Raw genomic sequence first — 57671 nt, forward strand, 5'->3', positions numbered from 1 at the left:
TGCGGTGGACGAGGTGGTGATCCGGATCGTCGATCCCGCGGGGAGCGCGTCGGCGAGCTGGGCAAGCGCCTCCCCGCTCAGGTCGGCGTGGCGCCAGTTGTCCAGAGTCAGGGTCACCGGACGCGGTTCCCCGGAGGTGGTTCCGGTCGTTCCGGCGAGCGCCCGCGCGTGCACCAGCGCGGCGTCGGTGGGATCGGCGCCCGCCGCCTCGAGCCGGCGCACGGCCTCGCGGTACACCCGGCCGATGCCGCGCGGCTCGCCCTTCTCGGCGGTGATGGCGACGTTGACGTCGCCGTCCGCGGTGATGGCGGTGGCGCCGGACGCCACCAGCGCGTGCACCAGGTCGGGCAGGTGCGGCGCGGTGCGGATGCTGCTGGTGATGGCGAGGGTGCCGCCGTCGCGCAGGGCCGCCATGCCGTTGGCGACCGCGGCGATCGCCGGGCCGGCGAGCGCGGCGGGCGGCAGGTCGTCGAACCGGACGTGGTCGAACTCGCCGTCGGGCCGGGCCGCGGCGATGCCGGCACCGGCGAGGTGCACGCGCCCCGTGGGAGGCGGGACCGGGAGCGGACGGCCGCGCGGCATCCAGGCGACGATCCGGGGCCGCTCCCCCGGCACGGTGACGTATTCCGTGCGGGCGAACCACTTCCCGAGACCCGCGCGGACCTCGGCCACGTGGTCCGGGGACACCGCCACCGGCAGCGACACGGTCAGCCTGCCGTCGGCGGCGAGCAGGTTCCAGGCTTCCCCGGCGGTCCGCGCGAAGCCACCGGTCGTCTCGTGCCGGGGCAGCTCGTCGATCGTGATCTCGTCGTACACGATGTCGTGGCGTTGCAGGGGCAGATCCGCTCCCGACGCCAGGGTGAGCACGGCCGGCGGCTGGGGACGCCAGGACGGCTCGCGCTCCGGAGCGGAGAGGTCCGCGCGGAGGCGGACCGACCGCGGCGCGCTCAGCGCGGCCCGGCCGGGCGCCCCGATCTCGGCGATTTCCCGCGGTGACGGGAAATCGGGCCGTCCGAACGCGTCGTCCCCGCCACGCGCCAGGATGTCTTCGACGGCCGCGATCTGCCGGTTCAGCGTGTCCAGGAGCGTGTCCGGGTCGGCGGCGCCGTACCGGCGGGCGGTCTGCTGGGCACCGCCCCGCGCCCCGAGTTCGAGCTGCTTCGCCAGGCGGCTCCGGCCGTCGCGCAGGTGCTGGAGCTCTTCGGTCAGGTGCGCCAGCACCTCCCGCGCCGACCGGGGACCCTCCTGTCCGGGAGCCCAGCCCTGACCGGCCAGCGCCCTGGTCACCGCCGTCTCGCCGGACACGGACTCGTCCACAGAGGACACGCCCCACTCGCGGTAGCGCTCGCGCAGGAACTCGTCCAGGGCCGTGGCGACCGGGGACTGGGCGACGTGGTCGTGCCCTGCCCGCAGCGTGCCGCCGTCCCAGAAGAAGGTGCGCAGGGCGACGAACTCTTCGCCGGCGGAGGCGAAGCGCAGGTGGACCGAGTTCTCGTCGGTGCGGGCGTCTTCGAGCCACACCTCGGTGCCCGCGAACGTGACGCCCCGGACCAGGCGGGCGAAGCCGCGGCCGGCGTCCTGTGCGGACAGTGGCGTGCCGGGGCGGGGAACGAGATCGGCTATGCCCACCGGCGCGGACGCCACCGGCTGGACGATGTTGGGCAGCAGCCGCAGGGCCTGGGTCATCGTCTTGCCCAGGAGCACGGTGCGGTGGCTCGGCTCGGCCGGCATCCCGGGCAGCCTGATCTCGGCGAGACCGTCGGCCCCCGGCGGGTACAGCCGCGGCCGCGGCGCGGCCGGATCGACCGTCACGCGGGCGCGGAAGGTGTTGCCCTGCGGGTCGGCGAACTGCCACACCCCGTCCGCCTCTGGCACACCGTGGTGGTTGCGCATCCACGCAGCGAGCGCCTCGTCGAAGCCTTCGTCCGGTTCGGCCGCCTGCCCGACGTTCCACGGCCGGCCCAGCACGTGGTGCTCGCGCTCCCGGAACGGGGTGACGTCGGGTTCCCCGAACACACTCCCGTCGCCCGGGGTCTCGCCCGGCTGCGAGTGGTAGGCGAACGCACCACCGGCGAGGCCGCCGCGGTCGCGGCCGGTGCGCGGCGCGGGAAGCGGGGCGGTGTCGCGGTCGGCGCGGCCGGTGCCGAACGGATCGTCCCCGCGGTGCACCGTCCGGGCCGGGCGGCTGGGGCCCGGCGCCGGATCACGACGGGGCCCCGGACCGGTGGCCGGGCCGCGCGAGGACCGCCGGGTGTGCTCGGCCAGCTTCTCCGCATCACCTTCGCGCAGGTTCCGGGTGACCTGCGTGGCGAGCGCGGACTGCTGGGCCGCGGTGGCCGGGTGGGGCTGGTGCGCGAGCCGGCCGACCGCGTCGAGGCCCCGACGGACCCGGCCCCACTCCAGCTGACTGCCGTCTCCGGACGCCGACGCGGTTATCTCCGGTCGCGGCGCCCGCGCGGGTGCACCGCCCTCGTAGCGGGTGTGCACCGACGGCTTGAACCGATCGATCGCGCGGAACCTCGCCCACGCGCCGCGGGCGAGGTAGATCGCCGGGCCGGCGAGCGCGAACGCTCCGGTCGCCGCCAGCACCACCGGGTTGCTGGTGATCATCGACGCGCCGATCGCGGTCAGGGCGCTCTGCGCGAAGAACATCGCGCCGGGACCGAGCTTGGCGCCGACCCGGCCCCGCTTCGCTTCGATCCGGAAGCCGAACCTCGACAGCGCCGCGGTGGCGGCGGTCAAGGTGGTCCCGACGACGATGTTGAGGGCGCTTCCGCCGCCGGCGAGGAAATCGCCGATGTACTGCGCGGTGAGACCGGCGTTGGCGATCGTGAGCAACGGGAAGGCGACGATGTTCTGGATCTTGCGCATTCCCGGTTTCGAAACCGGGTCGTAGTAGGACCAGATAGCCGGGATCGCGGTGATCCCGAACAGGATCGACGAGGGCAGGTAGGCCGCCGACACCCACGCGGTCATACCGGAGGCGTGCACCGCCTGGTACAGCTGGTAGATCGCGTTGACCAGCCACGTCCCGGCGGTGAGCACATGCGAGAGCCGGCCGAACACCCCCGCCGTCGGGTTCATCCGGTTGATGGAGTCCGAAGTGGCGCCGAGGATGCGGTTGACGTAGTCCTTCAGCCGCGAGAACGCCATGTTCGCCAGCACGCGACGGCTCTGCGCGTCCACGTTCTCGGGAAGTCCCAGCTCGACGGCGGCGATGTAGGCCTTCAGCATCTCCTTGACGCGCTGTTCGAACAGCGTGACCACCCGCGCGACGATGTGGGCGAAGTCGCCGCGGAACTTCCGCCCGCCCGGGGAGATCTCGTTGACCATCAGCTTGCGGGTCATCTTCATGAGGCGATGCACCGACTCCACGTCGACGCGCTCGCGCTCCATGATCGATTCGACGGCGACCCGGATGCTCTGGGTGTGCGCGGTCTTCAAGTTCGTCAGCAGGGACCGCACGACGAACGCGGTACCGGCCGCGGCCCCCAGCACGGCCGCGGGAACGGCACCGGCCACGGCGGCAGTGGCTCCCGCTGTCGCGGCGGCGGCGACGGTCGTCCAGCCGACCAATCCGCGCCTGCGGAAATGGGCGTGGAGCTTCTCCTGCATCTCTTCCGTCGCGAGCCGCTGATTCTCCGTCTTCGACACATCAGCGAGCACCTTGCCGACGAGCTGTTCCTGTTCCTCCCGGCTCAGGCCCTCCGCCGCCTGCATCGCGTAGTGCGCGGCGATGAGCGCCTCGACCGGGGCTTGCAGACCGAGCTCGTCCGTCTCCACGGGCTGGAGACCCTTGCGGTCGCGGATCTGGGCGAAACGGTCGGCCACGGCCTTGCGGATCTGCGACTTCATGTCGCGCACCACCTGCTTGGCACCCTCCGCCTGGCGGAACGGGCCGTAGGCGATCTGGTAGGCGTGGTGCAACGACTGGATCTGCGGGTTCTCGCGCCAGTTCCCGTCGCGGGTGCCGGACGGGCCCACCGCCTGGCCGTCGCGGGGCCGGAAACCCTGGTCCCACAACTGCTGAGCGCGGGCGTGGAACGCCTCACGCACCGACTCCGGCGCGTCGGCCATCGTGGCGAGCCAGGCGTCGCGCTGATCGGAGAAGTACTCGTCGACGAACCGCTGGCTGCGATCGGCCGGGGTTTCGGCGGACCGGACGTCCGAGCCGTCGCCCATGCCCACACCGGGTCCGACGGCCTGGTCGGGATGTGGCACGAGCCCCTTGTCGATCAGCTCCTTCGCCTTGCGGTGGAAACCCTCGACCACGTGTGGGGGCTTGCCGGACAGAACCTCGAGCCAGGCGTTGTGGTGCCGGGAGAAGTACTCGTCGACGAACCGCTGACCCCCGTCGCCCTCCGCGTCGCCGGTCACGCGGACGTAGTTGCCGCCCCGCAGCTTCGCGACGATCGCCTCGCCATCGGGATGACGTTCGATGATCGCGCGGTAGACCGGCTCCATTTCGGTGGCGTGCCGGTCCAGCTGCGTGCTCGGCATCATGCTGATGCCGTCCGAACCGAAGATGAGCCGGTCCTGGTACTTGACCGCGAACTGGATGAACCGCTCGAACACCGCCGGGTTGTCGCGCAGGTACTGGCCGAGCGGGGTCCACGAGAAGTCCAGGTGCAGGCCGGGCACCAGCTGCATCATCCGGTCGAGCATGTCGATGTGGTCGACCGTGAGGGTCGTCCAGTTGCCGACGCCCATGTGCGCCCAGATGATCCGGTTGTTCCGGAACTCCGGGTGGTGCTTCATCAGCGCCATCATGGGGATCAGACCGCGCTCGTCCGGATCGCCGGCCCGGAACAGCCCGTTCAGGTCGACGGTGGCGAACCCGTTGTCCTTGTGCAGCAGGAAGGTCTGCCCGGTCATCCGGTTGGCGCGCAGCTTCGCCAGCAGGTGCGGGTTGAACATGTCCGGCACCTCGGCAGGCAGGCTCGCTGCCATCTCCGGACGGCCGGCCGAGCGCAGCAGGTACCGCAGCGTCTCACCGTTGTGGACGAGCTGGTCGAGGTAGTCGGCCTTGTCCATGGGCGAGGTCAGGGAATCCGGGTCCCCGAGCAGCGCGCGCGCCTCCTCGGCCGCGGTGCCGGTGAGCCTCCCCTCGGCGAGATCGGCCTTGACCTGCACCGCCGCGGCGACGGTGAGCTTGAGCTGGTTGGTCCACTTCGGGTTGTAGGTGGTGTTGGCCTCGTCGCCGAGCAGCTGTTTGATGGCCTCCTTGTCGTCGGTCTGCTCCGCGCCGAGGTAGGCGAACTCGGCCATCAGCATCGTGAGGTCGTAGCCCTCGGCGCCGGGGATGTCCCAGCGAGTGCCGACCAAGCCGACGTCGGCCCGCCACTTCACGTCCTCGGACAGCTCGCGGTACATCTTGAACATCAGGACGTCGGCGAGTTTGCCCTGCAGTTCCAGGATGTTCTTCTTGTCGATGAGCCCGGCCCGGAGCATGGGGACCAAGCCGTAGTAGACGGCACCACTGGCCGCGGCGGCGCCGAAGGCGCGCTCGCGGATCGCCGAGTACAGGATCCGGCCCAGGTCGCCCCGAGCCGCCCGGTAACGCAGCTGCCGCTCGGCGAGGCTCATCTTCGGCTCGAGCTTCAGCCACGCGAGCACCTGCTTCCTGCGGGTCTTGGCCTCTTCCGAGTTCTCCCGGCCCGCGCCGAGGAACTGGTTGTCGAGCGCATAGCTGAGGAGGTGGTGGTGGACGTCGCTGATGTCGCGAGTGGACAGCCGGTTGGTGAACAGCATCAGCGCGAAGTCCTGCGGCACCCCGAGGTCCAGCACCTGCTGCAGCGCGTCGGGCGAATTCACGTCGATCGCCTGGATCTTGGCGGTGAACTCGTCGATCTCCATCAACGCATCGGCACTGAGGAAGCGGCGTGCGAACCTGTCCAGTCGTCCGTGCGCTTCGAGGTAACGGTCGACGTAGGGCAGCCGGTAGCGGGATTCGGTTTCCGCGCGACCGGGCGCGACCACGCGGCCCGTGATCCGGCTGATCTCGCTGTCGTTCAGGCCGGTGCGCTGCGCGATCTCGACGAGCCTGACCCCGTCGTTCGCGGCGGCCTTGATCACGTCGCGCAGAGCATCCACATAGGCCCGGTGCGCTTCGTCGCGGGCCTGTTCCGCCACGAGGTAGGCCTCGATCGCCCGGTCCAGCTCGGCCTGCCGCGTGCGGACCTCCGCGGCGGCCAAGCGCAGGATCTCCGTCCGGTTGCCCTCGAACGGCAGCCTGCCTTCGGCGGCACGGCTCGCGGTGACGTAGTCCACCGGGAGGCTCAGCGCGTTGGCCACCGTCTGCGCATCGGTGGCGGTGTCACCCTCACCGCGCAGCAGGCCGGGCGCCCACCCACGGCGTTCGTTCATTCTCCTGCGCGCCTGACGCAGATCGGCAGCGGCAGCGCGGTACCGTTTCTCGGCCGCGCGGCGGGCCGGTTCGTGCTCACGCACGCCGCGGGCCAGATCGCGGCGCACTCCCACCAGGTCGCCGGGTGCGTAGGCGCGCGCGCCGAACTTGATCTTGCCGGCGTTGTCCGGGAAGGCGCGGGGCTTGAACTCCGGCCGCCTGCCCTCGTCGAGGACACGCGCCAGGGCAGCCGACGTCGCGTTGCTCGCGTACCGCTCGGGGAGCCCGTCTTCGATGGCGTCCTGGCGGATCCGCTCGATCTCACGGGCACCGTGGTCTCGCGCCTGCTGCCACCGCTGTTCGGCCTCGACCATCCGGTTCCCGGCGTTCACGGCCGTGACCAGCAGGCGAGTGCGGTGGTCGACGACGAGGCGGATCATGTCCACCGCGGTCCGTCCGATGATCTCGCGCGCGATCTTCGGGGGCGGTTCGATGACCTGTGCCCCGTCGAGCACCTTTGCCGGCTCGACGATGCGCGCTTCGATCTCGGCACGGCTCAGGTCGTAGGCCGCTTCCAGCGCTTCCAGCACCTGAGTGTCGTTGGGGGCTACCTTGAGCCGCTCCGCCAACTCCTGCGCGACCCACGGCAAGTAGGCCTCGTCATCCTCGATCGCGTTCAGGGCTGCCAGGTAAGCCTGCTGGGCGCGGTCAAGTTCCGCGTGTCGCTCACCGACGTCTTCGGCGATCTGCTCCGCGGCGGTGCGCAACGGTTGCACCTGCGGGAACAGGGCGGTCAGGTCCATCGTCTGGACGCCGAAATGCGCGCCCGGTCCGGGAACGGCCGGGAGCAGATCCGCCTGGCTGTCCGGCGGGATCTCCCCACGCGGCGGCGGCGGGCGCCGGCGCCCGAGCGCGGCGTGCCGGTATCCGAGGACGTTGCGCAGCCCGTCGGCGACCATCCGGACCTGGGTGGCCTGCGTGGTGCCCGGCGGCACCTCGACCACGTACGGCAGGTGGTCGCCGGCCGCGACCCGCAGCCGCGGCGCGTCGATGCCCTCGACGGTCCGGAACTCGACGCGGAAGGGCCTGCCGCCGGAGTCGGTGGCGCGGACGGTGGCCGCGCCGGCGTCCGGGCCCGCCGTGACGCGCAGGTCGCGCGCCGAGCCGCCCAGGGCCGCGCGGGCCACGCCGCGCTCGGCCACCGCGGCCGGGATGGCTTCGCCCGGTTCGTGGGAGAACCGGACCGGGTCCGGGGTGTTCAGCTGGGCGCGGAAGCGGGACAGCGTGATCTGCAGGACCGCGTCGGCCACCACGGCGGGCAGCGTGTCACCGAGGGCCGTCAGGGGCAGCTGGATGTCGTAGGTGTTGCCGGTCCGCAGGCCGAACGTGTCGTCGCGCACCGGCACGCCGTCGCGCAGGTCCTGGAAGTACGGCCACACCTCGGTGCCCTCGCGCACCACGACGGTGAACGGCCGCTGGTCGCCGTAGGTGACCTGGAGGTGGACCTCGCCGGTGTCGGCGCGGGTCGCGGTGACCTGGACCGGGTGCCCGGCCATCCGGGCGACGACGGTTTCGGCGAGTGTCCGCATCGGACCGTCGCTGCCGTCGCCCTGGCGGATCCACGCGGGCGCGACGGGTTCCACGACGGGCGCACGGCGCGGGGTGACCGGCAGCGGTTCCGGCGACTGCACCGGCTGCGGGCCGGGCGCGAAGGGTTCCGCGTCGGCCAGGCCCCACTGCTCGGCGAGGACCCGCAGCTCGCCTTCGATCATCCGGGTCCGGGTCGGGCCGTCGGCAGGCGCCGGGACCGCGAACCGGTCCGCGCCCGCGAGCGGCGCGAGCGGCTCCACGAAGAGACCGTCGCCGAGGCGGATCTCGGCGCGGTGCCGGCGGCCGGACCGGTCGAGCACCACGATCTCGACGTGGTCCTCGTGGGTCAGTGCGGCGACCTGGCCACCGTGGTCGCGCAGGCCGGCGCCGGCGGCACCGGCGCGGGCGCGGAGGGGCCCTGGTCCGGGCCGGTCGCGTCCGGGCCCGCGGGGATGGCGTCCCGCACCGCCGCCACCAGTTCGGCGAGGCGGGCGCGCGGATCGGCCTGGGTCGGGATCACGACGCGGACCACGTCGTCACCCGGCACGGCCGGATGCACCTCCAGGTCCCGGTCGCCGGCCCGGAACTCGATCCGGTGCGTCCGGCCCGCACCGTCCAGCGCGGTCATCGTGACGCCGTCGGGATGCGCGGACAGGATGACGTCCGCGCGGTCCTGGATGCCCAGCTCGCGAAGCACCGCCTCCACTTCACCGGCGGTGACGAAGGCGTCGACCGGAAGCTCGGCGCCGAAGCGCTGCTCGATCAGCCGGACCTGGTCCGCGATCGCCTCGGCGCGGGCGGTCGGCTGCAGGAAGATCGTGGCCGTACGCCCGCCGCGGTAGGTGAACTGCAACGCCACCCGGCCCGGACCGGTCACCTGGGCGGACACGTGCAGCGGGTGCCCGCCCGGCCCGCCGCGCAGCACGTCCTCGGCCTCGCGCAGCAGCCAGAGATCCTGTTCACGCCCGAGGCTCGGCTCCACCACCGGGTCGCCCTGGCGGATGGCCGTCGTGAAGCGGTCGACGTGGTCCCTTGTGGACGGATACCGGTACCGCAGCACCTCGGTCAGCAGCTCCGGGGTCCAGGACCGCACCTCGGCCAGCTCGGCAGGCAGCGGACCGTCCAACGCCCGCACCCACTCCAGCAGGTGCAGGTGGTCCTCGACCTCCCGCTGCAACATCAGGTCGGCCACCGGGCCGTCGAACTCCGCCGCCGCCACCGAGGGCTCGTCGCGGAAGGAGGTGATGACCTCCTTCACCAGCGCGGTCGCCAGCACACCCAGCGGCTCACCGGGCCGCAGGCCCACCCGGCCCGTCGCCCAGTCGTACACGCCGGACGCGCTGCGGTACGGCGACAACCGGTCCCGCGCCGCCCCGTCGTCCGCGAACGCCTCCGTCAAGCCGCGCTCGCTCAGCTCGAACGACGATGCCGCCTTTGCCTCGATCCGGCGGAGCACCTCGTCCTCGGACACCCCCAGCCGGTCGGCGAGCACGCCCGCGTTCCGCTTCGCGAAGTCCGCCAGCTCCTCCCGCGCGCCGTCGTCGAGGCGCGTGACCACCACCTCGGCCGGCACGCGTGCCCCGGTGAAGGCGGGATTGTCGTACCAGTTGCTGGAGAGCACTTCCCCGTTCTCGCCGAGGGTGTGCTCCCACCAGCCTTCGACGTCGGCGAACGCGATCCGCTCGTGGAGGACCTCGGCGTTCCCGGTGCCCTCTTCGCCGTGGCGCGCCAGCGTCGCGTCGAGGTCGACTCCGGCGGGAGCACGGTGCACGTAGGTCCAGACGGAGCCGGTGAAGTCCCGCAGCTGATCGACCGCGACCAGCAGGTCGCGGGTCGACGCCACCTGGCCGGTGCCCGGTTGCTCGGCGTGCGCCCGGAGGTCGTCGAACCGCAGGTCGCCGCCCGGTGTCCGGGTGATGCCACCGACCTCGGCGAGGACCTCGGGCCGGGTGGCGCGGACGATGAAGAGCGCGTCCTGGGCGTGCGCGCGGCTGCGGTGCAGCGCCACGACCTCGCCGCCGTCCGCGGTCGGCAGGGTGCCGGTGCGCAGGCCCTCGGGCTCACCCAGCGACGTCCCCTCGCCGCGCCGCCACCGCGCGACGGCGTCGGTGATCTGCCACGCGCGGGCCGTGGCGCCGGCGGGCTCCGTCCGCACGTCGTCGGGCACCAGCCGGCCGAGGTCGGCCGGCTCGCGGCCGCCGACGGTCAGCCTCTCCAGTTCCCTCGGCAGCAGCTCCAGAGCCTGCCGCAGGGTCAGCGCGAGCGCCTCCGCCCGGGCGTCCGCGTCCACGGGCACCGCGGGAACGACCACCTCGATCGGCGCGGTCTGGGTGACCTGCCCGCCATCGACGCGCAGCCCGGAGACGTAGAGCCACGAGCCGTCGACCGTGTCGTCGGCCCGGACCCGGATCCCGGCTTGCGCTCCGTCGCCGAGGCGGACGACCCACATCTCACCGCGCCCGGACACGTCGGCGACCGCCTGCGCCTCCACGGCGCCGGGGATCCCGCGGCCGAACAGCTCACGGACCGTGGCCTCGACGACGGCGGCCTCCGTCGTCGTCGCGGCGGCGTCCGGCCACTGGCCGGACAGCGGCACGTCCCGCCCGGAACTGGTCACCGCGGGCGTCCGGCGGAACCGTCGCATCGCGCCGGCGGCCGCCCTGGCCAGCTCGTTCTCCCGGGCCGCCCGCACCGGATGCGTGTCCACGACGACGGCGCCGGGCGTGTGCGTTCCGGCGAAGGTCAGCACCTGCGTGACCTGCGCGCCCTGTCCGGTGAAGGTCACTTCGACCCGGTCCGGAACCTGTTCGGTGTCGCGGACCGGGGTGTCGCCGGACATCAGGCGCACCCGCACCCCGTCGCCGGTGTAGCCGTTCAGCGCCGGGTCCCAGTTCAGCTCGGCGTCCCAGGCGGGCAGGCCCCGGGCGGTGTCGGCGCCGCTGCTGGCCGCCAGCGTCCCCGTCGCCGGATCGAGCTTGAGCGAGAGGTCGGTCCCGCCCGGCCGCGTGTAGTGCAGCCAGCGGCCGTCCGGCCCGGCCGTATCGAGCGGGCCGGTGGAGCCGATCCCCGCGAGGAGCCGGCCGGACCACGAGTGGGCCGGCTCGAGCGGAACGGCGAGGTCGTGCAGGGAAGCGGCGGTGCCCCGGTGCACCTTCGGTCCCGTCGACCCCACGACGTCGAACTCGCGCGCGAGCCCCGTCCGGTGCAGCCCCTGCCACACCGAGTGGTTGATCCGGACGCCGGCACCGAACGGTGTGGTGACGTTGAAGTGCCAGTTGTACCGGTCGTAGACGTGGACCTGGTACTGGACCTCGACCCGCGTGCCGGCCGGCCCCGGCGCCACCTCGACGACACCGCTGACGGTGTAGTAGAAGGTGCCGAGCGCCAGGTGCCAGTCGGCGTTCTGCACCACCATGCGCTCGTTGTCGAAACGCTGCCAGCGGGTGCTGAACGGGAACGTCCCGGACTCGCCACGCGCCTCGGCCGCCCGGACCAGGCGCAGTGCCTCGAAGGCCACCTGCCGTCCGGCGTCCTGGCGCAGGCCCGGGATTTCACGCATCATCCGGTCCGGGTCGACGAGGAAGTCCCGTCCCGTGCCGCCCAGGAAGTGGCGCATCAGCGCCGCCCCGGTCGGGTAGTAGACGGCGGCCGCGCCGCCGATCGAGGTGAGCGCCGCGGCCCGCTGCGCCCGGCCCCACACCGTCGGCGGTTCGACGGCGTACGGGCCGGAACCCGCGCCCATGATGGTGTCACCCGGAGCGGGTTTGGGCGGACGGCCCGGCAGTTCGGGCGTGCCGTTCCCGGCCGCCGTCGAGTCCGGCGTGGACACGTCGATGCCGTGGTCCCGCGCCAGGGCGTCGAGGCTTTCGCGGAGGGCGGGCAGTGCCTGCGTCACCGCGGTCAGGTCACGGCCGGCGATCGACCGCTCGACGGCTTCGCCGAACTGCCGCGCTTCTGCCGCGACCCGGTCCAGCGCCGTACGAGCACCGGCCGTCAGATCCGGTTCCCGCTGCGCGCGGGCGATGCCGTCCAGGATCCGGGCGAGGGGCCCGCGGCCGTCGGCCGCGCCGTGCACCGCGGCTGCGACCTCCACGAGGTCGCGCACCGTGATGCCGTCGCGGTAGGACGGTGCGTCCTCGCCGGCGGGTAGCAGCTCCTCGGCGACGGCCACCCACCGCCCGAAGTCCGCGGGGCCGATGTGCCGCGCGAGCGCCGCGGCCAGGATCGCCTGCGCGAGTTCGCCACCGGCCTGCGTCCGGCCCAGGAACCGGCGGTCGAGCGGCGCGCCGACGGTGTCCATCCAGGTGGTGAAGAACTCCTGCCTGCGCAGGTGCTCGAGCATCGACGAGCCCGGCGGCGGCGCGGCCCGGACGCTCAGCTCGGCCTGCCACGCGTCGACCCATTCGACGGCACGCAGCAGATCGTCGTGCAGTGTGTCGACGATGAACGCACGGTGCACGGCGGTCGCGTCGTCGAAGAGCGTGTCGAACTCGTCGAGCGCGTCGACGAGCGCTCGCATGTACTCGACCTGGATCCCCATGACCACGCCGCCGGGGCCCACCAGCGGAGTGGACAGCTCGCCGAACCAGTCGAGGGACCCGGCGATCGCGTCGTGGGTTTGGGTGGCCAGCCGCTGCCAGTCCGTCTCGTCGATCCAGCCCGGCGCCTGGGGGCGTTCCCGCCCGAGGCTCGGTTCGACGACCGGATCACCCTGCGCCACCGCCAGCGTGAAGCGGTCGACGTGGTCCGTTGTGGACGGATACCGATACCGCAGCACCTCGGTCAGCAGCTCCGGGGTCCAGGACCGCACCTCGGCCAGCTCGGCAGGCAGCGGACCGTCCAACGACCGCACCCACTCCAGCAGGTGCAGGTGGTCCTCGACCTCCCGCTGCAACATCAGATCCGCGGTGGCCCCGTCGAACCGCGCGGCCGCCACGGCGGGCGCATCGCGGAAGGAAGTGATGACCTCCTTCACCAACGCGGTCGCCACTACGCTCAGCGGCTCACCGGCCCGTAGCCCCACCCGGCCGGTCGCCCAGTCGTACACCCCGGACGCACTCAGGTACGGCGACAACCGGTCCCGCGCGGCCTCGTCATCGGGGAACGCCTCCGCAAGGCCCTGCTCGCTCAACTCGAACGCGGACGCGGCCTTCTCGCGGATCCGGCCCGCCAACTCGTCGACCGGCACGCCCAACCGCGCCGCGACGAGGGCGGACCCGCGCACGGCGAACTCGGCGACGTCCCGCGCGGTCAGGACGTCGAGCCGATCGATGCCGGTTTCGGCGGGCGCCCGCACCCCCGCGAAAGCGGGGTTGTCGTGCCAGGTGACGCTGATCAGATCGCGGTGCCGGGTCCGCCTCACCTGCCACCAGCCCCGGACGTCCTCCGGCTCGACCCGGCTGTGCAGCACCCGGCCCTCGCCGGGAACCGGTGTGCCGCGCCGTTCCGCGGTGGCGTCCACGTCCACGCCGCCGGGGGCGTGGTGCTCGTAGATGTAAGTCGTTTCCCCGCCGTTCGAGTTGTCCGCGGCCGCGACGGACAGCACGGGACTGGAGACGACGACCTGCGGGGCCTCCGCGGACGAGCGCTGGAGGTCCTCGTCGAGGACTTCGCGCCGCCTCTTCCCGGTCAGCCCGCCCCGCTGCACTTCCTCGGGAGCGACCGCGGTGCTGGTGTAGAGCGGACCGTGCCGCTGCGCGCGGCTGCGGAAGACGGCCTCGGTCCGCTCGCCGTCCTTCGTGGCGAGCGGACCGGTCCGGCGCCCGGCGGACGCCACCGGCTCCGGGCCGGGCCGGATGCCGTGGGCGAGTGCCGTGAAGGCTTCGTGGAGCCGCCATTCGCGGGACCGCGCGGGGTCCGGGCCCGGCTCGCGCACGTGGGCGGGAACGAGCGTGCCGGTGACGGGCACGGCGGCCTGCTTGCTCTCGACGACGGGCCGGACCATCGCGTCGACCGTGCCCGGCAGCAGCTCCACCGCTTGCCCCAGCGCATGCGCGATGGCGGCGCGGCGGCCGTCGGCGTCGACGGGAACCGGTGGTAGCGCGAGCACCGCCGCGGCGTCCTCGTCGTCCTGGTCCCCGACCCGTATCGGCGGGAGGCGCAGCCACGGATCCGTAACGCTCTCGTCCGGCCGCACCCTCAGGGCGAGCTCGATGCCGTCCTGGAGGCCGAGCAGCCACAGGGTTCCGGCGCCGGCCGGATCCGGCACTGCGCGCGCGGACTCCAGCCCCGAAATTCCGCCGGCGAGCACCTGCGCGACCGCTTCGTCGATGGCGCCCGCGTCGGTGGTCGTGGGCGAAGCGGCGGGCAGTGCCGAGGACAGCAGCACGTCCCGTCCCGGAACCCGCACCACATCCGACGTGATCAAGCGGAGCACCGCCTGCCGGGTCGGACCGTCCAGTTCGCGGATCAGCGCGGACCGGACCGGGTGCGCGCCGTCCGCGGCGATCTCCTCCGGTGTGTACACGCCCCGGAACCCGAGAGTTCCCGTGGTGCCGTCGGGATAACGGACCCGGACGCTGTCGGCCGCGCCCTGCAGTCCGTTCGTGGGCCTGCCGTCGAGCAGCAACTCGACGCGGCCGTCCGCGCCGACGTAGGCGCCTTCGGCCGCGTTCCAGTGCAGCCGCGCGTTCCACTCGTCACGACCGCCGGACTCCCCCGGCGGACGGCTGACGACGATGGAATCCGAACCCGGCTCGAGCCGGAACCAGACGCTGTCGTCGCCGTCCGCCGTGCTGTAGACCTGCCACTGCGCGGCCAACCGCTCCACGGTCGCGGAATCGGGAACGTGCGGCAGCGCCGCGCTCATCAGACCGTCCAGCAGGCGGTCCCGCGGCGACGCCGCGTGGTCGACCGGGATCTCCAGGCCGTACAGCGACAGCAGGGGCCCGCGGTGCACCTTGCGTGCGGTGGACCCGACGATGTCGAACTCGCGCGCCATCCCGGCGCGGTGCAGGATCTGCCATTCGTCGTCCCAGACCCACAGCGGTCCCACCGGGAAACGGTTACCGTGGTGCCAGCTGTACCGGTCGTACACGTGCACCTGGTAGTCGACCTGGACGTCGGGCCGGCCACCGTCACGTCCCGGCAGGACGGTGACGGCTCCGCTGACCGCGAAGTAGAACGTGCCCACTCCGAGGTGCCAGTCCCTGCTCTTCGCCTCGGTCAGGGTGGTGTCGAAGCGCTGCCACGGGGTGGAGAACGGGAACGTCCCGGTTTCGCCACGAGTCTCGGCGGCCCGGGTAAGCCGCAACGCCTCGAACCGCACCTGCGTCGTCGCGGCGTCGTGCAGCGTGGGCAGGGCGCCGAGCAGGTGGTCGGGCTCGACCACGAAGTCCCGGCCGGAGTTGCCGAGGTAGTGCCGCATCATCCCGGCCGCGACGGGCAGGCCCCTCGCCAGGCCCCCGAGGACGATGGCCTGCCCGATCGCCTTCAGCCGCCAGGCCCTGAGACCCGGGCGCTCCGAGCCCCACGTACCGGACCCGCCGCCCATCATGGTCACGCCCAGGACGGGCTTCGGCGGGCGGCCGGGCAGGACCGGGCCCTCCGCGGTGCTCTCGGCCGGACTCGGCCAGTGGGGCGAGGAGACATCGAGGCCGTGCCTGCCCACCGTGCGCAGGCTGGCGCGCAGATCCGCGAGCGCCTCCGCCACCGGCTCCAGCACACCCGGTCGCGCGTCGGCCACCGCGGCATCGAGGGCACGGGCCTTCGTGACGACATCGGCGAGCGCCGTGCGGAGTCCCGCAGGCAGATCGGGCAGCTCCTGCGCCCGCGCGGTCGCCTCGAGCACGCGGGCCACCAGCGTGGGGTGGGCACCGGTTCCGTACACCACGGTCGCGAGGTCGACCAGGTCGGCCAGGGAAACCCCGTCGACGAAAGCGGGGGCGTCCGTCCCGGCGGGCAGGAGTGCCGTCGCGACCGGCCACCAGCGTCCAGGGTCCGCGGGACCGATGTGACGCTGCAGCGCGGCGATCAGATGCGCCTGCGCGTGCCCGCCGCTGGCCCAGGACCGCGCGAGGAACCGGCGGTCGAGCAGGCCCCCGGTGTGCGCCATCCACTCCCGGAACGCCCGCTGCGCGCGGAGGTGCTCGAGCATCGCCGCGCCCGGCGGGGTGTGCGCGTGCACGGTGAGTTCGGGTTCGTGGGCGGAGTACCACTCGTCGAGCCGCACCATGCCGTCGTGCGCACTGCTGATGACGCCCGCTCTGTACGTGGTGTCCTCGGAGGCGACCATGTCGAGGTACGACCGGAGCGTGGCGCGGGAGCTGATCGCGCTCCACTCGGACAGGCGCGGCAAGCTGCGGACCGACTCGGTCCGGCGCTGCAGGCCGTCCGACTCCGCGTGTGCCTCGATCGCGTCCGACAGGAGCTGTACGATCTCGGTCCCCTCGATCCAGCCGCGAGCGGCCGCACCGTCGCGCTGGGCGAACGCCGGGATGTCGCCGTCGCCGAGCACGACGGACCGGTAGGCCAGCACGGCGTGGAGCGCGCCGGCCACCTCGCGTTCCTGGTCCTGCTCGCTCATCCCGTCGGGCAGCGTGAGCCGGTGGGTGGCCGGGTCGCCGGTGGTCAACCGCAGCCGGGCCGCCGGGGCGGCGGGGGCGACGTCGACGACCAGCCGGAACGGCCGGCCCGCGGAGCTGATCGCGGTGAGCGTGGCGGAGGGTGAATCCGTGCCGGGGATGGCCGCAAAGGTGGTGACGGAATCGCTCAGCCGCGCCTGCTCCGCGCCGCGCCGCGCCACTGCGGCGATCACCGCCGGTTCCACGGCCGCAGGGGCCGGGCCCGGGACGCCCGCGTCGCCCAGCCCGGCGGCGTGCGAGGCGAGGTCGGTGAGCAGCGGCACGGCCAGTTCGCCGAGCGCGGACAGCGGAAGCTCCACCTCGGCCCGCGCGTCGCCGGCCAGCTGCGTGCGCAGCGCGTCCGGGTCGGGCCGGCGGCCGGTTCCCTCCCGCACGTCGAGCACGACTTCCCGGTCGCCGGCCGTCAGCGTGATCACCAGGCCGGACGGCGCGGCCTCGACCCGGGCCACCGCATCGGGAACCTGCGTCGCGAGGGTCGCCGAAACCGCCTCCGCCACGGCGCGCTCGCGCCCGAGGCTCGGCTCCACCACCGGGTCGCCCTGGTGGATGGCCGTGGTGAAGCGGTCGACGTGGTCCGTTGTGGACGGATAACGCCACTGCAGCACCTCGCGCAGCAGCTCCGGGCTCCAGGTCCGCACCTCGGCCAGCTCGGTGCTGAGCGGACCGTCCAGCGACTGGGCCCACGCCAGCACGGCCAGGTGGTCGGCGATCTCGCGGTCCAGCATCAGCTCGGCCGGGGCACCGGTGGCGGTCCGCGCGGCCTCGGCCGGCGGCTCGCGGAAGGACGTGACCACCTCCTTGACCAGCCCGGCCGCGACGACGTCCACCGGGGCGCCGACGGCCAGGCCGACGCGGCCGGACTCCCAGTCGTACACCGCGGCGGCCGACAGGTAGGGCGACAGCCGGTCCCAGGCCGCCTGGTCGCCGGCGAATCCGCGGACGATTCCGCGCGCGGACAGCTCGAACGCCCCGGCGAGCTTCTCGTCGATGCGGCGGACGACCTCGTCCTCGGTCACGCCGAGCGCGTCGGCGATGGCGCGCGTGCCCCGCTTGGCGAAGTCCCCGATCTCCGCGCGCGCGGTGTCCAGCGACGCCACCACCGCATCCGCGGACGGGACCAGGTCACCCGGGTGCGGCGGATCCGACGCCTCCGCGGACCGGACCCGCCAGGTGTCCTCCAGGATCCGGCTGTTCACCTGCTCGACCGCGCCGGCCACGGCCTCGGTCAGCGCCGCCTGGCCGGTCATCGGCGGGACGACGATCTCCACCGGCGCCGACTGGACCCACCGCCCCTCCGCGAGGTGGGTGCCGGAGCGGCCCGCGTCCGCCTGCGTCCGCGGGTCCACGTGCAGCTCGACGGCCGGGACCCGGACGCTCGGCGCGGTCGCGGCGGGGTCGACGCGCACCTGGTACTGCCAGCGCAGCCCGTCGGCCCGGGCCGTGCGGACCACCGTCCCGTCCGGACGGGTGACGGTCTCGGTGCGGATCCCGGCGGCGCCGAACGCCGATTCGACCGCCCGCGCCACCTCGTCCGGATCCGCGGTGCGGTCCACTTCGGACGCGGGCAGCTCGATCTCGGCCGCGTCCGTGGTCAGCACCGCGGTCGGCAGCGGGCGCAACGGCTCGGCGCCGTCCGTTCCGGTGAGCGGCTCGGTCGCGAGGTCGCCCACCGCGGGCAGGGTCACGAACTCCCACCGGACCCAGTCCGCGGCCCGCTCGTCCACTGCGGACTGCAGCGCCGCGGGCGTGCGGACACCCAGTTCGACGGCGAGCGGGAGGAGCGCCCGGCGCTGCCAGGACGGTTCGGCGGGCAGCGGGGGCACGACGACCTCCGCCACGCCCGTCTGCACCCATCGCCCGCCGGTCAGCCGCGTGCCCGGTTCGCTGTCGCGCGCGGTGTCCACGTCGACCCGCAGGTCCATCGCGGGCAGCACGACCCGCGCGGTGACCGCGTCCGGGTCGACGCGGACCCGGAACCGGAGCACCGGCCCGTCGCCGCGACCGGCCAGCAGCCAGGTGGTGCCGTCCCCGCCCGGGTCGGGCCGGACCCGCCCGGCCCAGTCCTCGCCGCCGGAGAGCATGTCCCGCAGCGTGTTCTCGATCGCGCGCGGGTCGGTGGTGCGGGCCCGCCAGGGTTCGGCGGGCGCCTGCACGCCCCGCACGATCCGCTCCCGCCCGGGCAGGGTGAGCACGGTCCGCTCGCCCCGACGCAGCTCGCCGACCGGCGCGCCGGTCGCGGGCAGGTCCGCCGCCAGGTTCCGCAGCGGCGGCAGCTCCCCCACCCGCCGATCGGTCTCCAGGCCGCGGACCGTCTCCACGACCGGCAGCCCGACCTTGGCACGCGCGTCCACCAGCGCGGACACGACCATCGTCCGGCGCCATCCCGGCTCGACGGTCACCGGCGGCAGCACGATCTCGGCCCGGCGGTCCTGGGTCCACCGGCCGTCCCGGAGGTCCGCACCCGGTTCGACCCGCAACTCGACGACCGGGAGCGACACGTGCGCCCGGGTCGCGTCCGGATCGACGCGCACGGTGAACCCGAGACCGGTGTCACCGAAGACCCCGGACACGGTCGTGCCGTCGAAGGTGACGTCCCGGGCGCCCGTGGCCTCCAGCGTCTGACGGACGGTGTCGGCGACCAGCGCCGGGTCGGCCGAGGTCACCAGCCCGGGGATGGCCGGCTCGGCGTTGAGCGGCACCGTGCGGTCGAGGGTGTCGTGAGCCGTCACCGGATCGATCGCGAGCACCACCGCCGGATCGGCGGCCCGCGTGCCGGGTTCGCGCGCGGTGACCTCTCGCGTGGCGAGCGCGGGCCAGTCCACGGAAGCCACTTCGGCGGCCTGACCGCGGATGGCGGGTGGCACCTGCGACAGCAGCTCGCCGACCAGCGTCGTGGCCACTTCGGACTGCCACGCCGGGTGGACCGGCACCGGCGGGACCACCGCCACCACCGGATCCTGCACCCAGCGCGCGCCGTCGAACCGCGGCGGCGGGACCCGGACGCTCGGTTCCGTGGCGAACTCGCTCACCTCGACGGTGAGCCGCCACGACGAACCCCGGTCGGTGAGCGTCCACGTGGTGGTGCCACCGTGCGCCTCCCGCACGGCGTGCACCCCCGCGTCGGCCAGCGCGCGCTGGACCGCGTCCGCCATCCCGTCCTGGTCCACCGCGCTCACGACCGCGAGGGGGAAGCTCGCCGTCGTCACCGGCAGCGCCCGTCCCGTCTGCCGTTCGGCTCCCAGGTTCGGCTCCACCGGCGACCGGCCCTCGGCCACGGCCGCCAGCACCTCGGCGGTGTGGTCGAACCGGTTGTGGAAGCTGAGCTGGGACGCGGGCCCGAGCACGGCCTCCTCCCTGGACCGCACCTCCGCGAGCGCCTCGGCGCGGGCGCCACCGGCCGCGTCCAGCCACGCCAGGACGACCCGGTGGTCGGCGGCCCGGCGGCGGCCGAGCGTGCGGCCGATGGCGGCCCGGTCGGCGGTGTCCACGGCCGCGAGGTCGTCGGCCGGTGCGGTCCGGAACGAGGTGACCACGCCGCGGGCTAGTTCGGTGGCGAGGTCGGCCTCCGGCCGTCCGAGGCGCAGGCCCACCCGGCCGGATTCCCAGTCGTAGACGCTGCTCGCGGTGACGTACGGCGCGAGCCGCGCGCGGGCCGCTTCGTCACCCGGGAACGCGCGGGCGATGCCCTGCTCCCCCAGCGCGAAGGCGCTCGCCGCCAGCTGGTCGAACCGCGCCTCCACGGTGGACAGCGGCACGCCGAGCGCGTCGGCGATCGCCGGGGCGCCGGACTTGCCGAAGTCCGCCAGCGCCTGCCGCGTCCCGTCGTCGAGGGCCGTTACCGCACCGGGATCGCCGTCATCCCCTCGCGGGACAGATCCATCGCGTCCAGCAGCTGCCAGAGCATCCGGTGCTCCTCCGGTGTCACCGGAACCCCGTGCCGTTCCAGCAGCTCCACCGTCGTCAGCGTCAGATCCGGCCAGTTCGCCAGCTCGGCGTACTGGACCATCTCCGCGCGGTCCGGCTCCGGGATCCGCGGCCCGAACGTCTCCAGCAGCGTCCCGGCCAGTCCGGTCGCCTCCACCTCGCTCAGGCTCGGCACTTCCGTCAGCGCCGTCAGGTCCTCGCTCACCCGCGCCGCTCGTTTCCTCAGCGGTTCCGGGTCGTCCGGGCTGTCGAACAGCGCCAGCAACGTCCGCAGCTCCTCGCGTTCCCGCGTCGACACCGGGCTGTCCAGCCTCCGCAGTGCCCGGATCAGCGCCTGCACGCTCATCGGCCACTCGCCCACGTTCAGCGTCCGGCGAACCGAGTTCAGCGCCTCGTCGTCCAGCCGGTCCAGGAACCTGCCGGGCAGTTCCTTCATCCGCCGAGCGATCTCCACCTCGGAGAGCTCCATCGTCCCGCCCTCCTTCGCGTTGCGGCGTCCCGTCGCCGCCGGGGTCGTCCAGCGGCTCGGCGTTCTGGATGACGTTGCCGGCGTCGATCGCGACCCTGAGCCGGACGCCATCGTAGTCCCCGTGGACCCACTCCTGTTTCTTGCGGTGGACCGGTTCGAGCGGCCGCCGCGCGAGCGCCTCCGGCCGCAGGCCCTCGGTGACGACCTGCGCGAGGATGCTCTCCAACCGCCCTGGTTCGAACCACTCCGCGGGGAACTTGTCCACCCGCGCCGGGTGATCGGGGTTGCGGATCGCCAGCCGGTTCAGCGTGGGCTGGGGCAGCGTGGGCGCCACTTCGTGCCGGGCCGGCTCCGACGGCACGGGGTTGGTGACCACCCCGCGCCCGCCCTCCAGGGGGTAGGCCGTCGCGACCCATCCGTCCTCGAGCACGGCGACGACGACCATGACGCCGTCGTGCTCCCGGCTCGCCACCCAGGACTGGTGCTCGGCGTCCCACACGACGCGGGTGGGGTGTTCGGCGGTCTGGCGGATGATCGCCTCGGTCCGCGCGTCGTCGTCCTTCCACCGCTCCGGGAACTCGGTCTTGCCCGGCCGGCCGGTGCCGTGGCGGTGACCGCCGCCCCGGTCGCCGTCGAGGATGTGCCCCACGCGGTCCGGCTCGAGCCGGATGCGGTCGGCGGGCGGGCGTCGCGCGTCGAAGATGACGTCCGGGTGGTGCCAGCCGTTCGGCCGGGTGGCGTCGGTGAGCATCGTGACCACCTCGGCCACGGTGCTGCCCCCGGTCAGCGGCGCCACCGCGACACCGGCCGCCGTACCCGGCAGCTCGTGCACCGTGGTGGTCAGCGTCGGGCTGACGTTGTCCAGCTCAGCACGCAACGCGGCGACGTCGTCGTGCACTCGTACCACCGCGACCTCGGTGCCGTCCGGGGTGCGGGCGACGAGGTGACCCCGCCGGGTGTCGTCCTCGCCGTCGAGCCGGGTCAGCGTCACCGACGGCACGTTCAGCTCACCGGCGACCTGCCTGGCCAGACGGCCGCCGGCCAGCCTCCGGCGCACCGCGGGCGTCAGTTCGGCGTCCTGCGGCGCCGGCGGGTTTTCGGTGAGGTGGCGCAGGCGCGACTGCAGCCAGAACCGGCGCGGATCGTTGCGGCCCAGCCGGTCGCGCTGCCGGGCGACCTCCGCCACGCCCGCGGCGTGCCGCACACCGGCCTCGGTGGTCAGGTTGATCTCGACGGCACGGCCGTCGGGCGCCGTCCAGGTGGTGTGCCACCCGTGCCACTGACGCCCGCCGAGCAGCCCCGCGTCCCGCCGGCCCCACGCGCTGTCGACGTCGTCCAGCGTGAAGCCGCGGCTTTCCAGCTCCTCCGCGACCGTGACGCCGTCGGCGAGGTAGTCGTCCGGGTTGACCGTGATGGTGTAGCGGGACGGCCCCTCCTGGGTCACCGCGGCGCCCGGCACCGCCGCGACCGCGACGGTGACGGGGTCCGGCGGGGTGGTGTCCGGCGGCGCGGTGGCCGGTTCGGGCGCGCGCAGCCGGAGCTCGATCGTCTGCCCCGACTGGACGTGGCGCAGCGTGACCCGGCCGTCCTGGACCTCGCCGTGCGCGAAGCCGCGCCAGGCGAACTCCCGCACGAGTGAGTCGGCGACCGAGGCGTCGTCCACGTCGACGGTGAACCGGGCCGGCCCGTCCTGAGCCAGGCCGGCGAGCGTGGTCGGCCGGAGCCGGGCCCCGTCGACGGCGGCGACGGCGTCCTGGAACGGCTCCCGCCAGGTGCCCGGCTCCTGCGGTTCGGGGCGGCCGGCTTCGGTGTTCGGGCCCGGGAGGGGTTCGGCCTGCAGGACTTTTCCGTCGGGAGCCACGACCGCCGCGATCGTCACCCCGTCGCGGTCGCCGCGAACGGCCCACAACCCCGTTTCTTCGTCGAACCTGGCCACATCCGGCCGCTGGACGACGTCCCGCACCACCTCACCGAGCGCGGACCGGGGGTTCGTGCCGTCGCCGAACCACCGCGCGGCGATCCGGATGTGCTCGGGGGAGGTCGCTTCCGGCCCGTGCCGCTCCAGCATCCGGTCGAGCACGTCGCCGGACACCTCGAGGTCGCCCAGTGCCGGCCGCTGCTCGTGGTCGAGCACGGTGTCCCAGGCGTTCGCCCGGGCACCGGAGGGCAGTTCGACGGTGTCCAGGCCGTCCGGCTCGAGCACGCCGCGCAGGATCTCGTTCCGGAGCCCGGCGTGCGGGCCGTCCGGATCCAGCCGGGCGGCCTGGGCCCGTGCCGCCACCGACTCCGGTGTGCCGAACCGCAGCACGATCGACTCGCCGGTGACCGGGTTGGTCCACCGGGTGACGACCCCGGATCCGGCGTGGTCCCAGTGCAGCTCGGTGGTCTCCGGGCGCAGGCCGGACTCCGCCAGCGCCCGCACCGTCGTCTGGACGCCGTCGCGGAATCCGGGGGCATCGGGCAGGCGCACCGAGTAGTGGGACGGCGCGCCCGCCGCCGACGGCGGCGCCAGCGGGTCGGGCACCAGGCGGGCGCCGCGGACCGCCGTCATCACGGTCCGGGCCAGCGGGGTGACCGCGGGATCGCGGTACAGGGCCACCGTGCCGTCGGTCAGGTCGCCCAGCCCCTGCAGGGTCGTGCCGACCTCGCCGAGCACGTGGCGCCACTTCACCCGCTCCGCGATGGTGCGCTGGAAGCCGTCGCTGAGCGTCTTGTCCGACACCCGGAGCTGCAGGGGCTCCGCCTGGACCCCGTCGGCCGTGAAGCGGGGGTAGACGACCTGGTACTCGCCGGCGGCCAGGCCGGAGTCGACCGCCAGGACCGCGTCGACGGTGACGTCGTCGTAGACGAGCCGCACGGTCTCGTCGTGGAACTCCACCCGCTGCGGCAGCCGGGCGCCCGGCTCGGACAGGCGGTTCAACGGGATCGGGTCGCCGAGCGACGGCGCCGACGGCGTGAGCACGGCGGCCGGCGCCGTGGTCTGGCCCAGTCCGCGCGCGAAGGACTCGAACTCCTGGACGACCGCTTCGCTGTCCGCGGTGGTGTCCCGCGTGACCGCGACCGAACCGCTGACCGGCTCGCCCGGCACCCGCGCCAGGGCGCGGCGGTTGACCGCGTGGTGCGGCTGGTCGCGTCCCGGCACACCGTCGGCGACGGTCCGCAGGCCCGCTTCCAGCAGCGCGTCCAGGTCGCCGCGGCCGATCCGGATGGTCGCCTCGCCGGTCTGCCGTGCGGAGCCGTCGGCCCGCACCTGCCAGGTGCCGGGGTCGACCTGCACGTGGTTGTCGGGAACCCGGTCGTCCAGCTGGACGCGCACGAGGATGCGGTTGCCGTTGCCGTACTCCACGACCAGCGGGCCCTCGCCCGGGTCGCCGTGCAGCGCGGTGGCGACGCGCGGGCTCGCGAGACTGTTGTCCGGCGCGGACTCCTGGCGGCGGGCGATCGCGTCGGTCAGGTCCTGGTCGCCCGGGGCCGCCGGCATGGCGTCCGGGCCGGCCTGCACCGTGCGCGGCAGCGCGTGCCACGTCGTGCCCGGTTCCTGCGGCGTCATCCCGCCGACGGCCGGGCCCGCGTTGGTGTGCACCAGGGACGGCGTGAGGTCGTCGGGCAACGGGGCGCGGGCGAACAGGTGCTCCAGGACCTGGTCCATCATGGCCCGGTTGTTCTGCATCACCTCGGTCATCTGCTCGGACACGAGGCTGGAGACGTGGACCTCGTCGCCCCGCACCTCGACCGCGCCGGCCGGGAGGTCGTCGTTCAGGGTCAGGAAGAACTCGGCGGTCTGGTTGTGCGGCGAGATGACGCTGAACATGCCGGTCTCCCGGTCCACCTGGACCGTGTAACCTTCCGCGTTCAGCGCGTCGAGGGTGCGGGCGGTGACCGCGGTCGCCGTCTCCGGCCCGCGCTCGGCCTTCTCCGGCGGGTTCTCCGGGGTGAACTGCTGCCGGTGTTCGCGGGTGTCCGTCGTCTCGGGCCGGCTGCCGGAGTCCGCGTCGCCCGTGGAGGAATCCGGGTTCTGCGTGGACTCACCGTCGCGAGTGGACGAATCGGGAGCCTGGGTGCTGTCACCCTCCCGACGCCCACCGTCCGCGGCGTCCGGGGTCTGCGTGGTGTCACCGTCGCGAGTGGACGGTTCCGGGTTCGCCTCCGGTGTCCGGGTGCGGTTCTGGGCCGCCGTCTCGTCCCGGCCGGTCTGGGTGCGGTGGTCGGTGTCCGGCTGCGTCGTACGGCCGGTGTCGCGCGTCGGCTCGGCAGTCCGGTCCCCGCCGGGCTGGTCCGCGCCCGCGGTGGCCACCCGGCGCTGTTCCTCGGGCGCCGTCCGGGTGTCGTCGCCGGACGAGGTCTCTTCGGTCTCCGGCTTGGTGCTCTCGTCCGGCGTCGTCCGCCGCGGTTCGCCGGACTGCTCGCCGGTGCGGCCGTTGCGGGAGGGCGAATCCCCCGCGTTCTGCGCGGAACCGGAGCCGCCCGACCGGCTCGACCCGCCGGCGCCGGACGCCGCTCCGCCCCGGGTCGCCGGACCCGAGCCGCTGCTCGACCCGCCACCCGAGCCGGACGACGTGCTCGCCGACCCACCCGACCCGCCGGTCCCGCCGCCGGTCGCGGTCTGGGTCGCGCCACCGCCGAAGTGCCCGGCGGCGGGCGCGGCGCCGTCCCCGGTCCACGTGACACCGGCCGGCACCTGCCCGGGCTGCTGCGCGATGAAGTTCGAGAAGTCGGTGCCCGCGTGGAAACCCGTCAGCAGCCGGCGGTCGGCCAGGTTCATCGAGAAGTGGCTCTTGAACTCCTTGATCGACGTGCCGCCCGCGTAGAGCTCCTGCACGCCGCCCATCGCGCCACCGAGCGCGGCCTTCTTGAGGTTCTCCCAGCTGAGCGGGTCCTCCCCCGCCTGCTGGCCGCCGCGCGCGTTCCGGGCGGTGGTGTCGTGCGGCGTCCCCTCCGCGTTCGTCAGCTTGTCCATGCCGGCGGTGAACCCCACCGACCCGACCTGGCCGATGACACCACCCGCGGCACCGAGGATGACGTGCGCCGGCAGCCCCGCGGCCAGCGCCAGCGGACCGCCACCGAGCGAGGCGCCGACGAACCCCGCGGCGACGTTGGTGAAGTTGACCCGGTACCTGTCGCCCATCTCGATGTCGGTCAGGACCTCGCCACCCAAGGCGCCGCCCGCGCCGTACATCGCACCGCTGCGCACGCTGTAGCCGACCAGCCGCTGGCCGATGACCTTGCCCGCGCCGCCCCGCGCGACGTGGGTGGCCACCGCCTCCGCGAGCCTGCGCTGCATCTCGGGCGTGAGGCCGCCCTTCTGGACCGCGCGCTGGGTGATCCGCTCGGCCACCTCCCGGCCGCCGTACCCGCGTCCGAGCTGCTGGGCGATCTCCCTCCGGATGGCCGGGTTCTTGAACTGCGGCATGATCCGCATCAGGGTGCGCTCGACCTCGCGCGCCCCGATCCGGCCCGCCGTGTGCGCGAGGTAGATCCGCCAGCCGCGGGCGATCGCCGCGCCGGCGCCCTTGATCGAGAACTGCTTGATCGCCTGCTTGATCGAGATCTCGGCGACCTCGGCGATCGCCTTGCGCATCAGGGCGCGCAGAGCGAGCCCCGTCGCGGTGATGGACCCGGGGATGCCGGCCAGGCTGCCACCGAGGCTGGGCACCGCGGCGGCCAGCGAGACGGCGATCTCCGTGACGGTCATGACCAGCATGACCTCGTAGCTGTTCTTCGCCAGCGCGAGGCTGGTCTGGAACTGCCCGACGCCCATCCCCATTTCCATGGCGTTCTGGGCCGCGCCGAGGATGACCTTGCTGAACTGGGTCGACGCCGCGCTGAACTGCGCCGGTGCGGCACCCTGGTAGCCCTGCGTCACCATCTCGGTGAGCGCGCCCAGCTGCGTCTGCAGGTCGGCCAGGTCCAGGCCGTTGGTGCTCCAGAAGTCGACGAGGGGCTGGATGTCGTCCGGGTGCGCCTCCGGGTACTCGCCGAGCCACCCGTCGATCGCCGCGCGGACGATCGGCGGGAGGACCGGGATCCCGACCCAGTCGTTGACGTCGCGGATGAACTCGTCCGCCGCGTCCCCGAAGTCCGCCAACAGCTGCGCGAAGTACGCGAAACCATCATCGATGGTTCTGTGCACTCCCATTGGCGGACCTCTCGGACGGGTGGATTCGGCTGATCAGGCGGGCGGGTTGATCTTGCTGATCTCCGCGTCGTTGTCCAGCTCGGCGCCCATCTGCGTGTCGATCGCCGATCGCAGGCCACCGCCGAGGTCACCCAGCTCGTCGCCGATCTGCTTCATCGACGCGAAGAACTGCCCCGCGTTGGTCGCATCGAAGCCCGGCACGCCGGTCGACGCCGGGGTGCCCCGGTAGGTCGGCTTGAACTGCTTGCCGAGATCGTCGTTGCCGAAGACGGACATGTCCGGGCCGACCTTCTGGTCGTGCTCGCTGTTGGCGGCGCTCGCCAGCTTCGCCAGGTCGGCGCCGTTGAGCGCGATCTGGTCGCCGAGCGAGCGGATCTCCGCGGGGCTGGTGCTGATCTCGAGGTAGCTCACCGGTCTTCCTTCCCTTCTGCGTAGATGTCTGCGTCCAGGCGGTTCATCAGCTGGCCGATGGTGTCACTCTCGTTGGAGCGCAACTCGTGCTGCAGCGAGTACATGTCGGCCGGGAACTGCCCGGCCATGATCTCCTCGCGCTGCTGGTTGATGTCGGTGACGGCGTCACGGGAAGCGGCCAGGATCGCGGCCTGCAGCGCCGCGGCGTCGGGCTTGCGGAACACGCGCGGATCGATGTCGATGTCGGCCAGCTGTCCCCGCGGCCCCACCACGACCTTGACCAGTCTGTCCGGTGACCAGCCCACCCCGGTGAGCTGCATCATCCGCTGACTGGCCTTCGGCAGCTCCTCGGTGGCTTTCTTGATCTGCTCGAGCATGCCGATCAGCGCGGGATTCACGCGCCCCGAAGGGGAACTCATGACTACCTCCGTCCATCCGGCACAGTGGCGACATTGCCATGAACACCGGTCGCTCCGCTAGCATCGCCGCCGTGAACTCCAAGCGCCTCCGTGCGGCACTGGTCACCGCGGCCGTCGGGCTCGCCGTCGTGGCGGTGGCCCCGCCGGCCGCGCGGGCCCAGCAGAACTGTGTCGTTTCCGGGACGCTCGTGGTTCCCGTTCCGTGGTCGCAACAATTGCTGGCACCCGATCGGGTGTGGCCGCTGACCACCGGGGCCGGCCAGCGCGTCGCCGTGGTCAGCACCGGTGCGGCGGACAATCCGCAGCTCGCCGGGCATCTGGCCGAGCGGGCGAACTTCGCGCCGGCGGACATCGGAGAGTCCAGCGGCAGCCCGGACTGTCTCGGCACCGGCACCGGGGTGAGCGGCATCATCGCCGCGCAGCCCACGTCCGTGGTGGGGTTCCACGGCATGGCCCCGGGTGCGCAGATCCTGTCCGCGAAGGTCGTCGGCGACTCGTACCCGACGGGCCGCGAACCGCGGGAGAGCGTGGCGCCCCAGGTCCTGGCCGCCGCGATCAACTGGGCGGTCGACCGCAACGCGAGCGTCATCGCCGTCCCGACGATCACCTACGAGGACAACGGTGCCCTGCGCGGCGCGGTGCAGCGGGCGCTGTCGCGCAACATCGTGGTGGTGGCCGCCGTCGGCGAGCGGCAGTCGAACGAAGCACCGGGCCTGGTGCCCTACCCGGCCGGCTACGACGGCGTGATCGGAGTGGGGTCCCTCGCCGAGAGCGGGCTGGTCACCCAGGATTCGCGTGCCACGGCGGTCGACCTGGTCGCCCCGGGCGCCAACGTCGTCACGACGTTCCCGAACACCGGACTGGGCGCGGTGGCCGGCACCGAGTTCGCCACCGCGTACGTGGCCGGCACGGTCGCGCTGGTCCGCTCCCACCTGCCCCAGCTGTCCAATCAGGACGTCGCGAAACGGCTGTACGCCACGGCGGCACCGGCCCCGGAAGGCACCGGAAGCGCCTCCTACGGCTACGGCGTGGTGAACCCGTACCAGGCGGTGTCCGACCAGGTGGCCGCGGGAAACCCGGTGGCGCTCCCGCCCCTGGTCCCGCCGACGATCCCGCCGGACGTCGCCGCCCGGCAAGCCGCTGAGGACCGCAGCGACGACTGGGCCTTCGGCCTCGCCGCGGGCGGCTTCGCCCTCGTGGTGCTGGTGAGCGCGATCGTCGTGTTCGGACCGCTCGGCCGTCGCCGCCGCTGGCGTGCCGGGCTGGCTCCCGTTCCGCAGGACCGGCCCGAGGACGAGCGTCCCGAGCCGCCGGTGGAACTGTTCAGCGACCGCCCCAAGCGGTCGTGACGTCCTTCCCTGGCACAACGATTCCTCCCCTGCGTTCCCGAGCGTGAGACAAACCGGTCCCGGAGCGCGGACACGCTCCGGGACCGGCGGTGGTGATGAGATCTCAGGCTTGGAAGGCCCTGCTCGCCTGCTGGTCCGCGTTGAACGCGTTCTCCATCGCCTTGATCACGGCCTGGCCGAACTGCGCGCGGGTCGAGGCGTACTGGACCAGCTGCTTGTTCCACTCCACGTGCGCCTGCTCGAACGCGCTCGCGGCGGCACCTTCCCAGTCCGCACCGAGGATGCCCTTGGCCTGCGCCATGAAGTCGTCGAAGAGGTCTTCCAGGTCGGTCGACTTCTTGATGTTGGACGAACCGGCGTCCCCCACCATGCTCGTGTACTTGAGACGTCCATCCATGTCTCGGTCCCCTTTCGGTGAGGTCGGGCGACGGCCTACAGGCGGCCGAAGTTCATGCCCGAAGCGGCGGCGCTGATGGCGCTGGAGTCGTCGTCGTCCTGGTTGGTCAGGATGTTCTGGGTGCCCGTGATCCCGTTCATCAGCCTGTCGAGGATCGGGGCGAGGTTGCTGTGCCAGAAGGCCAGCAGGTCGGACGACGAGAGCTGACCGGTCGACGAGGCCTTGCCGGCCCATTCCGACCCGACGACGTTCTCGAGGTCGCCGTGCATGCTCTTGCAGATCTCCTCGCCGCGTGTCTTGGCATCGGCGAGGAGCTGGTTCAGCCTGGTGACTTGATCATGTACGAGATTCAGGGCCACGCCTGTCACCCCCCATGTCGCGGGACATTTACCAGCAGAGTAGGCGCGGCGGCTGACAACCCCCCGTCGCCCCGTACCACCCTGACACGGGACAAAACCGCTGGTCAAGACTTCTCGTCAGAAGTTCACCGGCTCCTGGTGCGGGTGGACTACGGGACCGCCGACAGCATCGCCGCCGACGGGTTCAGCGTCGGGCCCTCCGGGATGCGCTGCACGAGCGCGGCGGGGATGTCGACCGCCGACGACGCGGAATACCCCAGCTGACCCAGCACCTTGTCGTCGGGCACCGGGTAGCGCAGGCCGGCGTCGGTGACCAGCGTGTACGCCCCCGTGGTCGCGGTGGCCGAGGGCAGCACCCGCACCACGGCGACGCCGCCCGGCGGGACCAGCACCCGGTCGGCCAGCTTCGTGCCGGTGCCGCTCTCCGCGGTGGTGTCGATGGCCGGGTCCAGGACGCTCGTGTCGCCGCCGATCGAGATCACCGGGTCGGTGCGGGCGTCGTGGGTTTCCGAGCACAGCGCGGCGCGGCCCTCGGCGGGCACGGTGACCAGGTCCGGGGGCAGCGCCGGCGGCGCCGCCTCGCCCTCGGCGGGCACCAGCGCGTTGCTGGTCGGGGCGGCGTTCGCGGCCGCGGCGGTGATCTCCCTGGGCCGCACCGAGTACTGGCCGGAGATGATCCGCACCTGCAGCTCGGTCAGCGGCGCCAGCCCCTCCTGCCGCACCAGGTAGTACTGCACGCCGCGGGACAGCGGGTAGTAGACCACGTCACCGACGGCGAACCCGCTGAGCACGGCGGACGGCGAACCCTGGCCGGGCACGTCGATCCGCCCGATGTCCTGCCCCACCGGCAGGCCGTTCAGCCAGGCCGTGCCCGCGTCCACCGGACCGGCCTGCGCGCCGAACACCGAGCGGATCACCGCGCCGTCGGTGATCCGGTAGCGGTGGTTGTTCCACACCAGGTAGACGGTGCCGTCGGTGGAGTCGCTGGCCAGGATCGCGCGCTGGCCCAGCGGCACCCCGCCCGGCATGGACTGCCCGACCATCAGCGTGGTCGTGGTCAGCGGAGCGCCGGCCAGGTTCTGGCCCAGCACCGAGCACATCGTCCACGGCGTCGCGGTCGCGCGGCCGGCGGGCGGCAGCGAGTCCGGCGCACCGGGAATGCCCACCGCGGGCCTGCGCGGCAGGCCGGCCAGGTTCTTGCCCGCCACGCGGTGCGGCCCGGCCTTGTCCGCGCTGGTCAGCAGCCGCGCCGAGGCGTAGTTCAGGGTCGGCTGCAGCTCCCCGGACTGGTACACGAAGGTCGCGCCGGTCTCCCGCTCGATGATCACCGCGCCGTCCGTTTTCCAGGACGTGCCGCCGACTCCGGTGAACACGCCGTACACGCCGAAGCCCGCGGCGATGAGCACCGCGATCATGACCCCGGCGAACACCGCGCCCACTCCGCGCCGCAGCGGGGTCAGCTCCGGATCGGTCTCGTGCACGATGAGCGCGGAGGTGACCCGCTGCATCATGAACTGGTAGGCCTGCAGCTGGTCGCGACGAGTGGGCACGCCTATCCCTCAGCCGATCGAGGCCATGAGGCCCTGGACGTAGGTGAAGAATCCGGTGATGAACCCCGCGAACGGGATGAGGGCCACGATAGCCATGACGTCCACGATGTCGGCGATGCGGCCGAACCACGGCGAGGGGTTCTTGCGGGAGTAGACCAGCCCGGCGGCCGCGACCAGCAGCGCGAGCACCACCAGCGCCAGCAGGAACAGCCCGAGCCCGCCGTTGCCCGACGCGGTGCCGAAGCACCAGGCGGCCAGCAGCGCGAACACCCACAGCCCGGCGACCAGCAACGGGATCCGCTGGCGCGGCACCGGGAACAGCCGGGCACGCAGCAGCAGCGCCGCGCACGCCAGGATCAGCATGATCAGCCGCGACCCGCCGGCGTGCGCGGCGAGCGGGATCGCCGCGCACGCACTGATCAGCGCGGCGCCGGTGAGGAAACCGGTGAGCAGCTCGTCGGCGCGGGCGGCCGCGTCGAACACCGCCGGGGTGGCCGGGTGCGGTTCGTCGTTGAGCAGGTCGGCCGACCGCTGCGGCAGCGCGGGCAGCGGCACCCGGCCCAGCCGCAGCGCGAGCCACGGATATCCGGGCAGCAGACCGATCGCGATGGTCAGGACCAGCGCGCCGGCCGCGTCCGGGTCCATCCAGCCGCCGAACAACGCCCCCAGCGCGCCGAGGAAACCGGTGGTGATGGCGGCGACGAACACCCGGCTCGTCGCGCCGACGCCGAGGTAGCCGACGATGCCGAACACCAGCAGCGAGATGGCGCCCAGCAGCAGCTGCGCGGAGCCGAAGGAGAACAGCCCCAGGTGGTCCGGCGCGGTCGGCAGGTACCCGCCGAGGAAGGCGTACGGCAGCGCCGATCCGGCGAACACCGCGCCCGCGTAGGCGTCCGGCACCGCGCGCGCGACGACGATGCCCAGCGCGGTCAGGACCACCGCGGCGGCCAGCGTGATCAGGCCGGCGTCGAGCCACGGTGGTTCGAACAACAGGGACACCAGGCTGCCCCCGCACAGCAGCACCGCCGCGATGACGAGCCCTGCCCGCCGGGTGGCGGCGCGGCCCCAGCTGCGGCCGTAGCGCCGGGCGCCGCTGGCGATCGCCTCGACCAGGTCGTCGTACTCGATCTCCGGCCAGTCCACCGGACCCGGGACCAGGTGCAGGATCTCGCCGTCGCGCACCTGCTGCGCGGCGAGCGTCTGCTGCCCGTCGAGGCGTTCGCCGGTGGGCCGCCGCAGCGACCAGCCGCCGTGCTGCTCGCCGGTGTCCGGCGCGTCCTCGCCCGCGTGGCGCAGGATGTACGGGAGCAGTTCCGCGACCGGCACGTTCTCCGGGAGCGCGACGTCGATCCCGCGCTTGGGCGTGGTGATGCTCACCTTCGCGAGGGTCGTGCCCATCGCCGACGTCATGCTGCCCCTACCTCCAAATTGGACCCCGAGCCCGGCTGGGAGAGTATCCATTAAAGCGCGACACTAGGCTGGCGGAAAGCTCTATGCTGGCGCACCCGGGCGCTCGGGAGGTTTTCGGTCTTGGGAACGATCATAGTCAAGCGGCCACTCCGGCGGCCCGCGCCTGACCTGCCGTCGGGCGACGTGGTGCTCGATCCCCCACCCGAGAACCCGCCGCCCGCGGGCAAGAGCTGGTCGCGGGTGCTGATGATCCTGCCGATGCTCGCCGGCACCGGCGGCATGGCGCTGCTGATCGGCGCCGGGCGGTCCGGTCCGCTGATGTACGTCGCCGGCGGTCTGTACGGCGTCGCGGTGCTCGGCATGATCCTGTTCCAGATCATCAGCCAGAACGGGCAGGGCGCGAGCAAGCAGGAGATGATCGCGAACCGCCGCCGGTACATGCGCCGGCTGTCGCAGCTGCGCGCGCAGGTGCGGGACACGATCGACCAGCAGCGCACGGCGATGTTCTACCGCCACCCGGATCCGGCGCGGCTGTGGTCGACCGCGCAGAGCGCGCGGCTGTGGGAGCGCCGCCCCGGCGACTGGGACTTCACCGTCATCCGGATCGGGCTGGGCTCGCAGGAGCTGGCGACGCCGCTGGTGCCGCCGGAGACCAAGCCGATCGACGAGCTGGAACCGCTGTGCGCGATGGCGCTGCGCAAGTTCGTGACCACCTATTCGACCGTGCCGGACCTGCCGGTCGCGGTCGCGCTGCGCGGGTTCTCGCGGATCTACCTGACCGGTGACGACGACCGCAAGCGCGCGATGGCGCGGGCGCTGGTGGCGCAGCTGGGCACGTTCCACGCGCCGGGCGACGTGCTGACCGCGTTCTGCGTGCGCGAGCGCGAGCTGTGGGACTGGGCCAAGTGGCTGCCGCACGCGCTGCACCCGTCCAAGACGGACGCGGTCGGCCAGATCCGGCTGGTGGCGCCGAGCGTGACGGCGCTGGAGGCGATGCTCGACGACGTGGTGGCCAACCGGCCGCGGTTCAACCCGGGCACGCAGCCGATCGAGGGCTCGACGCACGTGGTGGTGTTCGTCGACGGCGGCGACGTCGGCGGGTCCGAGCACCTGATGATCGAGGGCGGCGTCGAGGGCGTCACCGTCATCGACCTCTCCGGCGAGCCGCCGCGCCTGCTCGACGCGGCCACGCTGGTGCTGGACATCTCCCCGGACGGCAACCTGACCAGCCGCACCATGGACGGCGCCGGCAACATCGGCACCGCCGACGGGCTGGGCATCGAGGAGATGCGCGGCCTGGTGCGCACGCTCGCGCCGCCCGCGCTGTCCGCGCTGACCGCCAGCGAGCAGCCGCTGTCCGGGTCGCTGGAGCTGACCGACCTGCTCGGACTCGGCGACCCGTACGAGTTCGAGCTGGCGAAGAGCTGGGAGACCCGGTCCAACCGGGACCGGCTGCGGGTGCCGATCGGCATCACCGCCGACGGCCGCCCGATGGAGCTGGACCTCAAGGAGTCGGCGCAGGACGGCATGGGCCCGCACGGCCTGCTGGTCGGCGCCACCGGCTCCGGCAAGTCCGAGCTGCTGCGGACGCTGGTGCTGGCGCTGGCCGTCACCCACGATTCGGAGATCCTCAACTTCGTGCTGGTGGACTTCAAGGGTGGCGCCACCTTCACCAAGCTGGACCGGTTGCCGCACACCAGCGCGGTGATCACCAACCTGGCCGACGAGCTGCACCTGGTGGACCGCATGCTGGACGCGATCGGCGGCGAGCTGGTGCGGCGGCAGGAGCTGCTGCGCAAGGCGGGCAACTACGGTTCGCAGCGCGACTACGAGAAGGCCCGCACCGCGGGCGCGCCGCTCGACCCGCTGCCCGCGCTGCTGATCGTGGTGGACGAGTTCTCCGAACTGCTGACCGCGCGGCCGGACTTCATCGACATGTTCGTCCAGATTGGACGCGTCGGCCGTTCGCTCGGTGTTCACCTGCTGCTCGCCTCGCAGCGGCTGGAGGAGGGCCGGCTGCGCGGGCTGGACTCGCACCTGTCCTACCGCATCGCGCTGCGGACGTTCTCCGCGATGGAGAGCCGGGTCGTGCTCGGCACGCCGGACGCGTTCCAGCTGCCCCGTTCCCCCGGCAACGGCTTCCTCAAGACCGGGGTGGACGAGCTGACCCGCTTCAAGGCGGCGTACGTGTCCGGGGTGCACCGGCGCGGCACGATCCAGCGCACCCACGACGAGGGCCGCCAGATCGACCCGGTGCAGGACTACTCGACCGCCTACCTGCGCCCGCGGCTGGCGGAGAAACCGGTGGAGCAGCCGAAGCCCGCCGAGGCCGACGACCTGGGCGAGACGCTGATGGACGTGCTGGTCGAGCGGCTGGAGGGGCAGGGCGTGCCGGCGCACCAGGTGTGGCTGCCGCCGCTGAACGAGCCGCCGACGCTGGACAAGCTGCTGGAACCGCTGGTCACCGATCCCGAGCGCGGCCTGACCACCGGGATCCGGGAGCACCGCGGCGCGCTGCGGGCGGCGGCCGGCATCATCGACCGGCCCGCCGACCAGCGCCGCGACGTGTGCTGGCTGGACCTGTCGGGCGCGGGCGGCAACCTCGCGATCGTGGGTGGCCCGCACAGCGGCAAGAGCACCGCGGTCCGCGCGGTGATCGCGAGCCTCGCCCTCACCCACACCCCGTCCGAGGTGCAGTTCTTCTGCCTCGACTTCGGCGGTGGCGGTCTGACCGCGTTGCGCGACCTGGCGCACGTCGGCGGGGTCGCGACCCGGCGCGAGGTCGACCGCGTGCGGCGCAGCGTCGCGGAGGCCCGCACCCTGATCGCCGAGCGGGAGCAGCGGTTCGCCGAGCAGGGCATCGACAGCATGGCGACCTACCGCAAGCTGCGCCGCGAGGGCCGGTTCCCGGAGGACCGGTTCGGCGACCTGTTCCTCGTGGTGGACGGCTGGGGCACCCTGCGCGCGGAGTTCGAGGACCTGGAGGCCGACATCGCCGAGGTGGTCAACCGCGGCCTCGCGTTCGGCGTGCACGTGATCGCGACCGCCAACCGCTGGATGGACCTGCGGATGAACCTGCGCGACATGTTCGGCAGCAGGCTCGAGCTGCGCCTGGGCGACCCGGTGGACTCGGTGATCGGGCGGCGGCAGGCCGCGGGTGTCCCGGAACAGGCGCCCGGGCGTGGTCTGTCGCCGGACGGCGCGCACTTCCTGTCGGCCGTCCCGCGGGTGGACGGCAAGGAGACCGCGGACGACCTCGCCGACGGCGTCCAGCACTTCGTCGCGTCGGTGAACGCCGCCTGGCCCGGCCCCGCCGCGCCGCGGGTCCGGCTGCTCCCGCCGATGCTGCCCTACTCGGCGCTGCCCGCGCCGGACGAGAACGGCATCCCGATCGGGATCTCCGAGGCCGACCTGCAGCCGGTGGGCCTGGACTTCACCGCCGAACCGCACCTGGTGCTGTTCGGCGACGTCGAATCCGGCAAGAGCACGTTCCTGCGGGCGCTGGCCACGAGCATCATGGCCCGGTACACGCCCGACCAGGCTCAGATCGCCCTCATCGACTTCCGGCGGAGCCTGCTCGGCCTGATCCCGGACGAGTACTTGATCGGTTATGCGACCGCGAGCGGAACCGTTCAGGAAATGGTGCGTCTGACCATCGACGCGATGCAGAAGCGACTGCCGGGAGGTGACATCACGCCGGAACAGCTCCGTTCCCGCAGCTGGTGGAGCGGCCCGGAACTGTTCATCCTGGTCGACGACTACGACCTGGTCGCCCCGAACCCGCACGACAACCCGCTCGCACCGCTGCTGGAGTACATGACGCAGGGCCGCGACATCGGCCTCCACCTGGTGGTCACCCGTCGCAGCGGTGGCGCCGCGCGGGCGATGTTCGACCCGGTCATCGCCCGGATCCGGGACCTGGCCTCGCCGGGGATCCTGATGTCGGGCAACCGCGAGGAGGGTCCGCTGCTGGGCAACATCCGGCCGCAGAAGCTGCCGCCGGGACGTGGCTGGCTGATCACCCGCAGCGGGGGTGCGCGGCTGGTGCAGCTCGCCGAGCTGCCTCCACAGGCCTGAGACAGTGATCCACCGGAGTTGACTCGAGGTGGTTAGCTAGGGAAGCGGGGGGCCGCCGACCCCTACCCCCGGCGGGCCCCCGCCACCCGGCCTGGGCTTCACGACGTTTGGGAGGGACATCGTGGCACCGATACCGGACGAACCGGGCACCGTCCCATCCGCCGAGTGGGCTGCCAAAGGTGCCGAGCTCGAGCTGGATCCGACGAACTTCCGCAACTACGCCAAGAACCTCGGCCTGATCGCCGCCGACCTGAACAGCGACATGATGTCGGCCCAGTCGGCGCTGCAGGGGCCCGGCGGCAAGGACATGCTGATGTCCACGATGTTCGAGCCGGGCCAGGACATGCAGGCCTTCGCCGACCGCAACGCGCAGGAACTCGGGATGTTCATGCCCGACGCGCACCAGAACGTCAAGGTCCTCGAGTCCGTCGGCTACATCTTCGGCGACTTCTTCGAGAACATGGACGGCGGCAACTCCGCGATGCTCGAAGTCCTCCAGTGGGCCTTCCGGATGGACGGCGCCAAGAAGCCGGAAGGCGTCCCGTCCTGGCTGGACGAGAAGAAGACCGTCGCGGAGTACCTGACGCCACCGGCCGGCACCGGGGTGACACAGACCGGGAAGGACGAGCAGCTCAACCAGATCGTCGTCGGCAACATGACGATCACCACGTTCCGGACTCCCGATGGCGGCATCCGCACCGTCCAGACCAACGGCAACGTGACCACCGAGTACCTGGACGACAAGAACGGCAACCGCCAGTACATGATCACCTCGACCAAGGGCGACCACGAGACCACGACGGTCACCACCGCCTATCACAACGGTGCGCCGGCCGGGGAGACACGCCGCACGACGAAGCACGACACGGACTCGGACCCCAACGTCGTCCACCAGGTCACGACGTCGCAGAGCTACGACAAGGACGGCAAGCCCGTCAAGTCCGACGCCCCCGCCAAGAGCCAGCACGTGGTCACGTACAACCACCAGGACGGCACGCACTCCCGCCAGTACTACAGCGAGTCGATGCAGAAGGACGTCAACGACGTCGACCGGGACGGCAACAGGGACGAGAAGGTCCCCACGAAAACCGACCAGCGGACGGTCGGCGCCCAGCACGACCTGCCGACCGGCGCCGATGTGCGGCAGGGCCATCCCGAACTCGACCAGGCACGACGCTCGATACCAGGGGGGTAGTGACGAGCATGGGCGACGACTACTTCGGTTACGACCTGAGCAAGATCGGCACCGGTGTCGGTGGGGGCTACTACGACATCGGTAAGGATTCGCCTCCCGCGGTCTGCAAGAACTACGACTTCTCCACGGAGGGCATCGAGTCGCTCTACCTCGCCATCGTCAAGGGCGAGCAGCCGGGCACCACCGCCGACCGCGCCCGGCAGTGGGGCAACGTCCAGCTGGCGCTCCAAACCGTCGCCGACAACCTGCGCGAGCAGACCCAGACGCTGGCCGACCACTGGAAGTCCCCCGCCGCCAAACAGGTCTTCCTCGCCAAGGTCGGCATGGTGCTGGCGCACCTGCGCGAGTGGCAGGACGCCGCGCTGCGGAACAGCACCGCGTTGTACGGCCTGTCGAACACGATGTACGAGGCACAGGCCAAGATGCAGGCCCTGTACGACGACTACAAGGCCGAGAAGAAGGACGCGATGGAGAACGCGACCCACGACATGGGCGCGTTCTACGAGGCGAAGGTCGGCACCAAGCCCGGCAACGCGCAGGACAAGCTCGAAGCGGGCAACAAGGTCACCGAGAAGTACGACAAGGACGCGCGCGAACTCGCCGAGACGATCGCGGGCCAGTACGCGCCCTACATCTACAAGCTGCAGTCCGCGCACGCGCCGAAAATCGAGCTCCTCAACGCGATCCTGCACCCGGAGGCGACCGGCGCGCCGCGTCCGCCGACGATCGGCGCGCCCGGCGCGCCCGGCACACCGCCGGGTGGCGCGCCGAGCGCCCCTCCGGGCGGTGCCCCCGATGCGCCCGGGAACGCGCCCAACGCACCCGGTGACGCGCCGAAGGCCCCGGGCGACTCGCCCGCCTTCAACGGGAACAACGCGCCCACGGACAACCCGGCTTTCAACGGCAACCAGGCGCCGACAGCGCCCCCCGGCCCGGCGCCGGTCGCGCCGACGCCGCCCGGTCCCGCCCCGACCGCGCCGACACCGCCGGACGGGCTCACGAGCACGCCGCCGCCCGGGAACGCGCCCGGCATCAATCCGGCTCTGCTCGGCCTCGCCGGCGCGGCCCCGATGTTCACGAACGGGTTCGGCGGCGGCAAGGCGCCGGCCGCGCCCTCGTTCGGCAACAACGGCGCCACTCCCAACCTGTTCTCCGGCAAGGCCCCGAACAACGTCCCGTCGACGCTCGGCCTGAACACCACGTCGACCCCCACCCCGGGGACCGCTCCGGGCGCCCCGCCGTCGTTCGGCCAGAACAGCAGCCCGTACCCGCCGGGCACGATCACCCCGCCGCCGGGCGGTCAGGTGCCGCAGCAACCGCAGAGCAAGGAGCCGGGCGGCAACCAGCCCGGCGCGCCCACGTTCGACACCGCGCTGCCCTTCGACGAGCACCTGAGCCTGGCAGCCAGCTCGGCGTTCCGGCAGGCCGTGCAGTCGGCGCCGCCCGTACCGCCGGGCGCGGAGTCGGCGATGGGCCCGAACGCGGGCTCGGCCCCGCCGCTTCCGCCGGGCGGCCAGGCACCGAACGGCCGCGACGTCCAGACGGGTCGGCGGCCCGGCGCACCGCTGATGAGCGACCTGTCCGAGCGGCCGCCGGCCTTCCAGCCGCCACCGTCGACCGCGCCGGTGCTCAACAACGACAGCAAGCGCGGTGGCAGCGCGAAGGAAGCACCCAGCGGGACCCGCGAAGGCTTGCCGCCGGGCGTGGGCGCGCCGCCGGTGCTGTCCAACCCGCACCGCAAGGCGCCGGCCAAGACGTTCAGCGAGTGGCAGGCCGAACGCAAGCGCCGGAAGACGCAGGGCGACCGCAAGCAGTCGGAGTTCGTCGCGAACCTGCCGGTGAGCACGACGCCGGTGTTCGACGGGCGGTACTCGGCGCAGGAGTACGTCGCCGGTTCCGCCGGGGAGATCCCGGACTTCCTGCAGGCGCCGGTGCCGGTGGTCACGGCTCCGGACCGGCACGCCAGGCCGGTCGTGCACGCCGATCGCGCCCAGCGTGTCGTCCGGAAGGACGAGAAGGCGCCGGTCACCGACGAGGCCGTCTTCGAGGTCGCGACGCCGGGTGGCCCCGTCGTCGCGACCGGGGAGCGGGAGAGGCGGTACCGGCCCGCGGAACCGTCCGCTCTGGACGGACGGAACTGAACCGCTGTCCGGTGCGCCGGATCCATTGCGGACCGGCGCACCGGACGACGAGTTGCGCCCCTTCAGGCGGCGATCACCCTTCCGGGGAGCAGCGCGGTCGCACTCTCCTGGGGGTGGAGTGCGGCCGCACTGCACTGCCCGAGAACCGGAACATCCGGCCGCGAACGCACGCGGCGGACGGACCGGGCGCGGGAAGACCGGCAGGCGGTTCGGCCTTCCCGCGCCCGGAGTCAGAACCGCCCGGGCCGTCCCAGGCGTGCCCGCTCGGCCGGCGCCGGGTCCACCCACACGTAGTGGTTGGTCTCCCCCGCGAGCACGGCCAGCATGTCGTCCCGCAGCATCTGCAACTGCTGCGACGTCCGCTGGGTCAGCCGGAGCGCCGGGGCGAGCAGTGAGGCCTCGTTGGGCGTGAGCCGCTGCATCAGCACCAGGTCCGAGCCCGGCACGGCGCCCACCCGCTCGGGCGTGAGCCGCCGGTGCAGCAGCACCCTCGTCTGCCACGCCTCCGGCTCGCTCTGCGACTGGGGCGCGTCGTGCAGGCACAGCACCGGCGCGTCGGCACTGGCGGTGACCGCGGGCGGCGAACCCGGCGCCAGCACCGCGACCCGGTCGGTCCGCCCGGTCGCCGACTGTCCCAGCTGGACCCAGTCCGCCGGGTGCTGCGAGAACACCAGCAGCCGCGCCCCGGCCCGCAGCGCGCGGAACGCCATCAGCCGCGCCGCCCAGGCGCCGCCGATCAGGCTCACCGACACCGGCTCCGGCCGGAACAACGTCAGCGCCACCGGGAACCCGTTCTGGTCCCGCCCCAGCGGCAGCCCGACCGACGACGCGGACACCTGCAGCAACTCCAGCGCCGCGTCGGAGGCGTGGTGCGCGCCGATCCGCAGCCGCGGGATCGAGCGGTGCCGTCGCGTGCGCCAGTCGCGGTGCTCGCGCGCGGCGCCGGCCGCGGGACCGGCGGGGCCGGGGCCGGGCGGCTGGGGCGGCATCGGCGTGGGCACGCCGACCGCCAGCGCGGGCCGCGCGACCTCGACCGTCGTCGCGGCGGCCGCGGCTTCGGCGGAACCCTGCTGCTGCGTCTGCGCCGGGGCGGGCACGTTGACCACGGCGGGCGCCTGCGGCACGGCCGGCGCGCCGAGCACGGCCTGTCCGGGCGGCATCGGCGCGTGCTGCTGCTGCACCGGCGGCGGTCCGGGCTGGGCCTGCGCCGGCGGCATCATGGGCCGCGGCATCGCCTGCGCGGGCGGCTGAGGCCGCGACGGCGGGTACTGTCCGGCGTTCATCGTGCACCTCCCCCGCTCGGTGCCGAAGCATACACGGCCGGGCCGTGCTGACCGTCCAAACGGGACACCCGGGCGCCGTTGCGCCCGGCCAGCGTCTGCACCAGGTCGCACACCTGCGGATACCGCTGCGCCGTGGCCGCCACCCGGACCAGGCAGCGCAGGGTGGTCCCGTCGAAGGAGGGCTCCAGCAGCAGCGCGATGCTGACCAGGTCCGCGGGCAGCTCGGCCAGCGCGGCGAGCAGGTTGGTGCCGCGGTCGGGCTCGGGCCACGACTGGATCCAGAAGCACCCGTGCGTCAGGCGCGCGGAGTGCCACGACTCCCAGGCCTCGTGCACGCGCGCCGGACCGCCGCCGGGGAGCAGGTCGCAGGAGCGGGCGAGCGCGTCGACGACCTCGTCCGCGGTCAGCATCCGCGCCCGCAGCCCGCGCCGCCGCAGCACCCGCTCGGCGCGGCGGGTGATCTCGGCCAGCACGGCGGGCACGTCCAGGCGCCCGCCCGGCGAGTCGATCATCGACTCGGCCACGGCCCGGGCGTCCAGCCGCACCGCGACCCACAGGGCGCGGTCCCGGGTGCCCGGCTCGCGTCCGGGCACCGAGTGCGTCACGACCTGCATCACCACGCCGGCCTGCTCGGCCTCGGCGGCGGTGCGGGCCAGCGCGGCCAGCGGCACCGGCGGGGTCGCCACGTCCGCGCCCCCGGTCACCTCCAGCACGGCGAACCAGCCCGCCTCGTCGCTGCCCATGCCCAGCTTGCCCTCGCCCGGCCCGTCGATGTCCTCGACGACCAGGTCCGGCGCCAGCTCGCACAGCGCGGTCAGCCGCGGGTCGTCCCGCTTCTCGCCCGAGGTGCCGCGGCGCGACCGGAAACCCATCCACAGCATCAGGCTCTCGGTCCACCAGCGGCCCTTCGAGCGGCCGAACATGCCGACGATCACCGCGAGCCCGATGACGCCCGCGGCGATCAGCGCCCACAGTTCCTGCACGCCGACCGCGGCGACGACCACGAGCACGATCTCGAACGCCAGCAGCCGGGCCAGGCTCACCACGCCGAGCCGCCCGCGGCCACGCACGGGCCGGAACCACGCCTGGCCCCTGGCCTGGGCGCGCAGCTCGGCGGAGCCGCCGCCGCGCGCGTCGAACTGCGCGGCGGCCTGCGGCTGCTGGCCAGTCGTGATCACCTGCGGAGCCCCTTCCACCAGCCAACGATATCGCCGGACCCGGCCATGATCACCGCACGAAAATCCGCGGCGCTCACGGCGGACCCGTAGCCGACCCGCACCGTACCGCACTCGCGCGCGGCCGGGTTTCCCATGACCTGGCCTTTTTCCCTTCGACGCACCTCGCCGGGCTGTCGGTTCCGTGCCAGGGCGGTCGGCCACTCTGTTAGGCGTACCAGACTCCCCTGGCTCGTCGGAGGCAACGGCAGGTGACCCCACCGCTCTTCGAGCCGGCCGATCCGGTCCGGGCGTACCTCAACGGCATCAGCCGGACCGACCTCCTGACCCTCGAGGAGGAGGTCACGCTCGCCAAGCGGATCGAGGCCGGGCTCTACGCCCAGCACGTGCTCGCGACCACGCGGGTGCTCGACCCGCAACGGCACGCCGACCTGCGCACGATCGCCGAGGAGGGCCGGGAGGCCAAGAACCGCCTGCTGGAGGCGAACCTGCGGCTGGTGGTGAGCATCGCCAAGCGCTACACCGGCCGCGGCATGTCGCTGCTGGACCTGATCCAGGAGGGCAACCTCGGGCTGATCCGGGCCGTGGAGAAGTACGACTACACGCCCGGGTTCAAGTTCTCCACCTACGCCACGTGGTGGATCCGGCAGGCGATCAGCCGCGCGCTGGCCGACCAGTCCCGCACCATCCGCATCCCGGTGCACCTGGCCGAGCAGGTCAACCGGGTCCTGGCCGCGCGGCGTGAGCTGGCCACGCGGCTGGGCCGGGAGCCGGGGCACGCGGACATCGCCGCGGAGCTGAGCCTGACGCCGTTCCAGGTGATCGAGCTGCTCTCCTACAACGAGGAGCCGATCAGCCTGGACCAGACCGTCGGCACGGACGGCAGCAGCGTGCTCGCGGATCTGCTGTGCCACCCGGGGCGGCCCGGGGTGCCCGCGTCGTACCACGTGTTGCGGCGGGAGATCGACGAGCTGCTGTCCACGCTGAAACCGCGGGAGCAGCAGGTGATCCGGCTGCGCTGCGGTCTGGACGACGGCCGCCAGCGCACGCTCGAGGAGGTCGGCCGCGAGCTGGGCGTCACGCGGGAGCGGATCCGCCAGATCGAGCGGCGCACGCTGGGCAAACTGCGCGAGGAATCCCGCACCGCGCGGCTGCAGGCCTACGTCTCCTGAGTCCGTTGTGGACTTCCGCAGCACCGCAGTGGTGCCGCCGTACCGGGCCCGCTGACCTGCGGATTCGATCTCGCGGGACGGTCAGGCTGGTGCCGCCGATCCGCCAGTGCGACGGCGCACACTCGGTGGGGCAACGACCATCGAGGGGGAAGACGGGCAGGCTGACATGGCTGAGACGAGCACCCTCTGCCGGACGTGCGGGGACTCGGGCGGCTGGATCCTGGAGACCGACGTCGATCCGGCGACCGGGCTGATCACCTCGCGGGAGGCGCCGTGCCCGCGGTGCCGTCCGGCTTCGCGGAGACAGGACGACCCGTTCGGTTTTTGACATTTCGGGCTGTTCAGTCACAGATTCCTCTTGCAGGATCGTTCAACAATCAGTACGGTCACGGCACCCGAAACGAATCGGAGTTGTCATGGCCGCCGTGCTCGAGGTCGTCGACAGCGGTCCGTTGTCGACCGTGCAGGACCTGGGCCGGCCCGGGTACGCCGACATCGGCGTGACGGAGTCCGGCGCCGCCGACCGGGCCTCGCTGCGGTTGGCGAACCGCTTGGCGGGCAACGGTGAGGGTGCGGCCGCGATCGAGGTGACCTTCGGCGGGTTCGCGGCGCGGGCCACCGCCGAGGTGACGATCGCGGTGACCGGCGCGCCGTGCCCGATCACGATCGACCGGATGGGCGCGCCGATGAACGCGGCGCTGCGGGTGCCCGCCGGGGCCGAGTTCCGGCTGGGCTGGCCGGCGACCGGGATGCGCAGCTATGTGGCGGTGCGGGGCGGCATCGCGGTGGAGCCGGTACTCGGCTCCCGGGCGACTGATCTGTTGTCCGGCCTGGGCCCGGATCCCTTGCGGCGGGGGATGGTGCTGCCACTGGGTGCGGCTGTCGCGTCGCCGGCGCCGCCGCGCTTCACGCCCGTGGCGGCGCCCCCGTCGGACGAACTGGCGCTGCGAATCCTGCCCGGCCCGCGGGACGATTGGTTCACGGAGTCGGCGTTGCGGACGCTGCTGGCACAGCCGTACGCGGTGACGTCGGAGAGCAACCGGATCGGCATTCGGTTGGAGGGCCCGGTGCTGCCGCGCGCGCGACACGGCGAGCTGGTGAGCGAGGGGATGGTCACCGGGGCGGTGCAGGTACCGCCGTCCGGCAAGCCGACGCTGTTCCTCGCCGACCACCCGGTGACGGGCGGCTACCCGGTGATCGCGGTGGTGGTGACGGAGGATGTCGACAAAGCGGCCCAGGCACGACCCGGACTACTGGTGCGCTTCGAACCGGCGCGGGTTTGAGGGGTTTGGTTGCTGTCCGGGGAGGCGGGCTGTTCGTGGCGATGGGCCTGCGCCTGGTGGTGACCGCCTGGCGATCGGTGCATGGATGGTCCAGTCGTGCTGTCACCACTGGTCCAGTCGTCGCGTTTTGCCGACGAGAGGGCCACTGATCACCTCACGAGGCGTCCACTCGTGGGGGACGAACGATCCCCTCGGGGGCCACGAGGTGCGCACTCGCCTTCACGTTTCGGCACGAACGGTCCGCTCGTGGGGGCCACGGGTGGCCGTTTCACATGGCCACGACCGGCCCACTCACACGATCACGACCCGCCCATCCACACGGCCACCACCGGCCCACTCGCGCGGCCACCACCGGTCCACTCGCACAGCCGCCAGCGGACCACTCGCGCGGAGCACCAACAGGCCGCTCGCACAGCCACCACCGGGCCACTCACGCGGCCACCAACTGTCCACTCGCGCGGCTGTGAGTGCTCCATCAGCCGCCCACCCCAAGCTGACCGTGACAAGCCCGCCACGGAAAGCAACCCCGAGAAACAGAACCAAGCCACCCCGCAAGTGGATGGTGTTTTAATTCACCACTTCGGGCGTATATCGTTTCGTGATCGGGCCCCTGGGAAATCGGCTGCTGGTTCTGGCTCCGGCCGGTGAGTCAGTTCCAGAGAAGAACCGAAATGCCTTCAAGGACTGAAGGAGGGGTTCATACCGTGCCCACTCGAATACGCAGGATGATCACGTTCCCGATCACCTGCGCCGTCGCGACCGCGGCCCTGCTGGGGCTCACCGCGCCCGCCGGCGCGGCCCAGCTCTCCACCGGTGATCGCATCGTGCAGGCTGCCGCGCGGCAGGCCGGGAGTCCTTATCGGACGGGCGGCGAGGCTCCGGGCGGGTTCGACTGCTCGGGACTGACGCAGTACGCCCACAAGCAGGTCGGAATCGATCTGCCCCGCACCTCCCGCGCCCAGCGGGCCGCCGTGCGCAGCGTGTCCAAATCGGACATGCGACCCGGTGACCTGGTGTTCTTCGCCAGCCGCGGCAAGGTCTACCACGTGGGGATCTACGCCGGGAACAACAAGATCTGGGCCGCCCCCGAATCCGGCGACGTGGTCCGCCTGCAGAACATCTGGACCAGCTCCTACACCGTCGGACGAGCCTGGTGACCGGAGGCCGTCAAAAACGGTGAGACCGAGCAGGCCGCGTCCCGCGCGGCCTGTTCGGCCAATTCCTCCCGCGGCGATTCACCCATCAGGACGAGCCGGTGGTAAAGCGGCGCCGTCGCGGCCACCAGCAGCCGCTGGGCGTCCACCGGGCCCGCGATCTCGCCACGCGCCCGCGCGCGCGAGACCACCACTTCGCACCGCCGGTACCGGTCCCGCCAGAACGCCTGCAACGCCGCCGCGGCCGGCGCGGACCGGAACGACGCCGCGATCAACGCCCGCGTAACCGACGACCACTCCCGCAACGACGCGAAGACCTCCCGGTTCAGCGCCACCAGGTCACCGACCAGCGAACCCGTGTCCGCCGGCGCCCAGTCGTCCCCCGCGGCCGCGTCGAACACGTCCGCCAGCAGCCCGCCCACGTCCCGCCACCGCCGGTACACCGTGGCCCGGTGCACCCCCGACCGCTCCGCGACCGCGTCGATGCTCAGCCCGTCGAACCCCGCCTCGACCAGCAGGGACGTCACGGCGTCGAGCACCCGCGCACGAGTGCGGGCGGTGCGGCCACCGGGCCGGCGCAAACCACTTGCGGATGCCGAGTCGGTCATGCCAGCATCTTAGCGCGACAACCGTCGCGTTAAGGAGGCAACGCGTGCAGATCGAGGAACACCCCGCCCCGGGCAAGGGCCCCTACGGGATCACCGCCGGCCCGGACGGCGCCCTGTGGGTCACGCTGGTCCACAGTGGTCACATCGCGCGGATCGCCGACGACACCACGCTTTTCGACCTCGACCCCGGATGCGGCCCGGCCGTCATCACCCCCGGCCCGGACGGCGCGCTGTGGTTCAGCCGCTTGCGCGACCACCGCATCGGCCGGATCACCACCGACGGCACCGCGACCTCCGTCGAGCTCCCCGCGGACTGCGGGCCGTACGGGATCACCGCCGGCCCGGACGGCGCGCTGTGGTTCACCGAGATGAACACCGACCGCATCGGCCGCCTCGACGACGGCGAACTCACCGAATTCCCCCTGGGCACGAGCGGTTCCTACCCGTCCACGATCGTCACCGGCCCCGACGGCGCCCTGTGGGTGACCCTCAACCAGGCCGACACCATCACGCGTCTCACCACCGACGGCGGGGTCACCCACTTCGCCCTGCCCACCGAGAAGGCCGCGCCGGTCGGCATCACCGCCGACGATCACGCGGTGTGGTTCGTCGAGATCGGCGCCGGCCAGATCGGCCGCCTCACCCCGGACGGCGAGATCACCGAATTCCCGCTGCCGGATCGCGAAGCCCGCCCGCACGCGATCGTCCCGGACGGGGAAAGCGGTTGCTGGTTCACCGAATGGGGCGCGGGCCGGATCGGTCACGTGACCGCCGACGGCGAGTTCGAGCACCACCCGCTGCCCACCGCGGGGCTCCGAACCCCACGGCCTGACCCGCACACCCGACGGCGAGGTGCACGTCGCGCTCGAAATCGGCAAGGTCGCCCGGCTACGCCCCTAGCGCGCTCAAAGCCAGATGGGCTGGGTGGCCGGGTCGACGAGGCCGCGGTACGCGGTATCGCACGGAACTGCTGGGGTCGTTGCTTTCCGAGGTGCACGCCCGGTCGAGCAGGGGGAAACGTTCGACCTTGCCGTTGGCAACGTCAGCGGAAATCGGCGGCGTGGTCGCCGGCCCACTGCGCGAACGTGCGGGCAGGTCTTCCCGTGACGGCCTCGGCCGTGGGCATGGGGCCGAGGGACGAGGGATCGAACGCCTCGATCTCCGCGGGGTCCGACTCGTCGCCTCCGTAGTCCTCGAAACCGAGCAGGAAGTCGGCGTTCTCCGCCGCGAAACCGCCTTGCGCGAGGTAGATCTCGCGGGCCTGCTGTGGAGTCACCACTTCGAAGCGGATCTCCTCCCCCAACGCCTGGGCGATGAGTTCCACCTGGCGCCGGCGGGTGAGCAGCTCGGGGCCGTTGAGCGTGTACGCCTGGCCGGCATGGCCGTCCTCGGTCAGCGCGAGGACAGCCACGTCCGCGATGTCCTGCTCATGTACCGGGAACCACGCGGCGTCCGGGAGCGGGTCGCGCACCACCCGCTCCGCGCGGATGGACGGGCCCCACAGAGCCAGCTTGTTCATCGCGAACTCACCTGGCCGCACATGCGTCCACTCCAGCCCGGAGGCTTCGGCAGCCCGCTCCACCGGCAGGTGGAAGTCGGTGTCGAAGCCCGTCGTGACCGCACCCGACGACAGCACCACGATGCGCTGCACTCCCGCCGTTCTCGCCATGCCGACCACCTCCTCGGCGGTCGCCGCCACGGGAAAGAGAAAGAGCGCCGTGACGTCCGTCAGCGCCTCCCGCATGGTCTCCGGGCGGGTGAGATCGCCTTCGCAGACCTGGATCCCCGCGGGGAACATCCCCGGCCGCGGGCTGCGGGTCAGGGCTCGCACATCGTGCCCCCGGTCGGCGAGCTGCCGGACGACGTTCCGCCCGACGTTGCCGGTCGCTCCGGTCACCAGAATGGTCATGAATCATCACCCTTCGAAACATCGGCCGGGGCCGCGTGTCGAGCCCCGATGCCGTTCTCCAGCGTGCGGATAACCCACTCGGAAGCGCCGTGGCGCGGCAGCTTCCCCTCGCTGATCGCCGTGCACCCCGCAGCCACATGAGCCCACAGCACGTGTTCGATCCAGTCACAGCTCACCTCGGCGTCCAAAATGCCCTCGGCCTGGCCACGCCTGATCAGGCGATCGACTTCCTCGGCCGCCGGATCCGGTTCGTCCTGGACCGCGATCACCTCGCGGATCCGCGCGTCGCCGTACAGGAACAACACCTGATCCCCGACGTCGAGCATGGCGGTCACCAGCCGGCGCAACGCATCCCGAGCCGGCCCTTGCTCGATCCGCGCGTCCTTCAGCGCTTCATCGAGCAGCCGCAGGCAGTCCGCGATGACCTCGGACACCAGCGTGTCGCGGTCCGGGAAGTACCGCTGAACGGTACTGCGACCGACGTCCGCCGCCGCTGCGATGTCCGCGAGGGAGGCATCACGCCGACGCGACAGCACGGACGCGGCGGCGGCGAGGATCGCACGCCGCGTACGGCCACGGACTCCAGTTGCGCTCGTCACCGACTCAGTATAGCAGTCTGACGCACCAAAACAGGTAACGTGTTTGTCATTATGGGTCATGAGTGCCCCAGAATGACCTGGCGGTGACCACAAGATCTGGCACCTCACATTTCGGCCCGCCACGTCGTCTGACTTTTCACAACCCTCGGGAAGGGAACCGATGACCACGACCGCACTCCGCTCGCTCCTGCCCGGCCCGCCCGCTTCGTCCCCGAGGTGGGTGCGATCGGCGCCACGTGCAGCAGCCATCCGCACCGGGGCACTCCCGGACACCACCATCACCGCCGTGGCGTCGTGGCGGGACGCACCCTGCTTCACCGCCGCCGAGCGGGTCGCGCGGAAGTGGCCGAAGCCGTCTTCACGCCGAACCCGTCCGGCGAGCGCGTCCCCGACGACGCGCTCATCGTCAAGCCGCTCCCCGGTGCACCGCCGGGGCACAACCACAGCTGACAAAGGAAGAGGGCGGCCGCATCCACCCGCGGCCGCCCTCTTCGCACTCACACCTTCGCCGGTTCCTTGCGCCGCACCAGCTTGCGCGCCAGTGGCCACGCCAGCAGCGCCGCCACCAGCACGTACACCGCGATCGCCAGCGGCGAGTTCACCAGCCCGGTCAGGTCGCCGTCGCTGATCTGCAGCGCCCGCCGCATCTGCTGCTCCGCCGCCGGGCCGAGGATCACCCCGATGATCGCGGGCAGCACCGGCAACCCGAAGCGCCGCATGGCGAACCCGATCACACCGATCACGTAGAGCAGGATCAGGTCGATCACCGACCCGCTGACCGCGTAGGCCCCGACGCTGGCGAAGAACAGGATCCCGGCGTACAGGTACGGCCGCGGGATCCGCAGCAGCTTCGCCCACACCGGCGCCATCGGCAGGTTGATCAGCAGCAACAGCACCAGCCCGATGAACAGGCTCGCGATCAGCGCCCACACCAGCGCGGACTCGCGCTGGAACAGCAGCGGCCCGGGCTGGATGCCGTACTGCTGGAACGCCGCCAGCATCACCGCGGCGACCGCCGTGGTCGGCAGGCCCAGCGTCAGCATCGACACCAGCGTGCCCGCCGCCGACGCGCTCGCCGTCGACTCCGGGCCGGCGACGCCCTCGATCGCACCCTTGCCGAACTCCTCCGGCCGGCGCGACAGGCGCTTCTCGGTCACGTACGACAGGAACGTCGGGATTTCCGCGCCACCGGCCGGGATCGCGCCGAACGGGAACCCGATCACCGGCCCGCGCAGCCACGGCTTCCACGTCCGCCGCAGGTCCGACCGGGACAGCCAGGGCCGCCCGACCGGGATCGCCTCGGACTGGTTGTGGCGCAGGTGCGCCGCGACCCACAGCGACTCGCCGACGGCGAACAGTCCGACCGCGACGATCACCACGTCGATGCCGTCCGCCAGGTGCAGCGCACCGAACGTCAGCCGCGACTGCCCGGTCATCTCGTCGAGCCCGACCAGGCCGATCGTCAACCCGATGAGCAGCGACGCGTACCCGCGGACCCGGGACTTGCCCAGCACCGAGGTGACCGCGACGAACGACAACACCATGATCGCGAAGTAGTCCGGCGCGCCGATGTCCACGGCCAGGCCGGCGATCAGCGGTGCGAGCAGCACCAGCGCGATCGTGCCGAGGATGCCGCCGGTGAAGTGCCCGATCGCCGCCGCGGCCAGCGCCTGCGGGCCGCGGCCCTTGCGCGCCATGGGATTGCCCTCGATCGCGGTGACCACCGCCGCGCTCTCCCCCGGCGTGTTCAGCAGGATCGACGTGGTCGAGCCGCCGAACATGCCGCCGTAGTAGATGCCGGCGAACATGATGAACGCCGCGGTCGGGTCGAGGCCGTAGGTCACCGGCAGCAGCAGGGCCACCGCCATCGCCGGTCCGATGCCCGGCAGCACGCCGATCGCGGTGCCCAGCAGGACACCGATCGCGGCGAACATCAGGTGTGACGGGGTCAGCGCGGTGCCGAAGCCCGCCCACAGGTTGGACAGGTCCATCAGCTACAGCACCCCCATCAGCGGGCCGCCGGGCAGCGGAACGCCCAGCAGCACCGTGAACACGAACCAGGTGACCAGCGAGACGCCGGCCGCGATCAGCGGATCCCGCACCAGGTGGCGGCTGCCCAGGGCGTAGGCCGCGCCCCAGAACATGATCGCCGACGACAGCGGGAACCCGAGCGTGTCGATCAGCGCCGCGTTGGCCAGGAACGCTCCCGACAGCAGCAGCACCGTGCGCCAGTCGGCGGGGGCGTCGAGGTCGACGTCCTCCCCCGCCGCGGCCTCGCCGCGGCCGCCGCGCAGCACGTCCCGCGCCAGCAGCAGCGACACGAGCAGCAGCAGCGAGCCGACGAGGATCGGCACCGCCTTCGGGCCGACCGGCCCGCGCTGCGTGAAATCGGTCGGGATGCTGAGCGCGTCGACGAGCACCAGCACCCCGACGGCGAACAGGAACACGCAGACACCCAGCTCGGAGTGCGCGCGCCACCAGGACTTCGGCGTGGCGGGCGTCTCCTTCTCGATCACGCTCATGCCAGCCCCAGCTCCTTCAGCACCGCGGCCACCCGGTCGTTCTCGGCCTTCAGGAACGCGGCGAAGTCGTCACCGGGCTGGAACGCGGGCGTCCACCCGTTGCGCTGCAAGGCGTCCCGCCACTGCGGGGTGTCCTGCAGGCGCGTGAACAACCCGATGAGACGATCCTTGTCGCTGTCGGACAGTCCCGGCGGTGCGACGATGCCGCGCCAGTTGGTGAACGAGACGTCCACACCGGACTCCTTCAGCGTGGGCGCGTCGATGCCCGGCACCCGTTGCGGGCTGGTCACCGCGAGCGCCCGCAGCGCACCGGAGGCGATCTGGTCGCGGGTCTCGCCGATGCCGGAAACACCGAAGCCGACCTTGCCGCCGAGCACGGACGCCATCAGCTCGCCGCCGCCGTCGAACGGGATGTAGTTGACCCGCGACGGCGGGATCCCGGCGGCCTGCGCCATCAGCATCGGCGCCAGGTGATCCGGCCCGCCGGGGGCCGAGCCGCCGCCGACCGGCACGCTGCCCGGATCGGCCCGCCACGCCTCGACCAGCTGCTGGATCGTCTGGTACGGCGAGTCCTTGCTCACCACGACGATGTCGGCCTCTTCGGTCAGCTTCGCGATCGCGGTGGTGTCCTGCAGCGACGACGGCGACTTGTTCGTGTAGACCGAGCCGACCACGCCGAGCCCCATGGACATGGCGAGCTTGCCGTTGCCGCGCTCGTTCACCAGGCGGCCGAGGCCGACCGTGCCGCCCGCGCCGGGCAGGTTGAACACCTCGACGTTGCCGTTGAGGCCGGCGTCCTCGATCGCCTTCACGGCCGTGCGGGCCGTGATGTCGTAGCCGCCGCCGGGTGAGTTGGGGACCATCATCCGCAGGCCCCGGATCTGGGGCCCGGTCTCCTCGCCGCCCGCCGACACCAGCGGGGGGACGAGGAGGAGCGCCACGGCCGCGCCGAGAACGGCGAGCCGGGCCTTGCGATTCTTCATCAGCGCACCTCGTTGTGGAGCTTGGTTGCCCGGCATCGTGCACCGGGGCCGGGCCGCTGTCACCCGTTAGGCACCTATCGATCGTTGTGGTCATTGTGGTCACGGCACGATCGGGCGGCGCGGATGCGATAGTGAGGGGCGTGGGTGCGCAAGGATCGCTGGCCCGCCAGCTGCTGGGCTGGCAGCTGATCATCGTGTTCGCCCTGCTCGCGTGCGTGTTCGGCTACTCGGCCGTGCAGTCCGACCGCACGTTCACCGACACGCAGGGCCGCAAGCTGCTCGCGGTCGCCGAACAGGTCGCCGCGACCGCCGGGGTGCGGGCCAGCCTGGCCGATCCGATCCGGCGGGACGCGCTGCCGGCCTTCGCCGAGAGCGCACGCACGCTGTCCGGCGCGGATTCGGTGATCATCGCCGCGCCCGACCGGATCGTCCTCACCTCCCCCGACCCGAACCAGCTGCGCACCCGGCTGCCGCTGGGCGCGAGCACGGTGCTGCAGGGCCGCGCGTGGGTCGGCGAGATCTCCGCGCAGCTCGTGGCGCACGTGCCGGTGATCGGGGACGCCGGGCAGATCGTCGGGATCGTCGCGGCCGGCACCGAGACGCCCGGCTTCTTCGAGGGTGTGGCGAACTCGCCCAGCGCCGCGCTGACGATGCTGGGCATCGCCACGGTCGTCGGGGTCGCCGGGTCGCTGCTGCTCACCTGGCGGGTGAAACGGCAGACGCTGGGCATGGAGCCGCGGGAGATCACCGCGCTGGCCGAGCACCGGGAAGCGCTGCTGCACGGCATCAAGGAGGGCGTGCTCGGCCTGGACGACCAGCACCGCGTCACGCTCGTCAACGACCAGGCCCGCGACCTGCTGGCGCTGCCCGCGGACTGCGTGGGACGGCCGGTCGAGGAGCTGGGGCTCAACGAGCGGCTCACCGACGTGCTCACCGGCCGGGCGCACGGCGTCGACCAGATCGGGCTGCGGGCGGGGCGGGTGCTGGCGCTCAACCGGATGCCGATCGCGCGCGGCGCCGTGGTGACGCTGCGGGACCGCACCGAGCTGGCCGCGCTGCGCGAGGAGCTGGAGGCGACCTCGCGGGCCACGGACACGCTGCGCGCCCAGGCGCACGAGTTCAGCAACCGCCTGCACACCATCGCCGGGCTCATCGAGCTGGGCGAGTACGACGAGGTGCGGCACTACGTCGACCTGGTCAGCGAGGCCCAGACGAAGTGGCACGAGGAGGTCACCGCGCACATCGCCGACTCGGCGGTCGCGGCGCTGCTCATCGCGAAGGCCAGCCTGGCCGCCGAGCGGGGCGTGGGCCTGCGGCTGGCGCCGGGCACGCGGCTGGACGATGTGGACGGCCAGCTGTCGGCGGACCTGGTGACGGTGGTCGGCAACCTCGTCGACAACGCGCTGGACGCGCTGGCCGGGCGGGACGGCGACTGGATCGAGGTGGAGATCCGGCAGGACGCCGGGGCGGTGTCGGTGGTGGTGCGGGACTCCGGGCCCGGGGTGGCGCCGGAGATCGCGACCGAGGTGTTCACGCACGGGTTCACCACGAAGGCCGCCGAGCACGGCGGCCAGCGCGGGCTCGGGCTGGCGCTGACCCGGCAGACCTGCCTGCGGCGCGGCGGTTCGGTGGCGGTGCACAACGCCGACGGCGCGGTGTTCACCGCGGTCCTGCCGACGCGGGCGGAGGTGCCGCGGTGATGCGGGTCCTGGTGGTGGACGACGACTTCATGGTCGCGAAGGTCCACAGTGGATACGTGGCGCGCACGCCCGGGTTCACCGTGGCCGGGGTCGCGCACACCGGCGCCGAGGCGTTGCGCGCGGCGCGCGAGCTGCACCCGGACCTGGTGCTGCTGGACATCTACCTGCCCGATGTGGACGGGCTGTCGGTGCTGCGGCAGCTGCGGGCCGACCCGGCGACGCAGGACATCGACGTCCTGATCATCACGGCCGCGCGGGACGTGGAGACCGTGCGGGGCGCGCTGCGCGGCGGCGCGCTGCACTACCTGATCAAGCCGTTCTCGTCGTCGGCGTTGCAGGCGCAGCTGGCGGAGTTCGCCACGCTGCGGCGGAAACTGCACCGGCTGGCGCAGCGCAGCACCGCCGGGCAGGAGGACGTGGACGCCGTCTTCGGCGCCCGCACGCCGAAAGCGCTGCCGAAGGGGCTGACCGAGCAGACGGCCGAGCTGGTGCGGCAGGCGTTGCAGGCGCACCCGGACGGGCTGTCGGCCAGCGAGTGCGCGGGCGTGACGGACCTGTCGCGGCCCAGCGCCCGGCGGTACCTGGAGCACTTCGTCGCCGCCGGACGGGCCGAGGTGCGGCTGCGCTACGGCGGGACGGGCCGCCCGGAGCGGCAGTACCACTGGCGCGGCTGAGCGTCGGAGAGCGTGTCGTGCTCGTCGGTGAGGAGGACGATGCGTGCGGGGGTCTGTTGCCGGACGGGTGGCCCGGAGGTGCTGGAGATCCGGGAACTGCCGGTGCCCGCGGTGCGGGAGGGCTGGAGCCTGGTGCGGGTGCGGGCGCGGGTGCGGGTGCGGGTGCGGGTGCGGGTGCGGGGCTGCACCGGTCGGAGCTGCGGACCCGGCAGGGGCATTCCCCGGGCGTGGTGTTCCCGCGGGTGCTGGCCGCCGATCAGGACGACGCTGCCTGGGACGTCCTGGCCGCGCTGCCCGGGACGTACCTGACCGCGCGGGGCGCGCGTGGGGTGGTGCCAGGCGAGCGGTTGCACTTCGACTCCGGTGGGTCGCCGGCCGAGGCCGTGCACGCGATCTGGCCCTGCGGCCCGGACCACGTGCTGGACCTGGTCGGGGCGGGCACGGCGGTGGATTCGCTGCAGGTGGCGCGACGCGGCGGGACGGTGTGCGTGGCGGGCTCGCTCAGCGGGCGGGTGATCCCGGAGCTGGAACCGATCGCGATGATCCCGACCGGAACCCGGCTCACGGCCTTCCACAGCCGCACCGTGCAGGGCAGCGCGGCGGTGTTGCAGCGGATCGTGGACGAGGTCGAGGCGGGCCGCTGCCGGCCGAACCTGCATCGCGTGTTCGGGCTGGACGACGTCGTCGCCGCGCACCGCTGCATGGAGGACGACCGGGCCACCGGGAAGCTCGTCGTGGTGCCCTAGGGTGTTGCGCGGTGAGCACTTCCGAGGCGATTCCCGTGGTCCTGGTCGCCGGTTACCTGGGCTCGGGCAAGACGACACTGGTCAACCACCTGCTGACGCACGCCCGCGACCACCGCATCGGCGTGATCGTCAACGACTTCGGCCGCATCAACGTGGACGCGCTGGCGGTGGCGGGGCAGGTCGACGCGATGCTGCCGATGGGCAACGGCTGCCTGTGCTGCGCGGTCGACACCGCGGGCCTGGACCGGATGCTGGCGCGGCTGGCCGAGCCGGAGCTGGGCATCGACGCGATCGTCATCGAGGCCAGCGGTCTCGCCGAGCCGCGCGACCTGGTCCGGATGCTGCTGGCCAGCGAGAACCCGCGGATCGCCTACGGCGGACTGGTCGAGGTCGTGGACGCGGCCGAGTTCGCGGCCAACCGGGTGCGCCACCCCGAGCTGGACGAGCACCTGCGGTTCGCCGATCTGGTGGTGCTGAACAAGATCGACCGGTGCGACGATCCCGGGGTCCTGGAGCTGGTCCGCAAGGTCAGCGACGGGCGGCCGGTGGTGCGTGCCTCCTTCGGCGCGATCGACCCGGGCCTGTTGTTCGACGCGCGGGTGCGGGAGCCGGTGGCGCGGCAGTTGTCGTTCGACGACCTGCGGCACTCCGACGGCGACGATCACGTGCACCTGCACGACGCCTACCGCAGTGTGGAGTTTTCGAGTGACACGCCGATCCACCCGCGGCGGCTGCTGGCTTTTCTGACCGAGCGGCCGGCCGGGCTGTACCGCATGAAGGGGCCGGTGCACTTCGGCGTGCCCGGTCACCAGGACCGGTTCCTGCTCCAGACCGTCGGCCCGTACCTGCGGTTCCACCGGTCGCCGTGGGGTGCGGAGGCGCCGGCGACGCGGCTGGTGCTGATCGGGACCGGCCTCGACGAGGACGACCTGCTGGCGCGGCTGGCGGCGTGCGCGGAGCCGGACCCCGCGGCGCTGACCGAGCGGGCGATCCTGCCGCTGCTGAAGTACTGCGAGTAGGAATGCCCGGGCTGTCCGGTTCGTCGTAGGTGGAATGAGGATCGGCGAGCTGGCCCGGCGGACGGGCGTCAGCGTACGACGAGGACGCGGTCGCGAGGCGGCGTGGATCAAGGCGGCTCACCACCTTCGCCGGGGTCGTGGCGGGGCCCTGGGATGAAAGACGGGGCAGCCTCTGTCGCCGCCCGCGCGCATGCATAAGACTGTCCAGGTGACCGACGAACTCATCAAGCCCGCCGACCTCGAGCTCGCGGACGCGCTCAGCGCCGTCGTGCGCACGCTCGAACCGGAGCCGGACGTCGAGCGGACGGTCGCGACCATCGTCAACGCGGTGGCGACGACCGTGCCGGGCACCGAGGACGCGGGCATCTCCCTGCTCGAAGCGGGGAACCTGACGACCGTCGCCCCGTCGAGTGACCGGGTGGCCCGCCTCGACGAGCTTCAGCACGAGCTCGGCGAGGGGCCGTGCGTGGACGCGGTGTTCGCCGACAT

General features: G+C 72.7%; 29 protein-coding genes and 1 pseudogene (2 of these 30 cut by a window edge). 14 read left to right on the forward strand and 16 right to left on the reverse strand.

Annotated elements, in window-relative coordinates; translation table 11 throughout:
- The 4 genes in view from D0D28_RS06375 to D0D28_RS06390 are tightly spaced (at most 33 nt apart) and all read right to left on the reverse strand, a layout consistent with a single transcriptional unit that may run on beyond the window.
- Positions 1 to 8259, reverse strand: partial view of a toxin glutamine deamidase domain-containing protein gene (locus tag D0D28_RS06375; protein WP_116110047.1) — the 5' portion only. It extends 23490 nt beyond the left edge of the window; the window shows 8259 of its 31749 coding nt (coding positions 1-8259); it begins with the start codon at positions 8257 to 8259; its stop codon lies off the left edge, out of view.
- A gap of 23 nt (positions 8260 to 8282) precedes the next feature.
- Positions 8283 to 27047, reverse strand: coding sequence for a hypothetical protein (locus D0D28_RS06380; RefSeq protein WP_116110048.1), 18765 nt, complete (start codon positions 27045 to 27047; stop codon positions 8283 to 8285).
- A 33-nt stretch (positions 27048 to 27080) separates the two neighbouring features.
- On the reverse strand, positions 27081 to 27458 hold the full coding sequence (locus D0D28_RS06385) for a hypothetical protein (RefSeq protein WP_094004909.1): 378 nt from the start codon (positions 27456 to 27458) through the stop codon (positions 27081 to 27083).
- The gene (locus tag D0D28_RS06390) at positions 27455 to 27877 is read right to left on the reverse strand and encodes a YbaB/EbfC family nucleoid-associated protein (protein ID WP_233157193.1); all 423 of its coding nucleotides are present in this window, start codon (positions 27875 to 27877) and stop codon (positions 27455 to 27457) included. The genes D0D28_RS06385 and D0D28_RS06390 overlap by 4 nt, the downstream gene beginning before the upstream one ends.
- A 71-nt stretch (positions 27878 to 27948) precedes the next feature.
- Between D0D28_RS06390 and D0D28_RS06395 the strand changes: the two genes are divergently transcribed.
- Entirely contained in the window at positions 27949 to 29226 is a 1278-nt protein-coding gene (locus tag D0D28_RS06395; protein WP_233157192.1) for a S8 family serine peptidase, read from the forward strand.
- A 103-nt stretch (positions 29227 to 29329) separates the two neighbouring features.
- On the opposite strand, the gene D0D28_RS06400 is transcribed toward D0D28_RS06395, so the two are convergent.
- From D0D28_RS06400 to eccD, 4 genes are all read right to left on the reverse strand, one after another.
- Positions 29330 to 29623: a WXG100 family type VII secretion target gene (locus D0D28_RS06400; RefSeq protein WP_233157191.1), complete on the reverse strand. Its 294-nt coding sequence runs from the start codon at positions 29621 to 29623 to the stop codon at positions 29330 to 29332.
- A 35-nt stretch (positions 29624 to 29658) separates the two neighbouring features.
- Positions 29659 to 29982 carry a hypothetical protein gene (locus D0D28_RS06405; protein ID WP_233157190.1) on the reverse strand — a complete coding sequence of 108 codons (324 nt, stop codon included), beginning with the start codon at positions 29980 to 29982 and terminating at the stop codon, positions 29659 to 29661.
- A 149-nt stretch (positions 29983 to 30131) separates the two neighbouring features.
- Complete coding sequence (gene eccB, locus D0D28_RS06410) at positions 30132 to 31532, reverse strand: type VII secretion protein EccB (RefSeq protein WP_116110050.1); 1401 nt, start codon at positions 31530 to 31532, stop codon at positions 30132 to 30134.
- Between the two features lie 9 nt (positions 31533 to 31541).
- The gene (gene eccD, locus D0D28_RS06415; RefSeq protein ID WP_094004904.1) at positions 31542 to 32942 is read right to left on the reverse strand and encodes a type VII secretion integral membrane protein EccD; all 1401 of its coding nucleotides are present in this window, start codon (positions 32940 to 32942) and stop codon (positions 31542 to 31544) included.
- Positions 32943 to 33062: 120 nt separating this feature from the next.
- Between eccD and eccCa the strand changes: the two genes are divergently transcribed.
- The 3 genes from eccCa to D0D28_RS06430 all read left to right on the forward strand — a co-directional run bounded on the left by eccCa (position 33063) and on the right by D0D28_RS06430 (position 40355).
- Positions 33063 to 37019, forward strand: a complete 3957-nt coding sequence (eccCa, locus tag D0D28_RS06420) for a type VII secretion protein EccCa (protein ID WP_116110051.1) — start codon at positions 33063 to 33065, stop codon at positions 37017 to 37019.
- Between the two features lie 121 nt (positions 37020 to 37140).
- The gene (locus D0D28_RS06425) at positions 37141 to 38214 is read left to right on the forward strand and encodes a hypothetical protein (protein ID WP_116110052.1); all 1074 of its coding nucleotides are present in this window, start codon (positions 37141 to 37143) and stop codon (positions 38212 to 38214) included.
- Positions 38214 to 40355, forward strand: a complete 2142-nt coding sequence (locus D0D28_RS06430; RefSeq protein ID WP_116110053.1) for a hypothetical protein — start codon at positions 38214 to 38216, stop codon at positions 40353 to 40355. The genes D0D28_RS06425 and D0D28_RS06430 overlap by 1 nt, the downstream gene beginning before the upstream one ends.
- Positions 40356 to 40585: 230 nt before the next feature.
- Here D0D28_RS06430 and D0D28_RS06435 read toward each other — a convergent pair whose 3' ends face one another.
- Both D0D28_RS06435 and D0D28_RS06440 read right to left on the reverse strand, forming a co-directional pair.
- Positions 40586 to 41638, reverse strand: a complete 1053-nt coding sequence (locus D0D28_RS06435; RefSeq protein WP_094004900.1) for a hypothetical protein — start codon at positions 41636 to 41638, stop codon at positions 40586 to 40588.
- A complete protein-coding gene (locus D0D28_RS06440) occupies positions 41635 to 42834 on the reverse strand; it encodes a type VII secretion protein EccE (RefSeq protein WP_240323110.1) in 1200 nt (399 codons plus the stop codon). Before D0D28_RS06440 ends, D0D28_RS06435 begins: the two co-directional genes overlap by 4 nt.
- Positions 42835 to 43064: 230 nt before the next feature.
- Here D0D28_RS06440 and D0D28_RS06445 point away from each other — a divergent pair, with 230 nt between their 5' ends.
- The 4 genes from D0D28_RS06445 (at position 43065) to D0D28_RS06460 (ending at position 46425) form a co-directional block, all read left to right on the forward strand.
- Entirely contained in the window at positions 43065 to 43985 is a 921-nt protein-coding gene (locus D0D28_RS06445) for a sigma-70 family RNA polymerase sigma factor (protein ID WP_094004898.1), read from the forward strand.
- A 166-nt stretch (positions 43986 to 44151) separates the two neighbouring features.
- Positions 44152 to 44313 carry a hypothetical protein gene (locus D0D28_RS36040; protein ID WP_167481508.1) on the forward strand — a complete coding sequence of 54 codons (162 nt, stop codon included), beginning with the start codon at positions 44152 to 44154 and terminating at the stop codon, positions 44311 to 44313.
- A gap of 88 nt (positions 44314 to 44401) precedes the next feature.
- Positions 44402 to 45268, forward strand: a complete 867-nt coding sequence (locus D0D28_RS06455) for a biotin-dependent carboxyltransferase family protein (RefSeq protein ID WP_094004896.1) — start codon at positions 44402 to 44404, stop codon at positions 45266 to 45268.
- A gap of 725 nt (positions 45269 to 45993) precedes the next feature.
- Complete coding sequence (locus tag D0D28_RS06460) at positions 45994 to 46425, forward strand: C40 family peptidase (protein WP_233157188.1); 432 nt, start codon at positions 45994 to 45996, stop codon at positions 46423 to 46425.
- Here D0D28_RS06460 and D0D28_RS06465 read toward each other — a convergent pair.
- Positions 46401 to 47030 carry a TetR/AcrR family transcriptional regulator gene (locus D0D28_RS06465; RefSeq protein ID WP_116110056.1) on the reverse strand — a complete coding sequence of 210 codons (630 nt, stop codon included), beginning with the start codon at positions 47028 to 47030 and terminating at the stop codon, positions 46401 to 46403. The two genes, D0D28_RS06460 and D0D28_RS06465, sit on opposite strands and share 25 nt — an antisense overlap.
- Here D0D28_RS06465 and D0D28_RS36575 point away from each other — a divergent pair.
- Positions 47015 to 47930 (forward strand): annotated as a pseudogene (locus D0D28_RS36575) (virginiamycin B lyase family protein). The gene D0D28_RS06465 and the pseudogene D0D28_RS36575 sit on opposite strands and share 16 nt — an antisense overlap.
- A gap of 142 nt (positions 47931 to 48072) precedes the next feature.
- Here the strand turns inward: D0D28_RS36575 and D0D28_RS06475 are convergent.
- The 5 genes from D0D28_RS06475 to D0D28_RS06500 form a co-directional block, all read right to left on the reverse strand.
- A complete protein-coding gene (locus tag D0D28_RS06475; RefSeq protein WP_116110057.1) occupies positions 48073 to 48939 on the reverse strand; it encodes an SDR family oxidoreductase in 867 nt (288 codons plus the stop codon).
- Complete coding sequence (locus D0D28_RS06480; RefSeq protein WP_240323111.1) at positions 48936 to 49538, reverse strand: TetR/AcrR family transcriptional regulator; 603 nt, start codon at positions 49536 to 49538, stop codon at positions 48936 to 48938. Before D0D28_RS06480 ends, D0D28_RS06475 begins: the two co-directional genes overlap by 4 nt.
- Positions 49539 to 50035: 497 nt before the next feature.
- Entirely contained in the window at positions 50036 to 51529 is a 1494-nt protein-coding gene (locus D0D28_RS06490; protein ID WP_116110059.1) for a tripartite tricarboxylate transporter permease, read from the reverse strand.
- A gap of 3 nt (positions 51530 to 51532) precedes the next feature.
- Positions 51533 to 52060, reverse strand: coding sequence for a tripartite tricarboxylate transporter TctB family protein (locus D0D28_RS06495; RefSeq protein ID WP_116110060.1), 528 nt, complete (start codon positions 52058 to 52060; stop codon positions 51533 to 51535).
- On the reverse strand, positions 52057 to 53043 hold the full coding sequence (locus D0D28_RS06500) for a Bug family tripartite tricarboxylate transporter substrate binding protein (RefSeq protein ID WP_116110061.1): 987 nt from the start codon (positions 53041 to 53043) through the stop codon (positions 52057 to 52059). The genes D0D28_RS06495 and D0D28_RS06500 overlap by 4 nt, the downstream gene beginning before the upstream one ends.
- A 140-nt stretch (positions 53044 to 53183) precedes the next feature.
- Here D0D28_RS06500 and D0D28_RS06505 point away from each other — a divergent pair, with 140 nt between their 5' ends.
- The 5 genes from D0D28_RS06505 to D0D28_RS06525 form a co-directional block, all read left to right on the forward strand.
- Positions 53184 to 54743, forward strand: a complete 1560-nt coding sequence (locus tag D0D28_RS06505; protein WP_116110062.1) for a sensor histidine kinase — start codon at positions 53184 to 53186, stop codon at positions 54741 to 54743.
- Entirely contained in the window at positions 54740 to 55417 is a 678-nt protein-coding gene (locus D0D28_RS06510) for a response regulator (RefSeq protein WP_205413192.1), read from the forward strand. The genes D0D28_RS06505 and D0D28_RS06510 overlap by 4 nt, the downstream gene beginning before the upstream one ends.
- 227 nt (positions 55418 to 55644) lie before the next feature.
- Positions 55645 to 56163 carry a zinc-binding dehydrogenase gene (locus D0D28_RS06515; protein ID WP_233157187.1) on the forward strand — a complete coding sequence of 173 codons (519 nt, stop codon included), beginning with the start codon at positions 55645 to 55647 and terminating at the stop codon, positions 56161 to 56163.
- A 35-nt stretch (positions 56164 to 56198) separates the two neighbouring features.
- The gene (locus tag D0D28_RS06520) at positions 56199 to 57182 is read left to right on the forward strand and encodes a CobW family GTP-binding protein (RefSeq protein WP_094004998.1); all 984 of its coding nucleotides are present in this window, start codon (positions 56199 to 56201) and stop codon (positions 57180 to 57182) included.
- Positions 57183 to 57390: 208 nt separating this feature from the next.
- Positions 57391 to 57671 carry the 5' end (the start) of a GAF and ANTAR domain-containing protein gene (locus D0D28_RS06525; RefSeq protein WP_094004885.1) on the forward strand. 433 nt of this gene lie beyond the right edge of the window, so only the first 281 of its 714 coding nucleotides appear in the window; it begins with the start codon at positions 57391 to 57393; its stop codon lies beyond the right edge, outside the window.

This window comes from Amycolatopsis ruanii, assembly GCF_003385175.1.
GTDB classification, from domain to species: Bacteria; Actinomycetota; Actinomycetes; order Mycobacteriales; family Pseudonocardiaceae; genus Amycolatopsis_E; species Amycolatopsis_E thermalba.

Excerpts from the sequence above, each read along its gene's own strand:
- D0D28_RS06380 (WP_116110048.1), bottom strand. The coding sequence starts at position 27,047 with ATGGGAGTGCACAGAACCATCGATGATGGTTTCGCGTACTTCGCGCAG.
- D0D28_RS06390 (WP_233157193.1), bottom strand. The coding sequence starts at position 27,877 with ATGAGTTCCCCTTCGGGGCGCGTGAATCCCGCGCTGATCGGCATGCTC.
- D0D28_RS06400 (WP_233157191.1), bottom strand. The coding sequence starts at position 29,623 with ATGGATGGACGTCTCAAGTACACGAGCATGGTGGGGGACGCCGGTTCG.
- eccD (WP_094004904.1), bottom strand. The coding sequence starts at position 32,942 with ATGACGTCGGCGATGGGCACGACCCTCGCGAAGGTGAGCATCACCACG.
- D0D28_RS06435 (WP_094004900.1), bottom strand. The coding sequence starts at position 41,638 with ATGAACGCCGGACAGTACCCGCCGTCGCGGCCTCAGCCGCCCGCGCAG.
- D0D28_RS36040 (WP_167481508.1), top strand. The coding sequence starts at position 44,152 with ATGGCTGAGACGAGCACCCTCTGCCGGACGTGCGGGGACTCGGGCGGC.
- D0D28_RS06455 (WP_094004896.1), top strand. The coding sequence starts at position 44,402 with ATGGCCGCCGTGCTCGAGGTCGTCGACAGCGGTCCGTTGTCGACCGTG.
- D0D28_RS06460 (WP_233157188.1), top strand. The coding sequence starts at position 45,994 with ATGATCACGTTCCCGATCACCTGCGCCGTCGCGACCGCGGCCCTGCTG.
- D0D28_RS06465 (WP_116110056.1), bottom strand. The coding sequence starts at position 47,030 with ATGACCGACTCGGCATCCGCAAGTGGTTTGCGCCGGCCCGGTGGCCGC.
- D0D28_RS06475 (WP_116110057.1), bottom strand. The coding sequence starts at position 48,939 with ATGACCATTCTGGTGACCGGAGCGACCGGCAACGTCGGGCGGAACGTC.
- D0D28_RS06490 (WP_116110059.1), bottom strand. The coding sequence starts at position 51,529 with ATGGACCTGTCCAACCTGTGGGCGGGCTTCGGCACCGCGCTGACCCCG.
- D0D28_RS06495 (WP_116110060.1), bottom strand. The coding sequence starts at position 52,060 with ATGAGCGTGATCGAGAAGGAGACGCCCGCCACGCCGAAGTCCTGGTGG.
- D0D28_RS06500 (WP_116110061.1), bottom strand. The coding sequence starts at position 53,043 with ATGAAGAATCGCAAGGCCCGGCTCGCCGTTCTCGGCGCGGCCGTGGCG.